At 66.8% G+C, this 47,786-nt stretch carries 37 protein-coding genes; 11 read left to right on the top strand and 26 right to left on the bottom strand.

Translation table 11 applies throughout. The features are described from left to right. From A5779_RS05500 to A5779_RS05490, 3 genes are all read right to left on the bottom strand, one after another. On the bottom strand, window positions 1-1,572 hold a 1,572-nt coding region (locus A5779_RS05500), incomplete at its 3' end, for a DUF2207 domain-containing protein (RefSeq protein ID WP_064879745.1). Between the two features lie 48 nt (window positions 1,573-1,620). Then, complete coding sequence (locus A5779_RS05495) at window positions 1,621-3,621, bottom strand: primosomal protein N' (protein WP_064879743.1); 2,001 nt, start codon at window positions 3,619-3,621, stop codon at window positions 1,621-1,623. Then, a complete protein-coding gene (locus A5779_RS05490; RefSeq protein WP_165609744.1) occupies window positions 3,618-4,376 on the bottom strand; it encodes a lysoplasmalogenase in 759 nt (252 codons plus the stop codon). Before A5779_RS05490 ends, A5779_RS05495 begins: the two co-directional genes overlap by 4 nt. Between A5779_RS05490 and A5779_RS05485 the strand changes: the two genes are divergently transcribed. Next, window positions 4,339-5,286 carry an alpha/beta hydrolase gene (locus A5779_RS05485; protein WP_064879741.1) on the top strand — a complete coding sequence of 316 codons (948 nt, stop codon included), beginning with the start codon at window positions 4,339-4,341 and terminating at the stop codon, window positions 5,284-5,286. The two genes, A5779_RS05490 and A5779_RS05485, sit on opposite strands and share 38 nt — an antisense overlap. On the opposite strand, the gene A5779_RS05480 is transcribed toward A5779_RS05485, so the two are convergent. Both A5779_RS05480 and A5779_RS05475 read right to left on the bottom strand, forming a co-directional pair. Continuing rightward, entirely contained in the window at window positions 5,277-5,840 is a 564-nt protein-coding gene (locus A5779_RS05480; protein ID WP_064879739.1) for a cytochrome b, read from the bottom strand. The genes A5779_RS05485 and A5779_RS05480 overlap by 10 nt on opposite strands. Continuing rightward, complete coding sequence (locus A5779_RS05475) at window positions 5,837-6,916, bottom strand: catalase family peroxidase (RefSeq protein WP_110776909.1); 1,080 nt, start codon at window positions 6,914-6,916, stop codon at window positions 5,837-5,839. Before A5779_RS05475 ends, A5779_RS05480 begins: the two co-directional genes overlap by 4 nt. 234 nt (window positions 6,917-7,150) lie before the next feature. Between A5779_RS05475 and A5779_RS05470 the strand changes: the two genes are divergently transcribed. Beyond that, window positions 7,151-8,257: a suppressor of fused domain protein gene (locus A5779_RS05470; protein WP_064879737.1), complete on the top strand. Its 1,107-nt coding sequence runs from the start codon at window positions 7,151-7,153 to the stop codon at window positions 8,255-8,257. 54 nt (window positions 8,258-8,311) lie between these two features. On the opposite strand, the gene A5779_RS05465 is transcribed toward A5779_RS05470, so the two are convergent. Then, on the bottom strand, window positions 8,312-9,370 hold the full coding sequence (locus tag A5779_RS05465) for an AraC family transcriptional regulator (RefSeq protein ID WP_064879735.1): 1,059 nt from the start codon (window positions 9,368-9,370) through the stop codon (window positions 8,312-8,314). An 86-nt stretch (window positions 9,371-9,456) separates the two neighbouring features. On the opposite strand from A5779_RS05465, the gene A5779_RS05460 reads away from it, so the two are divergent. Further along, on the top strand, window positions 9,457-10,836 hold the full coding sequence (locus A5779_RS05460; protein WP_064879733.1) for a cytochrome P450: 1,380 nt from the start codon (window positions 9,457-9,459) through the stop codon (window positions 10,834-10,836). Further along, window positions 10,836-12,308, top strand: a complete 1,473-nt coding sequence (locus A5779_RS05455) for a flavin-containing monooxygenase (RefSeq protein ID WP_064879731.1) — start codon at window positions 10,836-10,838, stop codon at window positions 12,306-12,308. The genes A5779_RS05460 and A5779_RS05455 overlap by 1 nt, the downstream gene beginning before the upstream one ends. Before the next feature lie 4 nt (window positions 12,309-12,312). Here A5779_RS05455 and A5779_RS05450 read toward each other — a convergent pair whose 3' ends face one another. Next, a complete protein-coding gene (locus A5779_RS05450; RefSeq protein WP_064879729.1) occupies window positions 12,313-12,786 on the bottom strand; it encodes an SRPBCC family protein in 474 nt (157 codons plus the stop codon). Between the two features lie 99 nt (window positions 12,787-12,885). On the opposite strand from A5779_RS05450, the gene A5779_RS05445 reads away from it, so the two are divergent. Further along, window positions 12,886-13,485 (top strand): TetR/AcrR family transcriptional regulator, encoded by a 600-nt coding sequence (locus A5779_RS05445; RefSeq protein WP_064879755.1) that lies wholly within the window; start codon window positions 12,886-12,888, stop codon window positions 13,483-13,485. 131 nt (window positions 13,486-13,616) lie between these two features. On the opposite strand, the gene metK is transcribed toward A5779_RS05445, so the two are convergent. The 5 genes from metK to mihF form a co-directional block, all read right to left on the bottom strand. Then, a complete protein-coding gene (gene metK / locus A5779_RS05440; RefSeq protein ID WP_064879727.1) occupies window positions 13,617-14,816 on the bottom strand; it encodes a methionine adenosyltransferase in 1,200 nt (399 codons plus the stop codon). A gap of 141 nt (window positions 14,817-14,957) precedes the next feature. Then, complete coding sequence (coaBC, locus tag A5779_RS05435) at window positions 14,958-16,205, bottom strand: bifunctional phosphopantothenoylcysteine decarboxylase/phosphopantothenate--cysteine ligase CoaBC (RefSeq protein WP_064879725.1); 1,248 nt, start codon at window positions 16,203-16,205, stop codon at window positions 14,958-14,960. Window positions 16,206-16,224: 19 nt separating this feature from the next. Beyond that, window positions 16,225-16,545, bottom strand: a complete 321-nt coding sequence (gene rpoZ / locus A5779_RS05430; protein WP_044518192.1) for a DNA-directed RNA polymerase subunit omega — start codon at window positions 16,543-16,545, stop codon at window positions 16,225-16,227. Between the two features lie 91 nt (window positions 16,546-16,636). Next, window positions 16,637-17,230 (bottom strand): guanylate kinase, encoded by a 594-nt coding sequence (gmk, locus tag A5779_RS05425; RefSeq protein ID WP_064879723.1) that lies wholly within the window; start codon window positions 17,228-17,230, stop codon window positions 16,637-16,639. 11 nt (window positions 17,231-17,241) lie between these two features. Beyond that, a complete protein-coding gene (gene mihF, locus A5779_RS05420) occupies window positions 17,242-17,556 on the bottom strand; it encodes an integration host factor, actinobacterial type (RefSeq protein ID WP_003880790.1) in 315 nt (104 codons plus the stop codon). Window positions 17,557-18,056: 500 nt separating this feature from the next. Between mihF and A5779_RS33970 the strand changes: the two genes are divergently transcribed. Further along, window positions 18,057-18,560 (top strand): hypothetical protein, encoded by a 504-nt coding sequence (locus A5779_RS33970; protein ID WP_165609743.1) that lies wholly within the window; start codon window positions 18,057-18,059, stop codon window positions 18,558-18,560. Window positions 18,561-18,739: 179 nt separating this feature from the next. Then, window positions 18,740-19,801, top strand: a complete 1,062-nt coding sequence (locus A5779_RS05410) for a DUF2330 domain-containing protein (RefSeq protein WP_064879719.1) — start codon at window positions 18,740-18,742, stop codon at window positions 19,799-19,801. On the opposite strand, the gene pyrF is transcribed toward A5779_RS05410, so the two are convergent. The 12 genes from pyrF to A5779_RS05350 form a co-directional block, all read right to left on the bottom strand. Continuing rightward, window positions 19,789-20,601, bottom strand: a complete 813-nt coding sequence (gene pyrF, locus A5779_RS05405) for an orotidine-5'-phosphate decarboxylase (RefSeq protein ID WP_064879717.1) — start codon at window positions 20,599-20,601, stop codon at window positions 19,789-19,791. The genes A5779_RS05410 and pyrF overlap by 13 nt on opposite strands. A gap of 2 nt (window positions 20,602-20,603) precedes the next feature. Then, window positions 20,604-23,957 (bottom strand): carbamoyl-phosphate synthase large subunit, encoded by a 3,354-nt coding sequence (carB, locus tag A5779_RS05400; RefSeq protein WP_064879715.1) that lies wholly within the window; start codon window positions 23,955-23,957, stop codon window positions 20,604-20,606. After that, the gene (carA, locus tag A5779_RS05395) at window positions 23,958-25,091 is read right to left on the bottom strand and encodes a glutamine-hydrolyzing carbamoyl-phosphate synthase small subunit (protein WP_064879713.1); all 1,134 of its coding nucleotides are present in this window, start codon (window positions 25,089-25,091) and stop codon (window positions 23,958-23,960) included. Beyond that, a complete protein-coding gene (locus A5779_RS05390; protein ID WP_064879753.1) occupies window positions 25,088-25,588 on the bottom strand; it encodes a PH-like domain-containing protein in 501 nt (166 codons plus the stop codon). Before A5779_RS05390 ends, carA begins: the two co-directional genes overlap by 4 nt. Beyond that, window positions 25,585-26,919 carry a dihydroorotase gene (locus A5779_RS05385; protein ID WP_064879711.1) on the bottom strand — a complete coding sequence of 445 codons (1,335 nt, stop codon included), beginning with the start codon at window positions 26,917-26,919 and terminating at the stop codon, window positions 25,585-25,587. The genes A5779_RS05390 and A5779_RS05385 overlap by 4 nt, the downstream gene beginning before the upstream one ends. Further along, a complete protein-coding gene (locus A5779_RS05380) occupies window positions 26,916-27,869 on the bottom strand; it encodes an aspartate carbamoyltransferase catalytic subunit (protein ID WP_064879709.1) in 954 nt (317 codons plus the stop codon). Before A5779_RS05380 ends, A5779_RS05385 begins: the two co-directional genes overlap by 4 nt. 28 nt (window positions 27,870-27,897) lie before the next feature. After that, window positions 27,898-28,455 (bottom strand): bifunctional pyr operon transcriptional regulator/uracil phosphoribosyltransferase PyrR, encoded by a 558-nt coding sequence (gene pyrR / locus A5779_RS05375; protein WP_064879707.1) that lies wholly within the window; start codon window positions 28,453-28,455, stop codon window positions 27,898-27,900. A 101-nt stretch (window positions 28,456-28,556) separates the two neighbouring features. After that, window positions 28,557-29,840 carry an MFS transporter gene (locus tag A5779_RS05370; RefSeq protein WP_064879751.1) on the bottom strand — a complete coding sequence of 428 codons (1,284 nt, stop codon included), beginning with the start codon at window positions 29,838-29,840 and terminating at the stop codon, window positions 28,557-28,559. 117 nt (window positions 29,841-29,957) lie between these two features. Beyond that, window positions 29,958-31,565, bottom strand: coding sequence for a flavin-containing monooxygenase (locus A5779_RS05365; protein ID WP_064879749.1), 1,608 nt, complete (start codon window positions 31,563-31,565; stop codon window positions 29,958-29,960). Window positions 31,566-31,568: 3 nt separating this feature from the next. After that, a complete protein-coding gene (locus A5779_RS05360; RefSeq protein ID WP_064879705.1) occupies window positions 31,569-32,528 on the bottom strand; it encodes an alpha/beta hydrolase in 960 nt (319 codons plus the stop codon). A gap of 4 nt (window positions 32,529-32,532) precedes the next feature. Beyond that, on the bottom strand, window positions 32,533-33,945 hold the full coding sequence (locus tag A5779_RS05355; RefSeq protein ID WP_064879702.1) for an aldehyde dehydrogenase family protein: 1,413 nt from the start codon (window positions 33,943-33,945) through the stop codon (window positions 32,533-32,535). Between the two features lie 18 nt (window positions 33,946-33,963). Further along, the gene (locus tag A5779_RS05350; RefSeq protein ID WP_064879700.1) at window positions 33,964-35,091 is read right to left on the bottom strand and encodes an NDMA-dependent alcohol dehydrogenase; all 1,128 of its coding nucleotides are present in this window, start codon (window positions 35,089-35,091) and stop codon (window positions 33,964-33,966) included. A gap of 187 nt (window positions 35,092-35,278) precedes the next feature. On the opposite strand from A5779_RS05350, the gene A5779_RS05345 reads away from it, so the two are divergent. From A5779_RS05345 to A5779_RS05325, 4 genes are all read left to right on the top strand, one after another. After that, complete coding sequence (locus A5779_RS05345; RefSeq protein WP_064879698.1) at window positions 35,279-36,367, top strand: AraC family transcriptional regulator; 1,089 nt, start codon at window positions 35,279-35,281, stop codon at window positions 36,365-36,367. 51 nt (window positions 36,368-36,418) lie between these two features. Then, entirely contained in the window at window positions 36,419-37,621 is a 1,203-nt protein-coding gene (locus A5779_RS05340; protein ID WP_064879696.1) for a serine hydrolase domain-containing protein, read from the top strand. 765 nt (window positions 37,622-38,386) lie between these two features. Further along, complete coding sequence (locus tag A5779_RS05330) at window positions 38,387-43,522, top strand: hypothetical protein (RefSeq protein ID WP_131811579.1); 5,136 nt, start codon at window positions 38,387-38,389, stop codon at window positions 43,520-43,522. Further along, entirely contained in the window at window positions 43,519-46,623 is a 3,105-nt protein-coding gene (locus tag A5779_RS05325; RefSeq protein WP_064879691.1) for a hypothetical protein, read from the top strand. Before A5779_RS05330 ends, A5779_RS05325 begins: the two co-directional genes overlap by 4 nt. Window positions 46,624-46,631: 8 nt before the next feature. On the opposite strand, the gene A5779_RS05320 is transcribed toward A5779_RS05325, so the two are convergent. Continuing rightward, window positions 46,632-46,832 carry a hypothetical protein gene (locus A5779_RS05320; protein WP_064879747.1) on the bottom strand — a complete coding sequence of 67 codons (201 nt, stop codon included), beginning with the start codon at window positions 46,830-46,832 and terminating at the stop codon, window positions 46,632-46,634. 54 nt (window positions 46,833-46,886) lie between these two features. Continuing rightward, a partial coding sequence (locus A5779_RS05315; RefSeq protein WP_131811578.1) for a response regulator transcription factor occupies window positions 46,887-47,786 on the bottom strand: 900 nt, incomplete at its 5' end.

The raw sequence follows: 47,786 nt of genomic DNA, 5'->3' as shown, positions 1-47,786 counted from the left end.
CAGCTCACCGGGCTCGGTGACTCCCGAGATCCGACCGCTGTAGGTCAGGGCGTAGCCGTAGGCCAGGTACAGGTCCTTGCGCGCGGCGAAATCGAACCTGGACTCAGCCGAATCTGTGGACAGCAGGCGATGAAAACCTTCTGCGCGCGACCACAGTTCCCGACCGGCCGGAGTCCGCCGGGTACCCACGCCCCCGGACCAGCCGCGCAGCGAGCACAGGAAGAACACTGCGAAGGGCAACCCCCACAATGTGATGCCGAACCAGAGGAAGAAACCGGCCAGCGCCGCGAAGAACGCCACCACATTGGCGACGCGGATCCACAATTCCTTACGACGCCTGACCGTGAATCCGCCGTCGAGTGCCCACTTCCGCACGGCAACGGCCATGTCGGCCTTGGCCTTGCTGAGCTTCTTCCCCGAAGCCGCGGTGTTCTTGGCGGAGAACTCGGCGCCCACCGACATCACCTTGAGTGCTGCGCCCACGTCGATGGCGACCGGATCCACTCCGGACCACTCGGCGGGCTTGGCCAGGCCCTTGATCTTCCAATGCTTGTCACTGACCTGCCGCAGCTCGACAAGCCCGCGCTCGGCGAGGTGGAACAGCGTCGCGCTGAGCCCGTTCTTCGGAATGGTCTCGGTGCGGATGTACTCGGTCTGCACCGGGCCGAGCCCTTCGGGTGGCGCGTACTGCACCGGGAATCCCGGTGGCGGTTCGACAGTGGTGCGCGTCCAGAAGTAGGCGAGCAGGCCCATCCCGACGGCCACCAGCGCGACCCACGCCAGTGCGGTCACCGACCGACCGAGGATGCGGTCCCAGGTGTATGGCCACGGCAGGCTCACCTGCGCCGGAGCGGCGATGTCGACTCCGGCGCGCAGCGTCACCGGCGTGTGGGGCTCCAGATTGGTCGCGGACAACCGCACGGTGTTGCCGTCGGTGCGCAGCTCCGTGCACGCACTGCCGACGCCGAATCCGACGCTGCAACCGGCACCGATCACCTCCGCCGGCAGGGTGACCGAGATGTCGGCCCGCTCGATCGTGTTGTTCCAGGCGGGCGCGACGACGTTCCAGTAGAACGCCGACCGCGCGTCGGGGTTGCCGGTGTTCGAGGCGAACTGACGGTGAGCGCCGTTGCGTCCCGGGTCGAGGACACCGTCGATCGTGTACCGGATCTCGAAAACGTGGCTGCCCCAGTTCAGCGTCGAGCCCGGGTCGCCGATCTTGGCCACCCGGAACCGTTTACCGGTTTCCCACAACAGTTCATACGGAACCGATGAGCCGTCCATCGTGATCGAGGTGATCTCGGGTATCTGCCGCAGCCGGGAGTTGTTCTGGTTGGCCACATCCCAGTACCGGAAGATGCCGTGCCGCCCGCCGGGAAAATCCCCGGTGATGGTCTCCACCGCGGTCATCCGACCGTCGGCGTCTACGGTGAAATCCGCACGGTAATCGGTGATCACCACCGGGTCGACGGGGCCGGGACCCGACGCGGACCCACCCGTGAACACGAGCGGCCACAGCAGACCAAAGGCGATGAGCCCCAACGCGAACAACCACGACCACACCCGGCGCATCGCAGCCTCCTGATTCGGCACTCACCGATAACGGGTGAAGTATCCGCCCTATCCGATGTGGAGCGGGTCGATTTGGATACGACATGGTTGCTGATCTTTGCGCGCGCTGAGCACCGCGGTGGCTCGGCGCAGCGCGGCCGCCAACTCCAGACCACCATCACGCGGCACCCGGACCAGCATCCGGCTCACCTCGGCATCGGAGGCCAGTCCCGGCGGGCGGCGGGCGCCGGGCGGCAGTTCCACCGGCCCGAGGACTTCCGCGGTGTCGGGCAGTTGGGCAGTGTCGAGCAGCGCCTCGACCGCCGTCGTCGTCCCGTCGATGGCCGCCATGTGCACCGCCGGCGGCAATCCCACCTCACCGCGGGCATCGAGTTCGGTGTCGGCATGTCCGACCGGATCCCACCGGATCAGCGCCTGCACGGTGGCGATCGCCGACTCGGCGACCACGGCCACCACACCGCCTTCGGTGCGCGGCCGCACCAGGGCCGCCGCAGCCATCCACCGGCGCATCGTGTCCTCGGCGGCCCGGAGATCCTGCCGGCCCAGCAGCGCCCACGCGTCGAGCAACAGGGCGGCGCCGTAGCCGCCGTCGGCCACGGGCTCCGCGCCGGGGGTGCTGACCACCAGGGCCGGGCCGGCCTTCACCGCATCGACCACGGCGTCGCCGCCGGAGGTGATCACCGACGTGCCGGGAAAGGCCCGGCCCAGCTCTTCGGCCGTCCGCCGGGCCCCGACCACGACCGCCCGGACCGCATCCGAACCGCAACGCACACAACGCAATGCTGGCTCGGCCCGGCCACACCAGCGACATTCGGCAGCCGCGCTCCCCCGGTCCGGCAGGGCCAGCGGGCCCGTGCAGTGCCGGCAGCGTGTCACCGCGCGGCATCGCGCACAGGCCAACGCGGGCACGTATCCGCGCCGCGGAACCTGGATGAGCACCGGGTGCTGCGCCTGCAACGCCGAACGGGCCGCCTGCAGCGCCATGGACGGCAGCCGCGCGCTGTGGGCGGCGGGATCGCGTTCCTGTGCGTAGCCGCTGTCCTCCAACGCGACGACTCGCGGTGCGGCGGCCCGCACCACCGGCCGAGCCGCCACCACATCGTGGGCCCAGCGGGTCCGCACCAGCGCCTGCGCCTCGGCGCTGCGCGCATAGCCACCGATGATCGCGGCACAGCGCACCTGGTGGGCGCGCAGCATGGCGACCTCGCGGGCGTGCGGATAGGGCGCGCGCGGCTCGGCGAGGTTGTCGTCGCCGTCGTCCCACACCAGGACCAAGCCGAGATTGGCCACGGGGGCGAACACCGCACTGCGGGTGCCGATCACCACCTGAGCCTGTCCCCGCAGCGCCGCAAGCCAGCGGCGGTACCGGGCCGAGGGGCCCAATCCGGCCGACAACGCCACCACCCGTGACACCGGCACCTGTTGGGTCGCTGCGGCATACAGCGCGTCCACATCGCGCTGATCGGGTACGACAGCGACCACACCCAGCCCCGCGTTCACCGCCACCGCGGCCGCCTCGGCCAGCCTCAGTGCCCAGTTCTCGCCGGGCAGTGCCTGCCATGCCGCGCGCGCCGCGCGACCCTCACCGACCGCGGTCAGGAACTGTTCTCCGCGGCCGTAGCGTGCCCAGGCGCTGGTGTCCACGGGGACCGCCGTGACGGGTTCCGGTTCCTCCGCGGTCTGCTTCTCGACCCTGGCGTGACGCGGAGGCACCGCCAGGCGCAGTACATCCGCACGGGTGCCGGCGTAGCGAGCAGCGACGGCATCGACGAGCCGCCGGACCTCGGGGGTGAGCACCGGCTCCGGCGAGACCACCCGATCGAGCCAGCCGAGCTTTCCGGTGTGGTCGGTGTCGGAGCGTCGTTCCAGGAGGTAAGCGTCGACCAGCCTGCCGTTGAACCGCACCCGGACCCGCACACCGGGCTGGGCGTCGTCAGATTGCTCCTCCGACACCAGATAGTCGAACTCCCGGTCCAGGTGCGGAACCGTGAGCAGAGGAAGCACCCGCGCAATGGGCTCGTGTTCGGCGGCGCGGCGGGTGATCGTCACTGTGCAGGTTTAGCAGGAGGTTGTGTCGAGCGCCCGAAGAACAGTCCTGCCGTGATCAGCACCAGTGACGCCGCGTAGCCGAACCAGATCGGGACGGCGAGCAGTTGATCGCCGCGCACGAACTGGCTGATGCCGATCATGGCGTCCGACGCCGCGAAGCACACGCCGCCGAGAGCGGTCCACGGAGTGGGCAGCTGGGCCAGCAACGCGGTGGACACCATGGCTCCGAGCACCGCGATGTAGGCGACGACCGGGACGGCCATCCCCTGTTCGACGAGCCGGGGCCAGAACCAGGTCAGCAGCGCCACGCAAGCGAGGATGGTGACGGCCACCGCGATCAGCCGCGGGGTGGAACGCCGCGCCAGCGGCACCAGCACGCCCAGAAAGCACAGGTGCGCAACCAGGAATGCCGCGAGCCCCAAGACAAAGGACGGCTCCCACCACGGGATGGCGAGCAGGAAGTCGCCGAGTGCGGAGAACAGCAGCGCACCGATGAGCCAGCGCCGTTCCCGAACGATCGGATGGGCGCACGCGGCCGCAGCCAGCAGGACCGCTGTGAGCGCCTTCACTGCAGGTTGGAGGGTGAATTGCCCCGTCAGGTCGGCTCCCGTCGGCAACCGCGTCGCCGTGACGATCAGGAACACCCCGTAGCCCGCCGCGACGACCGCGGCCACCACCCACAGCCACACCGTGACGCGGTGTGCGTACGGTTGCGGAATGTCCGTTGCTGACGAGAAACCAGCTGTCGATGCCATCCTGCAGAAGGTACTGGAGGCAGTGCCGTTCCAACTGTCGACCGACATCGGTGTCGAGGAGGCCCGCCGCCAGTTCAGTGAGATTCCGCGGTTGCCGGTCCATCCCGATGTGAAGACCGAGGACCGTGAGATCCCCGGGCCGGCCGGACCGATCCCGGTTCGGGTGTACCGACCGCCGACCGCCGACGGCACGACGCTGCCGGTCGTGGTGTTCATCCATGGCGGCGGCTGGGCACTGGGTGACCTGGACAGTTACGACGGCACCGCCCGCCAGCATGCCGTCGCCGCCGACGCCGTCGTGGTGTCGGTGGAGTACCGGCTGGCCCCCGAGCACCCCTACCCCGCCGCCGTGGACGACGTGTGGGCGGCGACGCAGTGGGTGGCCGCCAACGCCGCTGAACTGGGCGTCGACGCCGACCGGATGGCCGTGGCCGGCGATTCGGCGGGTGGCAATCTCAGCGCCGTCGTGGCGCAGCTGATGCGTGACGCCGGTGTTGCGGGGCTGCGCTTCCAGCTGCTCTGGTACCCGGCCACCACCTGGGACACCAGCCTGCCGTCGTTCACCGAGAACGCCGAGGCGCCGATCCTGGGGCTCGATGCCGTCACAGGGTTCTCCCGCTGGTACGCCGGGCATGTGGATCTGTCGGACCCGCCGGCCACGTTGGTGCCGGCCCGTGCGGCGGACCTTTCTGGACTCGCACCCGCCTATGTCGCGGTGGCCGGGCACGACCCGTTGCGTGACGACGGCATCCGTTACTCCGAGATGTTGTCTGCTGCCGGCGTTCCCGTGCAGTTGGACCACGCCGAGACTCTGGTGCATGGCTACCTCGGCTACGTCGGTGTGGTCCCGGCAGCCACCGAATCGTTCGACCGGGCGATGGTCGCGCTACGAGCAGCCCTTCACGACTGACCGTTTCTGCTGGGCCACAACGACATTCGACGGAGTATCCCGTCGCGTAGCGCCAGGGTGTGGAACAAGACGGCGCAGATATGTGCAGTGAAGGTCGCGAACAGCAGGTAGGCGGCCACGGTGTGGGCGGTACGCAAGGCCGCGTACAGGGTGATGTTGTGCGGGGCGATCGCCGGAAGGTGCAGCGCCCCGACCAACACGACCGGCGACTGGGCGGCCGACAGCATCGCCCACCCGATCAACGGTTGCGCCAAAAGCAATGCGTACAGCAGGTATTCGGAGTAACTGGCGATACGGCGTTCCAACGGGCCCATCGTCGCCAGGAACGGCGGCAACCGGCGGGTGAGCCGGTTGACCAACCGAACGATCGCGAACACCAGGATGGCGATGCCCAGCGGCCGGTGGATCGCGAGCAACAACGGGTAGTAGCTGAGCGCCGCGATCATGGTGACGCCGATGAAGAACTGTGCGATCACCATGACCGCCATCGACCAGTGCAGCAGCCGGGCCGCCAGGTTGAACTTCGTGATCGGCGGCTTCGTTTCGGTGGTCATCGCGCACCCCCGGGGACGACGACTGCGCTGGGCGACTTGGGTTCTCGGGCCCGTCGGTTGAACGAGCGGGCATAGACCGCCGACCGTGCGCTCGGCAGTGGATCGTCGGAGACGGCCAGTCCGTCGGGCAGCACGAGCGGGTCGAAGTTGATGTCGCGGGCGTTGCCGGGGGCCTCGGTCTGCACGGCGTCGATGGTGATGGTGCCCGCATCGACGGTGGCGCGGTTCTGCGGCCACGGCAGGGTGGCGTCATGGGTGGGGTCGGTGGGGTCGCCCAGGGTGAGGATGAGCTTCCAGCTGACCGGGCCACGGGCAACGGTGTCGATGAGTGCGTCGAAGAGGACGTTCCTGTCGTCGCCGTGGGGCTGCCCGGCAGGCGGCTCCCCTGTTATCGGCACGGCCGCCCACCGGATCGCCGTCGTCTCGCCCTGGGCATCGGTGGCTCGGAACGCGTTGAGGCCGCGGTACGTACTGTCGGCGAACCCTGCACTCGGCGGAGCCTGCTTGATGATCTTCATCGCCGCGGCGGTCTCCGGGTGGTCGGCCAGGAACGCCGCCATCGCCTGCGGATCCGCCTTGCCGGTCTCTGGAACGGGACGCGAGGCCAGCATCCGGTCATAGAAGCCCCGCGGGGTGCTGTCGGGGAACACCGGAAGATTCACCATCGCGACGCGCCACTGCTCGCCGTCGGGCAGCCGGAACATCAGACCCAGCCCCCTGACCGTGTCGGGTTTGTCGGGTTGATCGGGCAGCCCCCCGGACAGCGAGAACCGTCCCACGACGGGCACCGTGCCGGGTTTGAACACCGCCGCCCGGCTCACCTGGGCGCCTGCGCCCGTGCTGGTGAACGTTCCCGTCGCGGCCAGACCCTTGGCGTGGTTGCGGCGGAATCCCTTGTGAAGGCCGGAGACCTGCTCGAAGCGGTCGGCGAAATCTGCCGGTGTCAGCGCGTCGGGCCGTAGCCAGCCCGCTGCTTCGGCGAGCCCGCCCACCCCCACGGCCACCACACCACCGACCGCAGCCAGCCCCAGCAGCGTTCTCCTGCGGTTGAGCTCTGGAACGTCATCGGATCCCATCGTGATCGCACCCCTTTTCGCCGCCGGACCCCGTCCAGTGTGAAACGGAATGCGGCCACGGGCCGTTCAATCGGATGAGTGTGACGCCGTGTCGGGTTGTTCGCGGACATGGCAGAACATTGCATACATTGCTTGGCGCAACGGTGCTAGCGTCCGCTGTGATCTCAGCCGTCCGTTGACGGGACGGCGGAACCGGACGGTTCCGCGCACAACCGAATATCGAGCAGAGGACCAATGACCCGCAGCGAAGAATCCTCCACCGAAGCGCAGCATCCGTCCGAACCTCTCGGAGCGACCGATCCACGAGACCTCACACTGCCGCTCTACGGAGCCACATTCGCCCAGGCAGTGTCGCGCTATCTCCGCAGCTACGCGCGTTTCTCCGGCCGCGCTTCACGCAGCGAATACTGGTGGGGCGCGCTCGCATACACCTTGGCCCTCCTCCTCTGCGGAGTTTTTGTCGCGGTCGCGGGAGATAACGGCACGCTCGGGGGCCTGGCGCTGGTACTCGCCGCCATCGTCATACTCGGGGGCGCGACTCCAAATTGGGCGTTGTTGGTCCGCAGACTCCACGACGCCAACCTGTCCGGATGGATGAGCCTGCTCTCGTTGCTGCCGTACGTCGGATTGGTCTTCGGCATACTGCCGTCCAAACCGCTCGGACAACGTTTCGACCGCCGCAAGGTGACGTCGGACCCCATGTCTGCGGATTCGGCCCCCGGATGGGACGCAATCGATGCTGCCTTCGCGCGGCTGTACCCAGGGCTGGGCGATGTCGCACCTCATTTCGGCCGCACCGATGCGCGCTTACCCGGCCAAGGCATTTGGGGAATCACCGCGTACCCGAATACGGCTGCCCCACAGCCACACTGGCATCTGGTCACCTACGGGTTCTCCAACGTGTTCGCGTCCGACCCATCGTCCGACGAGGATGACACCTGGGCCGACTTTGAGTGGACCTTCCGCGTGGCCGCCGACATCGACCTCACCCAACCGCTGCCAGCACAAGTCCCCACCTGGTCGCTGCGTCTCCTCCAACGGCTGGGTGACCTGGTTTTCAGCGGGACAGATGCGCTGGACATCGGTCACCGCATCAAGGTCGGTGGCCCGATCACGCTCGGTGATCCCCAAACCGACCTGACCGCAATCATGTTCGTCGAAGACCCTCAACTCGCGCAGGTCGAAACCGGCGGGGGCCGCCTGCGCTTCGTACAGCTTGTCGGAGTTTCCGACGACACGGTTACCGCCGCACAAGCGCTGGACAACGGCGTCGCGGGCACGCTTCAGGTACTCGAGAAGATGGCCGAGACCAATCCCCTGCTCGTTACTGACATCAAGTAATCCGCGGCAACATGACCGTGCCGCGCAGGGGGCCACGGGCGCCCTGCGCCCGATTCACATGTGTGCCACGGCGTGAAACGCACTGGGTGGCATGCCGTGCCAGCGTTTGAACGCATGGCAGAACGTCGAGGTCTCGCTGTAGCCGAGGCGTCGCGAAACCTCCTCGACCGTCAGCCCGACGCTGCACAGCAGATCGACGGCGAGCGCTGACCGGGCCTCGTTGACCAGTGCCCGGAACGTGGTTCCCTCGTCGGCCAGGCGGCGTCGCAGGGTTCGCGGATGGACACCCAGTTCGGCGGCGACCTCTGGCAGTGCCGGAATCCGGCCGGGGTCTCGAAAAAGCTTGCTGCGCACTACCGCAGTGATCCCACGACGTTGCTCGTAGCGCTGCATCAGCACGTCACACTGAGCGATGCACAGATCGAGGGTGTAGGGATCGGCTTGTGGCAGGGGCTCGTCCAGCATGGCGCGAGGGAAGTGCAGTCGGGAGTGGGCACGGCCGAACGCCACGTCCGGGAGCGGCATCAGGGTCAGTAACGGTTGCAGTACGTGCTCATCGATCGACACCTCGGCGAATATGCGGTCGGCGTACTGGGCCACCACCGGAGCGGCGAAACTTGCGGTCGTGGCGACAATTCCGGCGACATCACGTTCGATGAAGAAGCGTTGGACATCGCCGGGCAGGTGGTCCACGTTGAGTTCCAGCACGCATTCGTCGACGCCCTCGAACAGCTGAAGATCGATCTGCAATGTGGTCAGGGCGAAGTAGCGCATCCCTATGCTGAACAATTCACGCAACGTGGCACACGACATGACCGCGAACCCGAACAGGCCCATGTGCGTCAGCGCCGACCTGCCACCCACATCGGCCCCCAGTCCGGGCGCGTCGGGCAGCCGAGCCTGCAGCCGACGGACGGCCAGGATCTCGTCGTGTGCGCTGATCACGCAGTCGGGATCATCGAGGTCTGCCGGCGTGATGCCGGTCCCGGCCAGGACCTGCGCCGCCGGGACTCCGCGCTCGACCGCCACCTCGCACAACACGCGGGTGGCGTGGATCGGATGGCATACATCGGCCGACCATGTTGACCGCGAGATCGATCCTGACCTGGCCATTGGCTCCCCGCCCGCTGTCCCAAAATCCCAACTCTGTGTCCGATAGTCCCATTCCCCGCTCCCCTTGTCATTCATACGCTGAATTCATGGCGGCACCGGCGGCACGACTGAGCACGTGGACCATGACCCGCGAGGCGATCACGGTCGGATTCAGCACCGACAGCGGCTTCCTGACCCGCACTCAGGGCCGCGATATCACCCGATACCGCTGCGCAGGACGACGTTTCGTATCGATCGCGCATCCTGACTACGTCGACCACGTGCTGCACCAAGCGCGCCTGCGCTACGTCAAATCGAACGAGTACGAACCGATCCGTGCCGCAGCGGGGATAAATCTGCTGACCGACGAGGGTGACTCCTGGGCCTACCACCGCGCGGCGCTGAACCCGACGTTCGCACGTCGTCATCTCAACGACATCGTCGACCTGATGATCGCCCCGATCGCGCGAGCCACCGACGAACTCGCCGAAGGCGGTGACGGCGTCCGGTTCGACATGCATGCCGCCATGGTGGAAACCACTCTGCGGGTCGTGTCCAACGCCCTGTTCAGCCAGGATTTCGGACCGATCGTCCACAGCATGCGAGACCTCACCACGCGCGGGCTCAGGCGCACCGAGAAGCTGGCCCGGCTGGGTCTTTTGGGCCTGCTCCCCCGCCCGGTCTACGACGCCATGGCGGCGAGCACGTATTCGGGGATCCCGCTGCCGCCGCCGCTGCGCGAAGGTCAGCGCATCGCCCTGGCCCTGGATGCCGCGGTGAACGCCGTGCTCGACGAGCGTCTCTCCCACCCCACCGAATCGGCCGACCTGCTCAACGTATTGTTCGGCGCGGACGATGGCACCTGGCCCCGCCAGCGGGTCCGGGACGAAGCGCTGACTTTCATGCTCGCGGGGCACGAGACTACGGCCAACGCGATGTCGTGGTTCTGGTACCTGATGGCGCGCCACCCCGACGCCCGGGACCGGATGCTGGCCGAGGTGGACTCCGTGCTGGGAGCGGGCCGTCCGACGGACGGCGACCTGACCCGGATGCCGTGGACCACTGCGTGTCTACAGGAGTCGCAGCGTTGTCACTCCGCGGTATGGATCATCGCGCGCGAGGCGGTCGAGCCCGACGAAATCGACGGCCACCATATTCGTCCGGGCACGACGGTCATCATCCCGATTCATCAGATTCACCACGACAAGCGGTGGTGGCCCGATCCGGACACCTTTGACCCCAACCGATTTCTCGGTGACGCCGCCAAGAACCGGCCGCGCTCGGCATACCTGCCGTTCGGCGGCGGGCGCCGGATCTGCATCGGCCAGAGTTTCGCCCTGATGGAGATGGTGTTGATTGCCGCGATCATGAGCCAACGGTTCGTTTTCGATCTCGATCCTGACCACTCGGTGGAGATGGAGGCTACGTTGACATTGCGACCCAAACACGGCGTCCACATGATCGGACGCAGCCGGGAGGTGGCCTGATGCCCGACTTTCACACGCTCATCATCGGCGCCGGATTCTCCGGCATCGGCACGGCCATCGCGCTGGACAAGGCCGGCCTGCACGACTACCAGATTCTGGAGGCCGGCAACGGGGCTGGCGGGACCTGGTTCTGGAACACCTATCCCGGTGTGGCCGTGGATATCCCATCGTTCTCCTACCAGTTCTCGTTCGAACAGTCGCGGGATTGGTCCCGCACCTACGCCCCCGGAAACGAGTTGCGCACCTACGCCGACACCTGCGTCGACAAATACGGCCTGCGCCCCCGGATCCGGTTCAACGCCACCGTCACACGAGCGGTCTTCGATGACGACGAGAACCTGTGGCGGGCCGAACTCGAGTCGGGCGCGATACTGGCGGCCCGATTCCTGGTCAATGCCAGCGGCGTGTTGACCATCCCGAAGCTGCCGGAGATCGACGGCGTGGACTCCTTCGCCGGGACCACCGTGCACACCGCCCGGTGGGACCACACCCAGGATCTCACCGGCAAACGGGTGGCCATCATCGGCACCGGTGCCTCTGCGGTCCAGGTGATCCCCGAGATCGCCCCGAAGGTCGAGCAGCTCACCGTCTTTCAACGGACACCGATCTGGTGCTTCCCCAAGTTCGACGTGCCGATCCCACCGATCGCGCGCAGACTGATGCGGCTGCCCGGCGGCCGGACGTTGCACCGGCTGATCAGCCAGGCGTATGTGGAATTCACCTTCCCGCTGGCCGCGCAGTACTTCACCATCAACCCCTTCGCCCAGCGCGCCGGCGCAGCCGGACGGGCCTATCTGCGCCAACAGGTCGGTGATCCCGAGGTACGCGACAAACTCACACCGCGGTACGCGGTGGGATGTAAACGACCCGGCTTCCACAACAGCTACCTGGCCACCTTCAACCGGGACAATGTCCGGTTGGTCACCGAACCGATCGACAAGATCACCGGATCCGGTGTCGCGACGGCTGACGGGGAGAGCCACGACGTTGACGTGCTCATCCTGGCCACCGGCTTCAAGGTGATGGACGTGGATGCGCTGCCCTTCGAGATCGTGGGGTCGGGCGGACAGTCACTCAGCGAGTTCTGGATGCAGCACCGAATGCAGGCCTACGAAGGCGTCAGCGTCCCCGGATTCGCCAACTTCTTCTCGGTGATGGGCCCGTACGGCTACGTCGGGTCGTCGTACTTCGCGCTGATCGAGGCCCAAACCCGGCATCTGGTGCGGTGTATCGCGCAGGCCGACCGTCGTGCGGCCCGCCGCGTCGAGGTCCGCCAGGAGGCCAACGACCGGTATTTCGCGGAGATGATGCGCAAGCGTCACCGCCAGATCTTCTGGCAGGACAGCTGCAACCTGGCCAACAGCTACTACTTCGACCGCAACGGTGACGTGCCACTGAGGCCCGCCACCACAGTCGAAGCCTACTGGCGCAGCAGGACTTTCGACCTCGACGACTACGCGTTCACCTCCTAGCTCGTCAGGCCTCGGCGCATGCCTTGATGGCGGCGAGGGTCTGCTCCATTCCGACTTCCAGTTGTTCGGTGAAGGCCTGCTGTCCGCCGAGGTGCGACTCGGTCAGATCGAGCGAAAGTTGCGATATTCCGTCGGGGGTCTCGCGCCGTTGTGTCAGCACCGTGGCACCGGCATCGTCAGCGCTGATCGAGAACGACCAGATCGCATAGTTCTCGGCGATGCGGAAGGCGATCTCTTTCTCCGGCTCGTACCGCACCACCTCGCCGTGCGTGATCCACTCAAGCTCACCCTGGTGGTTGAGGTTGGTGAACGTGGAACCCAGCCGGATGTCATCGTCGGGTTCGCGCAGCTTCACCGATATCACCTGCGGGCTCCACTGTGACATGCGTCGGACGTCGCGGATGATCTCCCAGACCACGGAAGATGTTGTCTCGATGGCGATCTGGCGTTCCAGTAGCGCCTTGAAGCTGGTGGTCATTACCCCTCCGATCAATACGACCGATCGGTCGTATATTGGCCAATGTCGACCGTACGCGACTCGGCCACCCCACGTCCAGAGTGTGGCTACTGTGAACTGATGACCGTTTTGCCTGCAGCTGACGGGCGGAGAGCGCGTGGCGATGCCACCCGTCGCCTGGTCGCGCGTACTGCTGCAGACATCGCCACCACACACGGCCTGGACGGGATTACCGTGGGTGGCCTGTCCACCTCGACCGGGGTGAGCAAAAGCGGAATCCTCACGGTCTTCGACAACCGGGAGGCGATCCAACTGGCCGCAGTAGCTGAAGCGCGCCAGGTCTACATCGACGTCGTAATCCGTCCGGCGCTGAGCTGTCCGCCCGGAGCCGCGCGGCTCGCTGCCCTTCTCGATTCCTGGTTGGCGTACCTGCGCGCCGAGGTGTTCCCCGGCGGTTGCTTCGTATCGGCGACATCGGTCGAGTTCGGGCGTCGCACCGGCCCCGTGGCCGACGCGGTGCGAAATCTCAAGCAGGAGTGGCTGGATCTGCTGGAAAACGAATTCTCCGTAGCGGGTTCACCCGATCCTGCCGAAGACGCCTTCCGCGTCGATGCCTACCTGTGTGCGGGCAACACCCGTCGCGAGCTGTTCGGCACCGATGCCGGACTGGTGCGCGCACGCACACTCGCCGGCCGCGTCGTAGAGCGCTACCGCACCTGATCAACCCCGCCCAGATCAACGCCATGGTCGCTCCGCCCGAAGAATCACGACCATGGCGTTGGTCTCGCGGCGATGGCGCGGGGAAACACAACAGCCCCCGATCAGCGATCGGGGGCTGTTGGCAGGAATTGCTAGACCGAGGCCTTCAGGTCCTCGACCTTGTTGAGCTGCTCCCAGGGCAGTTCGATGTCGGTGCGCCCGAAGTGGCCGTAGGCCGCCGTCTGGGCGTAGATCGGCCGCAGCAGGTCCAGGTCACGAATGATCGCGCCGGGGCGCAGATCGAACACGCTGCTGATGGCCTTCTCGATGCGGGCCGGGTCGACGGTCTCGGTGCCGAACGTCTCGACGAACAGGCCGACCGGGGCCGCCTTGCCGATCGCGTAGGCCACCTGGACCTCGACGCGCTCCGCCAGGCCGGCGGCGACGACGTTCTTGGCCACCCAGCGCATCGCGTACGCGGCCGAACGGTCCACCTTTGACGGATCCTTGCCGGAGAAGGCGCCGCCACCGTGACGGGCCCAGCCGCCGTAGGTGTCGACGATGATCTTGCGGCCGGTCAGGCCGGCGTCACCCATCGGCCCGCCCAGCACGAACTTGCCGGTCGGGTTGACCAGCAGGCGGAAATCGGAGGTGTCCAGCGTCTCGTGGTTGAGATCGGCCAGCACGGTGTTGACGACCTTCTCCCGGATGTCCGGGGTCAGGGTGCCGTCGAGGTCGATGCCGTCGGCGTGCTGCGTCGAGAGCACCACGGTGTCCAGCCGCACCGGGGTCTTGCCGTCGTACTGGATGGTGACCTGCGTCTTGCCGTCCGGGCGCAGGTAATCGAGCACGCCGTTCTTGCGGACCTCGGTCAGCCTCCGCGACAGCCGGTGGGCCAGTGCGATAGGCAGCGGCATCAGCTCGGGGGTGTCGCCGATGGCGTACCCGAACATCAGGCCCTGGTCACCGGCGCCCTGGGAATCCAGCGGATCGCCGGCTCCTTCGACACGCGCCTCGTGGGCGGTGTCCACGCCCTGGGCGATGTCAGGCGACTGCGCGCCGATGGCGATGTTCACACCGCACGAGGCGCCGTCGAAGCCCTTGGTGGACGAGTCGTAACCGATCTCCAGGATGCGGTCACGCACGATCTTCGGGATGTCGGCGTAGGCGGAGGTGGTGACCTCGCCGGCGACGTGCACCTGGCCGGTGGTCACCAGCGTTTCCACCGCGACCCGCGACTTGGGGTCCTGCTCCAGCAGCGCGTCGAGCACCGAGTCGCTGATCGCATCACAGATCTTGTCGGGGTGCCCTTCGGTTACCGACTCACTGGTAAACAGGCGACCTTCGCTCACGGTCCGCTTCCTTCCTTGCCGATCTGAAAAAGTTTTCAGTCTCAAAACTACTTAGTTAGGCGAATAATATCTATGCCCTGTTGCACCCAAGCGCGTGGGACGCCGATGCGCAACCCTTATCCGCACATTGAGTACGTGACGTCACCCGTCGTGCTTGCCCAGGAACGCCCCGATCGCGTCCACGATACGGGTGGCCATCAGCGTCTTCGAACCGTGCTCGAGTGCAGCCTCGGCGCCGTCCGCGCTCAGCAACCAACCGTCGTTGTTGTCCACCTCGAACGCACGGTTCTCCCCCACTGCGTTCACCACCAGCAGATCGCATCCCTTGCGCTGGAGCTTGGCCCTGGCGTGGAACAGCACGTCGCCATTGGCATCGCCGGTCTCGGCGGCGAAGCCGACGATGGCCCGCATGTTCGGCAGCTGTCCCTCGGTCCGGGCGCGCACTGCACCGGCGAGCACGTCGTCGTTGCGGACGAGGTCGATGGAATTGGGCTCGGAGGCGCTGCCCTTCTTGATCTTGCTGGTGGCTACCTTTGCGGGCCGGAAATCGGCGACGGCGGCGGCCATCACCAGAACATTGGCCTCGGGGGCGTACTTGGACACCGCGTCCCGCAACTGGGCGGCAGAACCGATGTGTACGACGTCGACGCCGGCCGGGTCGACCAGACCGGCGGTGTTACCCGCGACAAGCGTCACGTCGGCGCCGCGCTGGGCCAAAACCCGGGCCACGGCGTATCCCTGCTTGCCCGAGCTGCGGTTGCCGATGAACCGCACCGGATCGATGGGCTCACGGGTCCCGCCGGCCGTCACCAGCGCCTTGACGCCGGCCAGGTCATATGGCAGGGCGTCGCCCCGTTCCAGCAGCAACTGGGCGAACGTGGCGATCTCTTCGGCCTCGGGGAGCCGTCCTGCACCGCTGTCGGCGCCTGTGAGCCGGCCGGAGGCCGGTTCGAGCACCACCGCGCCCCGACGGCGCAATGTGGCCACGTTGTCGACGGTGGCCGGGTGAAACCACATCTCGGTGTGCATCGCGGGCGCGAACAGCACCGGACATCGCGCCGTCAGCAGAGTGGCGGTCAACAGGTCGTCGGCGCGGCCTGCCACGGCACGCGCCAGCAGGTCGGCGGTCGCGGGTGCGACGACCACCAGATCGGCTTCCTGCCCGATGCGGACGTGCGGAACCTCGTGCACATCGGTGAACACACCGGTGTGCACGGGATTGCCCGACAGGGCCTCAAAGGTGGCGGCGCCGACGAAGCGCAGAGCCGACTCGGTGGGCAGCACGCGTACCGAATGGCCCGCCTCGGCGAGTTGGCGGACCAGGGTGCACGCCTTGTAGGCGGCAATGCCGCCGGCCACACCGACGACGATTCGCTTACCCGCGCTCACGTCTCCGGCCCTGGCCTGGCTACTCGCCGCCCTCGGTGTGCTCGAGCAGGTCCTCGTGGATCTCCCGCATCGCGATCGACAGCGGCTTCTCCTGCAGACCGGGCTCGACCAGAGGGCCGACGTACTCAAGAATGCCGTCGCCGAGCTGGTTGTAGTAATCGTTGATCTGACGCGCCCGCTTGGCGGCGTAGATCACCAACGCGTACTTGCTCGACGCGCGGTCCAGCAACTCGTCGATGGGCGGGTTGGTGATGCCCAGCGGCGTGTCGTAGGCGCTGGCGGCGGACGAATCGATGTCGTCCGCAGCGGCCAGCTGCGCATCGGCGTGCGGGGTGCTCACGAAAAAGTCTCCTGGCGGTTGCGTGAATGCGGTTACTGAACAGCGTGCTGGTGGCTCGCGGATCCGATCGCGTCGGTCCCGGCACGATGAGTCATCGGCTGTCCACCAGCAAGGATACCAATTCAGCGCATGCGGTATCCAACTGGCGGTTCACCACAACCTGGTCAAAGTCGGATTTCGCGGCCATTTCGGCCCGCGCCGTCTCCAATCGCCTGGCCATCACCTCGGGCGTCTCGGTGCCGCGACCGGACAAACGGTTGACCAGTTCGTCCCAGCTCGGCGGTGCGAGGAACACCGATACCGCCTCGGGCATGGCCTTCTTGACGGCGCGCGCCCCGGCCAGATCGACCTCGATCAGCACCGGGCGCCCGGCCCGGGTGGCCTCTCGCACCGGCTGCGCCGGCGTCCCCGAGCGCTGCAAACCACCGTGGATTTCAGCCCATTCCAGCAGCTCACCGTCATCGATCAGCTGCTGAAACCGCTCTTTGGACACGAATGTGTAGTCGACTCCGTCGACCTCGCCGGGGCGCGGTGCCCTGGTCGTGACCGAGACGGAGAAATACAAGTCGGGAAGCCGCTCCCGCAGGCAGCGGACCACGGTGGACTTCCCGACGGCGGAGGGACCGGACAACACGACGACCGGAGCCGTCGATGCCTGTTGCCCGGCCCCTCTACCAGCGCTCAATGCGGGCGTCTCTACTGGTCGAACTTCTCCAGGAGGGCCTTGCGCTGACGATCACCGAGGCCGCGCAGACGGCGGGTCGGGGCGATCTCCAGCTCGGTCATGATTTCCTGCGCCTTGACCTTGCCGACCTTGGGCAGGGCCTCCAGCAGCGCGGAGACCTTCATCTTGCCCAAGACCTCATCGGTCTCGGCGTCGGTGAGCACCTGCTTGAGGTTGGTGCCGCCACGCTTGAGTCGATCCTTGAGCTCGGCTCGCGCTCGACGTGCGGCAGCAGCCTTCTCCAACGCTGCCGCGCGCTGTTCGTCGGTCAACTGGGGAAGGGCCACGGTTTCCTCCGTCTCCTGGCGATTTCTCTTCGGCCATCACTTGTTTTGTACGGCTGGAGTGCAAACCAGCCAGCGACGACGACCGTACCCACGCTGGCTGACGAACGCTAACCCCACCCCCTGGTTACGGCGCTAAAAGCCCAGCGTGTAGTGCGCTCCGCCGGGCGCCGGTTTTTCGCCGAAATCACGACTCAGCATCGATCCAGGCGGCCCCGGAGGCCGGATATTCCTGCAAGTCAATGGTTTTCGAGGACCCGCCAGCTAAGTCCGAAGTTGCCCCGCCCCCTCGGCGGTGCCCCCAAAACCTGGGATTACCGGCGGGTAAAAAAAGTTTTCGCTGGTCACGGCGTGTCGGGCGTGTCGGAACGGGTGACGCGCACGTCAAACGTCGGCGTATGCACGACGCCTAACCCCCGCCTAGTTGCCGCATAGCGATTACACAGCTCGGCTAAATAGCCTCCGATGATCGGGTATCTGACGCCCGTGAAGGGAAGCTGGACATGAACATCAAGCGTCTCACCTGCGCTTCTGCCCTGGCGGTGGCCCTCGGAGCCGCCACCCTGAGCGCCGGGACCGGGCTCGCGGCCGCCCAACCCGGGCCACCGTGCAACTTCGGCAACTGCCAGGGCCCGGGAGGACCGGGGGGACCCGGTGGGCCCGGTCATCCTGGCGGTCCGGGCGGCCCCGGTGGCCCCGATCGACCAGGCGACCCCGGCGGACCGGGTGACCATGGCGGGCCTGGATGGCAGGGCGACCACGGCGGACCCGGCGACCGCGGGCCAGGCGGCCCCGGAGGACCTGGATGGCCCGGCGACCACGGCGGACCAGATGACCGCGGTGGGCACTGGGGCCCGCCGCCCCCCGATCTGTCCTGGCGTGGGATGGACCAGGGCCGTTTCGACCACCAGCCGTTCAACTACAACGGCAGGTGGGTGACACCGCTGTTCAACCCGGACTTCAACGGATGGGGCTTCTGGTTCTTCGGAATCTGGATCCCGCTGTGACCCGGTGCGCCGCATCGCATCTGGCAACGCACTGACCAAACTGGTTGTATCCGAGCAATTCTCGTCGAGAGGATACGGCCGCCCAATCGGGCAAACCGAGGAGTGCTGACGAAAAGGCGGGCCGCCACCGGGACGGCCCGCTTTTTCCGTCTCTTCGATGCCTTGCAACCCCATACGATATGACCGTGATCCGATCGGCGAGCGCGGTACTCATCCTGCTGTTGATCGGATTGACAGCGAACGTCGCAGCCCCGGCCTGGGCTTGTGGGTGCGGCGCGTACATCCCGGACCGTGCGGGCGCCAGCGTCGCCGACGAGCGTGCACTCGTCGCGTGGGACGGTGTCACCGAGGACATCCTGATGTCGTTCAACGTGCGAGGCGGCTCGTCGAAGGCTGCCTGGATCATGCCGGTGCCGTCAGAGGCCGAGGTCACGCTCGGCGAACCGGCCGTGTTCAGTGCACTGGCCGCGCTGTCGGCACCGCGTATCGAGTATCGCGACTCCTGGTGGCCGTCGTTCGGTTGGTTGTCGGGGATGGTCTCCCAGCGCGGAGACGGCCTTGTCAGCGCCGCCGCTCCCGACGAGGTCACGGTGCGCAGCCAGCAGCGACTCGGGCCGTTCAATGTCACCCGGCTGGCCTCTGACGATCCCCACGCATTGGCGTCGTGGTTGTCGGAGAAGGGTTTTCCGCAGCCGCCGAGCCTCGCTGAGGACCTCACGCCCTACATCGCCGGTGGTTGGGAGATCGTGGCCATTCAGCTGTTTCCCGACGCGGCCGGCCAGACCCTGACCGGGAATCTGCAGCCATTGCGGTTGTCGTTCGCCTCCGACACCGTGATCTACCCGATGCGCCTGTCCCGTGCGGCCAAACTCCCGCTGGCCGTCGACCTGTATGTGCTGGCCAACCACCGCATGGATCCGACCGCATTCCCGGTCTCCGGACGAAAGCCCGAGCTGCAGTTCGCCGGACGCATATCGAGCGGGATCCGCGAGCTCGATACGTTCCTCGAAGCGGGGAATTACCTGACCCGGTGGACCGACACGATCGACTCCCCCGCATCGATCGACGGGGATTACGGCTTCGCGCCTGCTGCTTCGGACACCGACTACCAGGAAGTTATCTACCGCGAACGAGATCGCGGGGATCTCACCGGCCTCGCTCTGTTGGCGGCCGCCGCCATCGGTGCGGTGTTCGTCATCGTTCGGACGCTCAGGATCCGCGGCCGCCGTCAGGCGAGGTAGGCGACCTCGTCACGCAGGCGCTCGGCGGCCGCGCGCACATCGGCCACCGCGGGACCGGCCCGGAGCACCTCGCGGGACACCGCGGGCAGGACCAGTCGGGCCCCGCCGAGCCCACCCAGCGCGTCGGCACGCCCGCCCTGAGCACCAACACCGGGCACCAGCACCGGCCCGCCCAGCGCACTCAGATCAGGCAGGTCCGTCACGGTCGCCCCGACCACCACACCGACCGATCCGGTGGAGTGAGCGGCGATCCGATTCACCTCAGCGACGGAATCGACGATGGACTGAGCCACGGTGCGCGACCCGGCCATCGCGCGCTGCACACTCGGCCCTTCCGGGTTGGAGGTCGCAGCCAGGACGAAAACCCCACGACCATTGGCCGCGGCGGTGTCCAGCAGCGGCTGCAGCGAACCGAATCCCAGATACGGCGACGCGGTGACCGCGTCGGCCGCCAGTGGCGAATCACCGGCCCAGGCCGCCGCATAGGCGGCCATGGTCGAGCCGATGTCCCCGCGCTTGGCATCGGCCAGCACCAGTACCCCGGCCTCGCGCAGCGCACCCATGGTGCGTTCGAGCACCGCGAAACCCGCTGAGCCGTAGGCCTCGAAGAACGCCACCTGCGGCTTCACCATCGCGAACCCCGCGAACGCCGCCACGCAGATGTCGCTGAACGCGGCCAGTCCGTCGGCATCGGTGGACAGGCCCCACGCCCGCAGCAGTTCGGGATGGGGGTCGATGCCGGGGCACAGCGGTCCCCGCTCCGACACCGCGGTGGCCAGCCGTTGCCCGAAAGCGTCCATGGTCAGCGCGATTCCAACTCGCTGTGCAGTTCCTGCAGTGACATCACGCCGATGTCGCCGCGGATGGCCGCCTCGATGCCCTGCACCGCGGCGGAGGCACCCTGCACCGTCGTCACGCACGGGATGTTCATCGACACTGCGGCCGAACGGATCTCGTAACCGTCGACGCGCGGCCCGGAATTTCCGTACGGCGTGTTGATCACCATGTCGACCTCGCCGGCCTTGATGGCGTCGACCGACGACGGCAGCGGCGCATCTCCGTGCGGTTCCTCGGAGTGCTTGCGCACTTCGTCGCAGGGAATACCGTTGCGGCGCAGCATCTCTGCGGTACCCTCCGTGGCCAGTACCCGGAATCCGAGGTCGGCCAGGCGCTTGACCGGGAACACCAGCGACCGCTTGTCACGGTTGGCCACCGACACGAAGACGGTGCCCGAGGTCGGCAGCGACCCGTAGGCCGCGGTCTGGCTCTTGGCGAACGCGGTACCGAAATCGTGGTCGATGCCCATCACTTCGCCGGTCGACTTCATCTCCGGTCCCAGCAGCGAGTCGACCTGCGCACCGTCGGCCCGGCGGAACCGGTGGAACGGCAGCACGGCTTCCTTGACCGCCACCGGCGCATTGCGGGCAATGGCGGCCCCGTCGCCGGTCTTGTTCAGCAGGCCCTCCGTGCGCAACTCGGCGATGGTGGCACCCAGCATCACCCGAGCACAGGCCTTCGCCAGCGGCACCGCGGTGGCCTTGGAAACGAACGGCACGGTACGGCTGGCGCGGGGGTTGGCCTCCAGGACGTAGAGCACGTCGTCCTTGAGCGCGTACTGCACGTTGAGCAGTCCCACCACGCCGATGCCGTGGGCGATGGCCTCCGTCGCGCGGCGCACCGCTTCGATGTCACTGCGCCCCAAGGTGACCGGGGGCAGCGCGCATGCCGAGTCACCGGAGTGGATGCCGGCCTCCTCGATGTGCTCCATGATGCCGCCGATGTACACCTCGTTGCCGTCGCACAGCGCGTCGACGTCGATCTCGATCGCGTCTTCGAGGAACCGGTCGACCAGCACCGGGTGTTCCGGGGACAGCTGGGTGGCACGGGCGATATAGCCCTCAAGCGTCGCCTCGTCGTAGACGATCTCCATCCCGCGCCCGCCCAACACGTAGGAGGGGCGCACCAGCACGGGGTAGCCGATGTCGGAGGCGATCCGCCGGGCCTGCTCGAAGCTGGTGGCGGTACCGAACCGCGGGGCCGGCAGACCGGCGTTGACCAGAACTTCGCCGAAAAGACCACGGTCCTCGGCCAGGTCGATGGCCTCGGGCCCGGTGCCCACGATCGGAACTCCGGCGTCTTCGAGACGCTTGGCCAGACCGAGCGGCGTCTGGCCGCCGAGTTGCACGATCACCCCGACGACGCCGGGACCGGTCCCGTCCTCGCCCTTGCCCGAGGCGTCCTCGGCGTAATAGACCTCCAGCACGTCCTCGAAGGTGAGCGGCTCGAAATACAACCGGTCGGCGGTGTCGTAGTCGGTGGACACCGTCTCGGGGTTGCAGTTGACCATCACGGTTTCGAAGCCGACCGCACTCAGTGTGGTCGCGGCATGCACACAGCTGTAGTCGAACTCGATGCCCTGACCGATGCGGTTCGGGCCCGATCCCAGGATCAGCACCTTGGGCTTCTCGGTCTGCGGGGCCACCTCGGTCTCGGCCGCGGGGTCGAGCTCGTAGCTGCTGTAGTGGTACGGCGTCTTGGCGTCGAACTCGGCCGCGCAGGTGTCGACGGTCTTGTACACCGGATGGATGCCGAGCCTGCGGCGCAGCGCGCGCACCCCGGACTCACCTGCCAGTTCCGGCCGCAGAGCGGCGATCTGGCGGTCCGACAGGCCGCTGTGCTTGGCCCGTCGCAGCAGTTCGGAGTCGAGCACCGGCGCTTCCAGCAGTTCGACGCGCAGCGCGACCAGTCCGGCGATCTGCTCGATGAACCACGGGTCGACGCCGGAGGCCTCGGCCACCTGCTCGACGCTGGCGCCCAGACGCAGTGCGTGTTCGATGTCGTAGAGCCTGCCGTCCACGGCGGTGCGCAGGCCGGTCAGCAGCTGCTCGACCGTCAGGTCGGGGTCCGGCCCGGTCCAGAAGCCGGCCCGGCTGGTCTCCAGCGACCGCATCACCTTCCCGAGGGCCTCGATGAAGTTGCGGCCCAACGACATCGCCTCGCCGACCGACTTCATCGTGGTGGTCAGCGTGGCGTCAGCCCCGGGGAACTTCTCGAACGCGAACCGCGGCGCCTTGACCACGACGTAGTCCAGCGTGGGCTCGAAGCAGGCCGGGGTTTCCTTGGTGATGTCGTTGACGATCTCGTCGAGCGTGTAGCCGATGGCCAGCTTCGCCGCGATCTTGGCGATCGGGAACCCGGTGGCCTTCGAAGCCAGAGCCGAGGACCGCGAGACGCGCGGGTTCATCTCGATGACGATGAGCCGTCCGTCTTCCGGGTTGATCGCGAACTGGATGTTGCAGCCGCCGGTGTCGACGCCCACCTCACGCAGGATGTCGATGCCCACGTCGCGCATCTTCTGGTACTCGCGGTCGGTCAGCGTCATCGCCGGGGCAACGGTCACCGAGTCCCCGGTGTGCACGCCCATCGGGTCGAAGTTCTCGATCGAGCACACCACCACGACGTTGTCGCGGTGGTCACGCATCAGCTCGAGCTCGAATTCCTTCCAGCCGTAGATGGATTCCTCGATCAGCACGTTGGCCGTCGGCGAGGCGGATAGACCGTCACCGGCCATCCGCTCGACGTCCTCGGCCGAGTACGCCATGCCGGATCCGAGGCCGCCCATGGTGAAGCTGGGCCGGACCACGACGGGCAGCCCCAGATCGGCGACGGTCTCGCGGACCTCGTCCATGGTGAAACAGACACGGCTGCGCGCGGACTCACCGCCCACCTTGGCGACGATGTCCTTGAATTTCTGCCGGTCCTCACCACGCTGGATGGCCTCGAAATCGGCGCCGATCATCTCGACGCCGTACTTTTCGAGGACGCCGTTGTCGTGCAGGGCCACTGCGGTATTCAGCGCAGTCTGCCCGCCGAGAGTCGCCAGGACGGCGTCGATCTTGTTGCCGCGCTCGGCCTGCTGGACGATGACCTTCTCGACGAACTCCCAGGTGATCGGCTCGACATAGGTGTTGTCGGCGTACTCGGGGTCGGTCATGATCGTCGCCGGGTTCGAGTTGACCAGGCTGACCTGGATCCCCTCGGATCGCAGCACGCGACAGGCCTGAGTACCCGAATAGTCGAACTCACAGGCCTGGCCGATGACGATCGGGCCGGACCCGATCACCAGCACGTGGTTGAGGTCAGAGCGACGTGGCATTTACTTCTCTCCTGCCATCAGGTCTACGAACTGGTCGAACAGGTACTCGGCGTCGTGCGGGCCGGCCGCGGCCTCCGGGTGGTACTGCACCGAGAACGCCCGGCCGTCGGCCAGCCGGATGCCTTCGACCACACCGTCGTTGGCGCAGGTGTGGCTGACCTCGGCGGTGCCGAAGGGGGTGTCGAACTTCTCCCCCGCCTCACCCTCAAGAGCGAACCCGTGGTTCTGGGCGGTGATCGCCACGCGCCCGGTGATGTGGTCGATGACCGGGATGTTGATGCCGCGGTGGCCGAACACCATCTTGTAGGTGGACCGGCCCAGAGCGCGGCCCAGGATCTGGTTGCCGAAGCAGATGCCGAACAACGGGATTCCCGCACTCAGAACCTCGCGGGTCACCGCGACGATGTGATCGGCGGTGGCCGGGTCGCCGGGGCCGTTGGACAGGAACACCCCGTCCGGCTTGAGATCGGCGATCTGATCGAAGCTCACCGATGACGGCAGCACGTGGCTGCGGATCCCGCGTCGCGCGAAGTTGCGCGGGGTGTTGGTCTTGATGCCCAGGTCGACTGCCGCAACCGTAAACCGGTGGCCGCCTTCCGGTTCCACAACATAGGAACTCTGCGTGCTCACCTGGCCGGCCAGATCCGCGCCCAGCATCGAGGGCTGGTCCAGTACGCGGGCCACCAATTCGTCGGTCGTCGCCAACGCATCCCCCGAGAACACCCCCGCCTTCATCGAACCGCGGGTCCGCAGGTGGCGCACCACTGCCCGGGTGTCGATCCCGGCGATACCGACGATGCCCTGACGGACCAGCTCGTCGTCGAGGGTTCCGCTGGCACGCCAGTTTGACGCCCGCGGGGAGGGATCACGCACCGCGTAACCGGCCACCCAGATCTTGTCGTCGCGGCTTTCACCATCTTCGGTGTTCCACCCGGTGTTGCCGATCTGCGGTGCGGTGGCGACCACGATCTGACCGTGGTAGCTGGGATCGGTGAGCGTTTCCTGATAGCCCGACATGCCGGTGGAGAACACCGCCTCGCCGAGGGTCTGCCCGACCGCACCGAATGTGGTACCGGTGAAGACGCGCCCGTCCTCCAGTACCAGGACCGCCTTGCCGTTCCGATTGTTCGTCATACCTCTTCCTCCAGCCAGCGGTCGTACTCTGCGCGATTGTCGGCGCGGAACCCGGTGTCGATCTCGGTGCCCGAGGGCAACCTCCACCTGATGGCCAGGATTCCGTCGTAAGTCAGTGCCTTGCCTGCGATCCCACGCTCGGTTCTGATCGCGGTGACAGACTCGGCGGGAATCCAGACCGGACCGGCCCCGCTGCGCTGCAACATGATTCCCTCGGGGTAACGGGTCAACACGGCCTTGGCCCGGAAGCCCAGGCTGCCGGCGGCCACCTTGTCGTTCCAGTGCGGCACCACCGTGCTGCCCACGTACATGCCCTTCATGGGCGGGATGATCGATGCGCTGACCGTGTCGGGCAGCGGCGGCAGGGTTCCGATCAGTTCGGCCTGGCGCTGCGCGCGATGCAGCCAGCCGCGCATCATCTGGCGGATCAGGAAAGCGATCAGCACAGCCAGCAGCGCGGCCAGGATCAGCGATGCGATCAGCGTGGGGGTGTTCACGGCGCCGATCCCCGGGTCGCTGCGCTCCTGCCCGCCGGAAGACACTTCCCGTGCAGCGCAGTGATCTTGCCCCGCAACAGTGTGGCGGTCACGGTCGCGGGCAGCGTCATCGATTCGAAGGGCGTGTTGTCCGACCGGCTGGCCAGCTCGTCACCTTCGACCGTCCAGGTCGCATCGGGATCGACCACGGTGAGGTTGGCGGGCTCGCCCACCTCCAGCGGCCGGCCCTGATCCGGCAGGCCGACGATGGCTGCCGGCGCCTCGCTCATCACCTTGGCCACCCCGCGCCAGGTCAGCAGGCCGGGACGCACCATGGTCTCGGCCACCACCGACAGCGCGGTCTGCAGGCCGAGCATGCCCGGACGGGCGACCGAGAATTCGCAGCACTTCTCGTGCTCGGCATGCGGCGCGTGATCGGTGGCCACACAGTCGATGACCCCGTCTGCCAATGCCTGCCGCAGCGCAACGGCATCACTCGATTCCCGCAGCGGCGGGTTGACCCGGTTGCGTCCGTCGTAGCCGGCCAGCCTGCCGTCGTCGAGCAGCAGGTGGTGCGGCGTGACCTCGGCGGTGATCGAAATACCTTGCGCCTTGGCCCACTTCAGCAGTTCGACGGTGCCGGCGGTGGAGGCGTGGCAGATGTGTACCCGGGCACCGGCATCGCGGGCCAGGATCGCGTCGCGGGCCACGATCGATTCCTCGGCTGAGCGCGGCCACCCCGCCAACCCGAGTTTGGCCGCGTTGGGCCCTTCGTGGGCGACCGCGCCGACGGTCAGCCGCGGCTCTTCGGCGTGCTGGGCGATGAGCACCCCCAGGCCGGTGGCGTATTCGAGGGCCCGCCGCATGACCAGTGGATCATCGACGCACAGACCGTCGTCGGAGAACATCCGCACCTGACCGACGCTGTCGGCCATCAGGCCCATCTCGGTGAGCTGCTTACCCTTGAGACCGACGGTGACCGCACCGACCGGGTGCACGTCGACCAGGCCCACCTGCTGACCGCGGTTCCACACGTGGTCGGTGACCACCGCAGAATCGGCGACCGGATCGGTGTTGGCCATCGCGAACACCGCGGTGTAGCCACCGAGAGCCGCGGCGGCCGAACCGGTTTCGATGTCCTCGGCGTATTCACGGCCCGGCTCGCGCAGATGGGTGTGCAGGTCGACGAAGCCCGGCAGGAGCACCTGGCCGGCGGCCTCGATCACCTCGGTGCCCTTGGGCGCCTTGAGTGCAGAGCCGATCTCGGCGATCTGGCCGTCGGCGATCAGTACGTCGAGTTGGTCGCCTTCGCCGTAGAGGCGTGCACCGCGAATGAGTACCTGCTGCGTCATACGCTGATCGCCTCCCGATCCGCGCCCACCAGCAGATGGAACAGCACCGCCATCCGCACGTGGACACCATTTGAAACCTGTTGCAGAACAGCCGATTGCGAGGAATCGGCAACCGGGAACGCGATCTCCATGCCGCGCACCATCGGTCCCGGGTGCAGCACCACGGCGTTACCGGGCAGCATGGCCTGACGCTTCTCGGACAATCCGTAGCGCACCGAGTACTCACGGGCCGAAGGGAAGAACGCGCCGTTCATCCGCTCGGCCTGCACGCGCAGCATCAACACCGCGTCGGCTGCGGGCAACTCGGCGTCCAGGTCGTGCGACACCGTGACCGGCCACCCGGACACCCCGACCGGCAGCAGCGTGGGCGGCGCCACCAGCACCACCTCGGCGCCAAGGGTGCTCAGCAGCGACACATTCGAACGGGCGACGCGGCTGTGCAGCACATCGCCGACGATCACCACACGCTTACCCTCGATGGAGCCGAGACGCTGGCGGATGGTCAACGCGTCGAGCAGGGCCTGCGTCGGGTGCTCATGGGTTCCGTCACCGGCATTGATCACGCTGGGACCGCCGGTCTCCTCGGCCGTCCACTCGGCGAGCTGTTGCGCGGCGCCCGAGTGAGGATGGCGGATGATCAGGGCGTCGGCGCCGGCGGCACGCAGGGTCAGCGCGGTATCGCGAAGCGACTCTCCTTTGGCCACCGAAGATCCCGACGAGCTGACGTTGATCACATCGGCGCTCATCCACTTGCCCGCGACCTCGAACGACACCCGGGTCCGGGTGGAGTTCTCGTAGAACATGGTGATGACGGTGCGGCCGCGCAGCGTGGGCAGCTTCTTGATCTCGCGGCCCAGCAGTGCTTCGCGGAACCGGTCGGCGTCGTCGAGGATCGCCGTAGCGTCATCCCGGCTCAGATCCGCTGCCGACAGAAGATGACGTGTCGTCATAGCGGTCGATTCCTCACGCAAGCGTTCGTCATTTCGAAATCACTACCCCATCACGGTCGTCATCCTCGGACAGCAGCACATGGACGCTCTCGGTGCGCGAGGTCGGCACGTTCTTGCCGACGTAATCGGCGCGGACCGGCAGTTCCCGGTGACCGCGGTCGACGAGCACCGCCAGTTGCACCACCCGCGGGCGACCGATGTCACGCAGCGCATCCAGCGCCGAGCGCACCGAGCGGCCGGAGTACAGCACGTCGTCGACGAGGATCACGACGGCGTCGTCGATGCCGCCGGGCGGGATCGAGGTGGCCGCCAGTGGTCGCGGCGGCTTGAAGTTGAGGTCGTCGCGGTAGAGCGTGATGTCAAGCGCACCGACGGGCAACGCCACATCGGCGAACTCGTTGATCTTGGCGGCCAACCGCCTGGCGAGGGTCACACCGCGCGTGGGGATGCCGAGGAGAACGACCCGTTCGCGTTCGGCGGGATCGTCAAGGGCGGTCTTCTCGATGATCTGATGAGCGATCCGGGAAACGGTGCGGCCGACGTCCGCCGCAGACAACAATTCCCGGTCGGTACCTGAAGAGCCCATGAGGTGACTCTGACCTCCTTCTCCGCCTCTCGGGACGGATCGTTAAAGGACGTCGAACTGCCAGGCAGCTTAGCAGGCCGCAAACCTCCGACCGGCCACGGTCACCTCGCAGTGTCACTCATCACGGCGTCCAGTTCGGTTCCCTTCGTCTCGGGCAGCAACAGCGTCGAGACGATGCTGACGACGACGAATACCGCCATCATCGCCCCAACAGCCCAGCTACCGAGCGTGGCCACCAGAGCACCGGCGACCAGCGGCGGTATCGCTCCGCCCACGATGCCGGCCAGATTGAACGACAGGCCGGCGCCGGTGTAGCGGTATCGGGTGGCGAAGATCTCAGGCAGGAAGGATCCGATCGGCCCGTAGGACAGGCCGAAGATGCAGAAGATGCCGGCGATCGCCACCGCGAAACCCACCGGTGAACCGGAGTCGATCAGCGGCATCACGACGAACGCCCATGGCAGGGCCAGCCCGAAGCCGGCAAGGATGACGCGCCTCCGGCCGTACCGGTCGCACAGCACCGCCGAGATCGCCGAGAAGACCATCAGCGCGACGCCGGCGAGCACACCGACACCGAGGATGAGGCTGCGCGGATGCCCGATAGGTGTGCTGGCGTAGCTCATCAGGTAGGTGCCACCGAGGAAGCTCATGGTGAAAATGCCGACCATGCAACCCGCGGCGAGCGCCACCTGCCGGGTCTGGGTCCGGAACAGTTCGCTCAGCGGCGCCTTGGGCACACCGCCGGTCACCTGTTCCCGGGCGAAGACGGGTGTCTCGTCGATGCTGAGCCGCACGTAGAGCGCCACGATCAGCAGTACTGCGCTGAACAAGAACGGCAACCGCCAGCCCCAGTCGAGAAAGACCGCGCTCTTCTCGCCGATGGTCAGGCTCACGATGAAGACCACCAGATTGCTCACCGCAAGACCGGCGCCGGCGCCGAGCTGGGTGAACATCCCGTACATACCGCGCTTCCCGACGGGTGCGTACTCGGCGCTCAGCAGTGCCGACCCCGCCCATTCGCCACCCACGGCGAACCCCTGGAGCAGTCGCAGGGCCAGGAGGATGATCGGGGCGGCGACGCCGATGGTCGCGGAGCTGGGCACCAGCCCGACGCACACCGTCGACAACCCCATGATCAACAGCGTGGCGATCAGAGTCTTCTTGCGGCCCAACCGATCTCCGAAATGGCCGAACACTGCCGCACCGATGGGGCGGGACAGAAATGCGACCGCGAACGTGCCGAGTGACGAGATGGTCGCCATCGTGGGGCTCATGTTCGGGAAGAACACGTGGGGAAAGATCAGCGCCGCGGCGGTGCCGTAGATGTAGAAGTCGTAGAACTCGATCGCCGTGCCGACGAAGCTGGCGAACGCCACCCGCTTCATGGGGTGGGCCTCCTGAGTCGCGACGGAGCTCGGTTCGCCGTCGATCTGGTCCTGCTGGGTCATCTGCCTCTTCTCACGCCACAAACTTCGCCCGAGAAGTATCACCCAGCAGTTGGGTCAGACCATCTCGAATCCGTGATAACCCGCCACGGCCACGCCGTCACCGATCTGCTTGTAGACGCCGACACCGGCGACGAACGGCAGGAACACCCGTCGCTTACCGGGCACGTTGGCACCCATGTACCAGGACGCGGCTTGCGGCAGCAGGGTCAGGTCGGCGGTGTCGTTGGTGATGTTCACCCAGTTGTCCTCGGCCCCGATGTCGGCTTCCATCCGGTTCAGGCCGTGCTCGCGCAGGTGCACCAGTGCGGCACTGATCCACTCGACGTGGTACTCGATCGAGGTGAGCATGTTGGACAGCACCGAGGGACTCTGCGGCCCGGTGACGGTGAAGAGGTTCGGGAATCCCGCCGACATCAAGCCGAGATACGTCCGCGGGCCCGCGGCCCATTTCTCCCGAAGCGTGTGGGTGGCGCCGGTCTCGTCGACGGCCCGGATGTCGATGGCGTTCAGCGCGCCGGTCATGGCATCGAATCCGGTGGCCAGCACGATCACGTCGAACTCGTGCTCGGTGTCACCGGCGAGGATGCCGCGTGCCGTGATCCGGTGCAGCGGTTCGTCGTTGAGGTCGATGAGCTCCACGTTGTCCTGGTTGTAGACCTCGTAGTAACCGGTGTCGACGCACATCCGCTTGGCCGCGATCGGATAGCCGCGCGGCGTCAGCTTCTCGGCGAGCCGAGGGTCGGTGACCTTCTGACGAATTCGCTCGCGCACATACTCGGCGGCGGTCTCGTTGGCGACCGGATCCAACAGCAGGTCGTAGAACGACTGCTGGAAACACAAGCCGCCGTCATCCCAGCGCCGGTCGAGCTCGGCACGGGAGGTGCCGCCGTCGAGATCGCCGAAGAACGGGGGCAGCGCCGCACCGTCGCCGCACTGCGCGCCGCCCCGCGACAGGCGGCTGACGTCGCGAAACTGTGGGTAACGCTGTTTGAGATCGGCGAGCTCGTCGGCGATCAGGCGGTTCTGCGCCGGGACGGCGTACGGGGGCGTGCGCTGAAACACGGTCAGTGCGCCCACCACCGGTGCGATCGCGGTGATCGTCTGCACGCCAGAGGAACCGGTGCCGACGACGGCAACCCGCTTGCCCTCAAGGTCCGCGCCGTCGGCGGGCCAGTCCCAGGTCCAGAGGACGTCACCGGCGAAATCTTCCAGTCCCTCGAACGACGGCATCAACGGTTTGGACAGGCATCCGGTCGCCGCGATCACGAAGTTCGCGCTGATTTGGGCGCCCGCTTCGGTCGTGACGGTCCACTCGTTTCTGGTGCTGTCGAAATCCATCGCGACAACCCTGGTATCGAAGGTGATGTCGCGACGGAGGTCGAAGCGGTCGGCAACATGCTTGGCGTAGGCGAGCAGTTCCGGCTGAGCAGCGTAACGCTCGGTCCAGTTCCACGACTGCTGCAACTGCGGGTCGAACGAGTACGAGTATTCGATCGATTCGATGTCGCAGCGAGCCCCGGGATACCGGTTCCAGTACCAGGTGCCACCCACCTCCGGTCCGGCCTCAAGGACGCGTGCGTCGAATCCGAGCTCACGCAACTTGTAGAGCTGGTAGAGGCCGGCGAAGCCGGCACCGATGATGATCACGTCGTGATCGGCCACCACTCACACCGCCTTTCGGTCGGACCGGTACGTGTCGAGGAACGAACTGATGTTGTTGGCGACCAACGACATTCCGGTCTGGTAACCGGGCAGGATGTTCGCCATCTGGAAATACCCGTGCATCTCGCCGGCTGCCTCCTCCAACGTCACACGCACCCCGGCGTCGGCGAGCGCGGAGGCGTAAGCCACGCCCTCGTCGTGCAGCGGGTCGTACTCGGCGACATAGACGAGAGCGGGCGGGAGACCGGCGAGGCTGGTCGCCCGCAACGGTGAGGCGTCCGGGTTCGTGCGCCGCGCCGGGTCCGGAAGGTAGTGCTCCCAGAACCAGATCATGGTGTCCCGGCCGAGCATCAGCTGATTCTCGAGCGCGACGTACGACGGCCGGTCGAAGTCGCAGTCAGTAACCGGGTAGATCAGTGTCTGGTAGTCGATCCTGGGCCCCTGCCGGTCGCGGGCCCACCGCGTCATCACCGCGGCGATGTTGCCTCCGGCGCTGTCTCCGGCGACGATCAACGGTGCACCGACGGGTGCGTACTCAGCTGCATGGGCTGCGGCCCAGCACAATCCGATCCAACTGTCTTCCAGCGCGGCGGGGAACGGATGCTCGGGCGCCTTGCGGTAGTTCACCAGGACCACGGTGGAGTTGGTCAGGTTCGCCAGGTGCCGGCCGACGTGGTCGTACTGCAGATCGATGTCGCCGATCACCCAACCACCGCCGTGGAAATACACGATGACCGAACGGGATTCGCCCTCCGGGGCGAGGACACGGACCCGGAACTTCCCGCCGTCCTCACCCGCGAGCTTCACGTTGTGCACCGCGGCCACGTCGGGTCCGCGTCCGCTCATGCCCGCGAAGATCGGCCCGGCCATCCGCGCCATCGCCGGCGTACCTTCGTGGATCGGCGGATCACGGGTCTCGGCCAGTTGCGCCAGCAGTGCCTGGGTCACCGGTTCCAGCGACATCAGATCACCGCTGGATCGACTTGATCTCGAGGAACTCCTCGAGCCCGTACCGGCCCGCCTCACGCCCGTTGCCCGACTGCTTGTATCCGCCGAAGGGCGCGTTGGCGTTGAATGCGCCTGCGTTGATCTGCACCTGGCCGGCCCGGATCCGGCGCGCGATGCTCTCGGCACGTTCCGGCGACGCGGACCAGACCGCCCCGGCCAGGCCGTAATCCGTTGCATTGGCGATGCGTACCGCGTCGTCCACCGAGTCGTATGCCTCGATCGCGAGAACAGGGCCGAAGACCTCCTCCCGGTGGATCGTCATGTCCTCGGTGACGTCGGAGAACACCGTCGGCCGGACGAAGGCACCGGGCCCGTCGGTTGCGGTGTCGCCGCCGGTGACCAGACGTGCCCCTTCGCTCATCGCCGTCTGGATATGGCCGATCACCCGCTCCTGCTGTGCTCGGGACGACAGCGGCCCCAGTGCGGTTCCTTCGTCGCTCGGGTCGCCGACCGGCAGCGCTTCGGCAGTCGCCTTCGCGAGTGCCTCCACCTCGGCCAGTCTGTCGCGCGGGACGATCATGCGGGTCAGCGCCGAACAGGTCTGCCCGGAGTTGAGCATCATCGTCTTGACCGATGCGGGCACCACCGATTCCAGGTCGGCGTCGTCAAGAATGATGTTGGGGCTCTTGCCACCGAGCTCCAGCGAGACGCGCTTGACGGTGCGGGCGGCGACTTCCTGCACGCGCCGGCCGGCCCGGGTGGACCCGGTGAAGCTGACGATATCGACGTCGTCATGCCCGGCGATCGCCTCGCCGACATCCGCCCCGGTGCCGAACACCAGGTTGAACACGCCTGGCGGCAGACCGATCTCGTCGATGATCTCGGTCAGCGCGAGCGCGCACAGCGGCGTCACCTCGCTGGGTTTGACGACGACGGTGTTTCCCGCGGCCAATCCGTATGCGACCTTCAGGGCGATCTGATGCAGCGGGTAGTTCCAGGGCGTGATGGCGCCCAGCACGCCGAACGGTTCCCGCACGATCGTCGATCCGCGGTATTCGTTCTCGAACTCGTACTCGCGCACGATGTTGGCGGCCTCGGCGAAACTGTTGAGTGGCAGCCCCAGCTGGATTGCCCGGGAAATCGTGATGGGACAACCCATCTCGGATGAGATGGTGCGGGCCAGGTCTTCGGACCGCTCGGCCAACTTGCCGGCGATCGCGGTGAGGTAATCCGCGCGCTGCCCGACCGGCGTCGCCGACCACGCCGGGAACGCGGCACGTGCGGCTGCGACGGCGACGTCGACGTCTGCGGCAGTGCCGGCCACCACCTCGGCGATCACCTCGTCGTTCGCCGGGTTGATGACGGGTATGCGGGTGCTGCCGCTCGAAACCGCCCACTTGCCGTCAATGTAGTTGCTGTCTTGGATCTGCATTGATTCCCCCTGTTCGGTTCAGTAGTCGGTGTCGGAGTAGACGACGAGGCCGCGAAGGTTCTTGCCGTCGAACATGTCCCGGTAGCCCTGATTGATGTCTTCCAGGCGGTAGCGGGTGGTGACGAGTTCGTCGAGCTTGAGATTGCCGGAGCGGTAGAGATCGAGGAGTCTCGGGATCTGGGTGCGGGGTCCGACGCCGCCGAACACCGCCCCTTGGACCCGCTTCTGCAGCAGGGTCAGCTCGAACAGATTGAGGTCGACGGTCGACTGGGTGAAATCGCCCATGCCGGTGACGATTACCTGTCCGCCCTTGCCGGTCAAGCTCAGCGCCTGCTGGATGTGTTCGCCCTTGATCTCGCCGACCGTGATGATCGTGACCTCAGCCATTTTTCCCCACGTGAGGTCGGGCAGTTCGGCGGCGGCGTCCTCGACGGAGGCGAACGTGTGGGTGGCGCCGAACTCGAGCGCCTTCTTCCGCTTGAAGTCGACCGGGTCGATCGCGACGACGAACCGGGCACCTGCGAACTTCGCACCCTGCACGGCGTTGATGCCGACGCCGCCGATGCCCATCACCACGACCGTGTCGCCGGGGTGGGTGTCGCCGATCTCGGTCGCCGAGCCCCAGCCGGTGGAGACTCCGCAGCCCAGCAGGGCAGCCACCTCCAGCGGCACATCCTTCTCGATCTTGACGACCGAGGCCTGGCTGACCGTGACGTACGGCGCGAAGGTGCCGAGCAGGCACATCTGGATGACCGGTTGGCCGTCGCGGGTCACCCGGTACGTCTTGTCGGAGACAGCCTGGCCGGTCAGCAGCCCGGCGCCCTCGTCGCAGAGGTTCTGCAGACCGGTGGCGCACGACGGACACGTGCCGCACGCCGGAATGAAGGCGAGGACGACGTGGTCGCCTTCCTCCAGTCCGGTGACCCCGGGCCCGACCTTGGTGATCACGCCGGCACCCTCGTGCCCGCCGAGTACGGGCATGAACGGCACCGGGCTGCTGCCGGCGACGACGTGTGCGTCCGAGTGGCACAGGCCCGACGCGGCCAGTTTGACCTGCACCTCACCGGCAACCGGGTCCCCCAGGTCAACCTCGCAGATCGTCCATGGTGCGCCGATTTCCTCGACGACAGCGGCCTTGACTTTCACAGAGCGTCTCCTCGCGTGTCATCCGACACAGTTGCGGGCGAACTGAGATCTGAATCACTCCCCCGAACCGTAGAGCGGTGGCGCGCCGTCCGACAGGACCGTCCCGGCCACAACTCGACATTTCCGGCCACTTCGGCGGCTCATGCCCTCGTTGACCCCGCTCCCCAGGTCGGCAAAACTGGGCGTCATGACGTCGGTCCTCGCCGAATCCGCTGATCAGGAGGCACTGCCCAGCTCCCCGGTCCTCCAATCGACCAACCGGGTCATAGCGGCCATGACCGACCCCTGGGACCACCCGCGCACTGCGGTTTCGGTAGCGATCATGTGTGAGTGGGCGGCCCGGCGCGGCAGCCCTGCCGAGGCGGTGCTGGCGGGCTCTCACCTCGATGCCTCCTGCCTGACCGACATCGACACCGTCGTCGAGGCCAGTCAGGAACTCGCGGTGATCCGCAATCTGGCCGCCCTGTGCGCGGACAGTCCCGGTTCGGGGGTGGAACTGGGCAGCCGTTACCACCTGACCGCCTACGGCTATCTGGGTTATCTCCTGGCTGCGTCGGCCAGCGTGCGGGACACGGTCCATCGGGGCCTGTACTACGCGATGCTGACATTCGCCTTCTCGACCATGACGGCCCGCATCGACGATGACCACTACGTCCTGGCCTTCGATGCCGGTGACATCCCCGAGGCCATCCGAAGGTTCGTCATCGAACGTGATCTGACCGCGGTCATGCAGATCCAGCGCGACACGTTCCCCGACGTCGACGCGGTCCCGCTACACGAAATCAGGTTCGCCTTCCCGGCTCCTTCTGTCGCGGGCCGTGTCGACGTGTACCGGGACTACTTCCGGGTGCCGGTGTCATTCGGATGCGCCCGCAACGAAATCGTCTACGACGTGGGCTATCTCGACCTGGCGCCGCCGATGGCGAATGCCCATACGACCGAGCTGATGGTCGCTCACTGTGACCGCATCCGTGCCGAGCGGTTGCACCACACCGGGGTCGCCGCCCAGGTGCGCGCACATCTGCTCGACCAGTCGTCTCTGGACCTCACCCTGGAAGACGTGGCGCTGCACCTGCACTACGCATCGCGCACATTGCGCAGGCACCTCGAGCGCGAGGGCACCACCTACCGGGCCGTCCTGGACGAGGTACGCCGGAGCGTCGCCGACAATCTCCTGCGGGACCGCATGATTCCGCATTATGAGATCGCTCGCCGGCTCGGGTACCAGGACTGGTCGAGCGTGGTCCGCGCCCGCAGGCGCTGGCGCCGAGGGTGACGCCCGGAGGTAGCGGAGATCGGGGCTCCGCCGCTGGATAGGCTGACGCGGATGAATCTCGACGGCAATCAGACGTCCATCCGTGAGGCGATCGACGCCGGGCTGTTGGCCGGCGCGGTCACGCTGGTGTGGCAGGCGGGCAAGGTGCTCCAGGTGAACGCCCTGGGACACCGCGACGTCGACGCCCGGCTCCCGATGCAACGGGACACCATCTTCCGGATCGCCTCGATGACAAAACCTGTCACGGTGGCGGCGGCGATGACACTGGCAGAGGAGGGCAAGTTCGCGCTGAACGAGCCGGTGACGAAATGGCTGCCGGAACTGGCGGACATGCGTGCGTTGCGCGAGACGCGCGGACCGCTGGACCGCACCGAGCCCGCGCGGCGGCCCATCACCTTCGATGACCTGATGACCCACCGCAGCGGTCTGGCTTACGTTTTCTCGGTGCTGGGGCCGCTGGCGACGGCCTACGGCAAGCTGTCACTGCGCCAGGACCAGGACCGTTGGCTGGCCGAGGTGGCCAAGCTTCCGTTGGCCCATCAGCCCGGTGAACGCCTCACCTACAGTCATTCCACCGATGTATTGGGGATCGCCTTGTCCCGCATCGAGGGCAAGCCGTTGGCCCAGGTTCTGTCCGAACGGATCTTTGAGCCGCTGGGCATGGTCGACACCGGCTTCTCGGTCGACGTCGCCGGCCGGCGACGGGCCGCGACGATGTACCAGCTGACCGCCGAGAACACCTTGACCCACGATGTGATGGGCCCGGCGCCGATCGCCGATCCCCCGTTCTGCACGGGTGGGGCTGGCCTGTTCTCCACCGCCGACGACTATTTGAAGTTCGCCAGGATGCTGCTGGCCGGCGGCACGGTCGACGGGGTGCGCGTGCTGTCCGAGGAGTCGGTCCAGGTGATGCGCACCGATCGGCTCACCCCCGAACAGAAGCAACACCAGTTCCTTGGCGCACCGTTCTGGGTGGGTCGCGGCTTCGGTCTGAACTTGTCGGTGGTCACCGACCCGACAAAGTCACGCCAGTTGTTCGGCCCCGGTGGGTCGGGCACCTTCAGTTGGCCCGGCGCCTACGGCACGTGGTGGCAGGCCGACCCGTCGGCGGACCTGATCCTGATCTATCTGATCCAGAACCATCCGAATCTGTCGGTGGACGCCGCGGCCGTCAGCGGCAACACCTCGACTGCGAAACTTCAGGTGGCCCAACCCCGTTTCGTTCGGCGGACATACCAGGCGCTCGATCTCTGACGTGTGATGACTCGGGCCGTTCGGCTCCCGCACTGGGTCGACCTCGCATCCGCGGGGTGAAACTCATCCCGCACGCTACCGAGACCCTGTCATCCACCGAATCCGCCGGACGGAAAGACACCGCGACTTCAGAGGTGCGATATCACCACGTCAACTCCCGCCCGTGTCGCATTCTCGTTTTCTCCGGCCGAGGCGACGAACACCCAGAATGAGTTGTCCCCCGGGCCGGGACGGCATGACGCCGACACGAAGGCGCCTGCCCGCGAGCCGGACACATCGTTTCCCCTCCTCAGGTTGGCGAATCCTAGGTTGTTCATGGTCGCTAGTGCGATGGTCAGACCATCGTTCGGCGACTCCGGCGCGATATTCAGGAGCTTGCTCCCGACAAACAAGAAGGGCATCTCGGTCCTCCCCCTTTTCTGGCGGTGAATTTCTGGTCAGAGCAACGTAATTCGCGTCGCCTTGAGCACGAACGACTGGGTGAATAACCCGCCGTTTTCCAACCCGACTTCGATGAGCCAAGCGCGCGAATTGCGCTGAGGTCAGTATGGGCAGCCCCTGCAACTCGAACACGAGTACCGGGCTACTCCATTTCGACGCTTGGGCCACCAGCAGACAGCGGCTTGTCGATCTGAGCTCGCCGGAACACACGGTGTAGCAGATCGCCCGAGAAACGGAAAGTGCAGTAGTGAACTACTCGCACATCTTCGACTCCGCGTTGATATGACTTTGTTGTCACGAGTTGGAGTGAGGGTGGATGATGCGATGAGCAACCTCTTCGATGACCTGGCACCGGCCAGGCATGGGGTCGCGGTATCCCCGACCATCGAGGCGTTTCTGTCTGGTCTGCAGGTGTCCAATGACGTCGTCGATGGGAACGACGCGCACTCCGGGACCGCTCAAGGCACGGTCAACACCAAGCTGCTCGGATTCTTCACTGTCGACTTGGCGCGCTTCGGTCCGAATATCGGGTATCGGTGGAAAGCGCTGCCCGGAGGCGGTTTTCAACTCGACCTACTCCTCGACGACCTGCCCGGGATAAAGAACGCCTTGACGTTGGTGGATCCCAACACGGTACTGGTCGCCGCGCGTCGCGAGACTGAACCTGACCCGGAGGGCGGACAGCCGCGAGAATGGTTGACAAAGACCGGCGACCCGGTCGACCTGCACGCCGACCTCTGCCTTCGCGTCCACGGCACCCCCACCGCGGCGGCCACGATCACCTGGCTGAAGTTCGAACTGGGTCAGGACCCCCAAGATGACGTGTTCGTGCTGAAGCCGACCCCGACTCAGATCCTGTTCGGAGACAGCGGCTTCGGTATCGACATCACCGATGGGATCGTCGTCGACGACTCCACCACCGCCTCGGCGCCGGGTTCCCCTTCACCTGAGTGGACTGGCCTGGCCATTCGCAATGCCAAGCTCTACATTCCGCGGGACATCCCGCTGATCGGCGGGCACGCCATCGATTTCGACCTGCGGCTGGGCACTCCCGGTGGGCTGGCGGCCTCGGTCGAGGCAACCATCCCCGCTGCCGGTACGCGCCCCCAAATCGACGTACGGATGCAGTGGCAAGACCCCGCCGCCTCCTCGCTGGTCGACCTACTGCCCACCGCGATCGAGGCCACCGCCAAATTTGGTGTCGCAGGCCGAGACGAAGCGGCGCCCGGCCCCGGCGGCGGCGCGTTCACCCTCGCCGGCGGTGATCCGCTGACGGTGCGTGTGCGCTGCTCGCGCGCACTGCAGCCGGCCGCGGCGGTCGCCTTCGAAGTGTCTGTGGACGCGGCCGGGCCAGACGGCCTGGTCAAGGCCACCGGTACTGATGCCGGTGGCAAAGCGGTGGTGACCGCGGCGGCCTTGGCCACCGCGCTGATCGCCGACTCCGAGCTCGGGGCGAAGAAGCCGCCCAGCGGAGACGAGTCGGGGATCTGGTTGCATGAACTACTCACCGCCGCGGGTGCGGCCAGTGCTTTCTTCGACTCCGCGGGCAAGGTGGTCATCGACCGTGCTTCGGTGGCGCTGTCCACCGCCGGCGCGGGCCAGGCCATGCGGTTGAGTGTCGACTATCTCGTCGACGTCAAGGTGAGCACGTTCAGCATTGGTAATGCGATGCGTATCGCCATGGCTGACAACCGCCCGATGCGGATCCGCTATCGCAACGTCGCTGTCGAAACGACCGGCCAAGATCTGGCGTCGATCCATCTCAGCTTCGCCAACGCCACGCTGGATGTGGAGGACCCGGGCGCCTGGATCGTACAGACACCAGGTTCATTGCTGGATATCCTCGGCACCCGATCCGGCCACGGATCACTCTGGTACGAAATCGATCTGAAGTTCAATGCCGATCTGGGCCCGATCACCGTCAGCGACGCCACGGTGCGCATCACCGCTGACGGCAACGGACACGTCGACCTGCAACTGCGCGGCTTGGGTGTCGACATCGACACCGCCGCACTGACCGGGCACGGCGCGGCCAACATCACCGACGACGGCTTCAGCGCTGACATCTCTGCCCAGATCGGCGCACCGCTGGGAGTGGGAGCCCGAGTCATCTTCGTCTACAAAGGCGGAACGAGCTTCCTGCTCGACGTGACCGGCTCACTGCCCGGTGCGATTCCGTTGGGGCCGACCGGACTTGGTCTTTACAGTCTCGGCGGCATGTTCGGCCTGAACATGCGCCCCGTACTGCCCGCCGGGGGTGACGACATCGTCGAGCGGCAGCTGCAGTGGACTCCCAACGATACGGTGCCCGATGCCGGCGCGATGATGCTCGGTCTGCAGGCCGGTGTGGGCACCCTCTACGACCTCGCGTTCACCTTCAGCGCCACCGGCAAGCTCATCGTCACCGTGCCCGATCCGTCGTTCCGCCTCGCAGTCAATGCGCGGGTCCTACACACCCCGGACTTCCTGAACACCCAGAACAGTCCCCTCAAGGGACTGATCGTCATCGACGAGGACGGGATCACCGTCGGCGCCAGGGGCAATTTCGTCATCGACTCCGATCCCCCGCAGCTGGTAGAGGTGAAAATTCCGCTCGACGCCAGGCTCCCGTTCGCCGACCCGTCGTCCTGGTACTTCCGGCTGGGCTCTGACGGAATGCCCGGCCGTCCCCCAGGCCCGATGACTGCCAAGGTGCTACCCAAATTGTTCGACATCGGGGCATCGGCCTACCTGATGGTGCAGGGCGACACGATCGACAAGCTGGGCGGCACGTCGATCACACTCCCTGGCCCGGCGATCGGCTTCGGGTTCGCCGTCAGCCTGAACTGGGGTGTGCCACCTGTCTGGCTGCAGCTCTCGGCACGCGCCGCGGTCGGAATGGCCACCAACCCGTGGTTTCTGGCCGGATCGGGAACGATCGGGGGCGCCTTGCATTTGGGCCCGTTCTCCATCGGCGCGCATGCCGACCTGGCGCTGCAGCTCGGGCCCGGCGACTTCCTGGCCGCCGACTTCCGGGTGTGCGGCAGTATCGACCTGTGGTTCACCGAGATTGAGGGTTGCGTGGACCTTCACATCGGGCCCGACAAGCCCAGCGCCGCCGTGCCCCCGCCCGCCCCGTGGCGGCCGCTCAGGATGTCGCTGTCGGATCGGCACTATGTCGAGGTGGGGCAGGGCGCTGCCGGCGCCGATGACGCGCCGACGGTGTGGCCGGACGTGGTGCCCATTTTGCAGTTCGATCTCGGACCCAACCTTGCGAACTTGAACACCGCGTTCGCAGGTGTGGACAGTCTGCACGCCAGCGGTCAGACCGGCAACGACAAACTGCGTTACACGCACTATCTGAACAGTGTCGAGCTGTGGCGTGTCGACGGTGTCCCGGCGTTGCTCACCACCGGTTTGGAGGCGGCGTGGCAGCAGCCCAAACAGGCCGAGGTCGGTGCCGGTGGCACGGGAAATCCCTGCGGAGCACGGGAGTTGGCCCTGCTGACTCACCGGTCGGACATGTGGGCACATCGACGCAGCGACGGCGCCGCCAACACTGCACCGGGTGTCGATCCAGTCACCGCGACCGCATCTGCCTGCCGGGTGCCGCACTCTGCGATGCCCGGTTGGGCGCTCGGCGACCTCGCGCAGCCCTCGCCGACCGGGTGGACGTTGCCGGCCGCACCTGAACCCGGTACCCACATCTCACGGTTCACCGCCGCAGTCACGTTGAACCCCTGGGGACGCGGTCTGCCGCTCAGCGAAGCTGGGATGGCGAGCTTGATCCCTGCACAGTTCACCTTCCGGCCGGGGTCGGTCGTCCCCGTCGATCCCATCACCATCGAGGGGCGGTCGTTCGAGGCCGCGCTGGGGCTGCCGATGATCAGGTCGTATCAACCACTCGGCGACAGCCTGAAGGCACTCGGCCTTGAAGAACCCATCTCTCTTACTGTCGTTGCCGACACGAGTTTGCGTGAGGCGGAGCTGTGGGTGATCCTCGATGGCACCTTCCCCGAACTCGTCGACCAAATCGCAATTGTCGACATCGATTCCGGTGCTGACTGGCTGTTCACCAATGCAGCAGATCTGCCTGACGGTCGGCTGCGGGTCGGCTACACCGCTCCGACCACCACCCGTGGCGCTCGCCTCCGATACCCGCTGCTGCAGGGCATCACCGTTCTGGGGCTGCACGGCACCAGTTGGGACGCGTTCAAGGACGCCAAGGCCGCAGCCAAGAGTGCCACCGATGCGGCCAACACCGTCGACCAGCACAACAATGCCCCACCGCAGTTCCGCACCCCACTCAAGCTGGATCCCGATGCTCTGTACCTGGTCCGTGTGGTCACCCAGACCGCGGGCCAGACAGAACAAGGCGCCGCGCAGCAGCCCCCGGTCCCGCCCACGCTCTTCCCCGAGGAGGTGCAGGAGTACTTTTTCCGTACCGCGAAACTCCCGCCCCCGGGCGCGGTGGTGGTGCATCATCCGCCCGTAGCGGAACTTGCCTGGCGGGAATTCGCCTGGGAGCAGGCCGTGTTCAAGACCGACTATCTGGCACGGTATTTGAAGAGCTACAGCCCGGGTGATCGCACCCAGTGGTGGTATCTCGACGACGATCTCGTGGCGAACTTCGACGTCGATCATGTCGACCAGCTGGCCGGCCTGTACGGGTATCGGTTGGATCTGGCGTGCCAGCGCACCGATGGTCCGCCCCGCAGCGACACCCACCCGGCGCCGTGGCTGGTGGTTCTGAATCCAGCGGTATGGCAGGACCTCACCGATACAGACATTCTCGACTCGCTCGGCCAGCGCTACCTCGCCATCGATACCGCACACAGCTGCCCGGTGCCGAAGTCAGGAGCGAGCTTGAAAGCATCCACCGATGACCTGCAGCCGCTGGCGACCTATCAGCTCAACATCGGCTTCGTCGGCAACCACGTCGACGGCCAAGCCGACCCGCCACCGGCAGACCCGTTGCCGGGCATCATCTTCAGCACATCGCGTTACCGCAATCCCGATGACCAACTCGCCGACCTCGGATTCCGGTCCCCACCCGGCGCGCCGCACGGATATCTCAGCCTCACCCCCGCCGTCCTGCCCGAGCCCCAGATCTCGGATGCCGCACTCGCCGCGGCACTGACAGCGCTCGGCATGGAAGGGTGGCCGCTGCCGACATCCGGCCGCACATCGCTGCTGTGGACCTCCAACACGAGAAACCTCGCCGGCGTTCTGGTCGAATCCCCGGAGCCGCTGGCCCGGCAGGGCCGGCTCGACGTCACCAGCTTCCAGGTCAATGGCGTGAACTTCGGCGGACGGTACGGCGATTCGTCGCAATGCCGGTACCTGTTCACGCCGCCGGCACCGCTGGTCATCGCGCCGTCCCAACCGGTCACGCTGACCTTGGCCTACACCGACGCAGGCACCGTCAAGACCGCCACCTGCACGACAACCAGCCCAGCTGCCGGCGAGGTGCTCCTGTGAAACCGCAAGCCTTCACCCCAGAATCTCTGTTCCGCGTCTCGGGCCTCGCGGTGCGCGATCCCGCCGACGATCCCTACGTCGCGACCGGCGCGCATCTACGCGCGTGGGTCAACCCTGCTATCGGATTCCCCTTGCGCGGCTTCACCTTCATCCCGCTGCGCAAGGACGCCCTCGACCCCGAGAACCGCATCCTGGTGCGGCCGCTGCGCGTCTTCTGGTGGATCTACGACGACAACGGCACGGTCCAACCGCTGGGCACCGATCCCGAGATGGCGATCAAGCCCGACCGCCCCCTCTACGGCGACATCCTCGGCCCCGACGAAGAGGGCAACAAGGATCCATGGATCAGCTGGATTCGGCTCGACATCGAAGAATTCAGCCCAGTGCAAATCTCGGTGATCGGTCGCGCTGGAGGCAATCAGGAACGAATACTGCTGTCGCGCAGCCGAGCTCCGTTCACCCTGGCCGCATCCCGCATCCGCCGCATTCGCCTCGTCGGTGACGGGATAGCACGCAACGTGGTCGGCCTCGATGCAAGCCTGATCAACCGCGAGTACGTCGACCCTGCGGCCGACAAAGTCCGATTTCTCCTGCCACTCGACAACGTGTCGCCGTGGGCCGACCCAGTGGTCGATTCCGGCGCAGGCATCGACCGGGCCGTCGCCGGTGCCCCACGGCACACCGGGCCGGCCGACCTACCCACCGACCGCGCCGCCGACGCCGACGATGAAGCAGCGCGGGTGGACACGCTCATCGCAGACATGGGCATCACTTCAGTGCGATCGCTCCTGCAGCAGGCCTACTCCGATCCTGGCTCCTATCCCGGTAGGCACCGCACGCCGCTTTCCATCCCCAACCGCGCGCAACAGGCCACCACCGAACTCGGCACCATCCAGACCCTGATCACCGCCGCCACCGATCCGGGCATCGCACGCTGGCTCGGACTGTCCTGCCCGGTGCAGGCGGACGTCGGCGACGACTCCGTGCCGGTCGCGTGGATCGCTGTCGGGGTGTGGGCAGCCGACCCTGCCGCGACGGTCGCTGCAGGCAGTCCGAACACCACCGTCGCCCACCTCATCGCGGCGATGAAGTCTGCAGGCCCAGACGCCCAGGCGATGAACTCATGGCTGCCGGCCGGCGCCCCGGTCGACCAACCGCTGCTCGCCTCGCGGGGCCTGCAGCAACTCGTGCTGGTCACGCCGGCGGTCATCGGCGCCCTCCCCGATCCCCCTGCGCCACTGGCCTTGGCTGCCGACGGCCCCGGCCAGTGGACCGCGGCCAACACCTACCGTCAGGACATCGCCATCCTCGGGCCGCCGCCGGCCGGACCAGTCGCCTTCACCCGTTCAGACAGTGGCGCGATCCACTCGCAGCACGCGTTCATCGACGTCGACGGAACCCCGCGGGCGCTCACCCTGCTGCCCGGCCGCCGCGACCTACCCACCGGATGCCAAGGCACATTGGTCGATTCGAGCGTGCCCGCCGACGTCGGCCCGGTGAGCTGGCAGGTCGCTGAAGGTGACGAGTTCGGCCGATGGGGCCAACCCGGGACGCTTCACGCGACACCGCCACCGCGGCCACCGCTGCCCGCACCGCGTCCCGAAGCGCACTACTTCGCCGACTATGACCTGCGAGACGCGCCCCCGGGTGCACTCTCACCGGGAACCATCACCGTCGAGGTCGATGTGCCGCCACCGGACGCGCTAGGTCCCGGCACTGCGCCGATCACCCAGATAAGCGTCGATGGTCACATTGTGAACGCCCCGTTCCCGGGCGACCGGGTGAAGGTGAGTTTCCCTGCCGCGCAAACACAGACCGGCGAGATCGCCGACCAGGTCGTCACCGCGACATTCAACCCCAACACCGCCGACAGCCGTTCAGCCACGGCGCGTGTGCGCGTTGTCGATCCGCGCCGGCCACGGCCACTGAGCACCGCCCCGCGCATCCTGTGGTCGTCACGACGGGATCCGGTGGGCCGCGCGCAAATCGACTTGTCGTGGCCGACCGAGCCAGGCCACGCCGCCTACAACGTCTACCTCGCTGACGAACAGGTCGTCACCGCACAACTCGACGTCTTCCCCGAATCCGCCAACCGAGCCACCCGGGCCGCCGCACTCTACGACCACCAGCACGAACCGATGAAGCGCGAATCGTTCACTCTGCTCACCCCCGTGCCCCTATCCGCAGGCGGAACAGTCCGATTCGCCCACAGCATCCCCGGTTCCGTGCAAACACTGCAGTTCGTCCGGGTGGTGCCGCTCACCCATGCGCAGGTGGAGGCGTCGTTCGATGGCTGCGGACTCACAGCGGTGGCCGTACCCGGCAGCGATCAGCCGCCATCGCCGGTAGTGCACATCGACACCAAGGACGGTGGACTGAGCGTGCAGGTCCAGGCGTACGGCATCAACGGCACGGTGATCGCACGCCTCGGGAGCCAGTCACCACCGCAGTACCGGGTGAGCTGCGCGGCGGCCGCGTCCACCTCCTACCTCTACGGCACGGAGGTCGACGAAGGCGCCCTTGTCCCCGTCGACGGTTCACCCGACACCTACCGGGCAGATATTGCCGCCGAAAAGCTCGCTGCCCTACCCGCATTCGTCACAATCGCGGTCACCGCGCAGGTGCGCTACCCGGCAGAGGTCTCAACCCGGCCCGGCGCGGCGCCACTGCCATCGCCGATCGCGAACACCGGCGGGTTCATCGACGCTCATCCGTGCGAATGGAGCGCCCCCAGCGCGCCGGTATCTGCCATGGTCACCGCACCTACGCCGGCCCTGCATGCGACAGTGCAGCGCGACGCCGCCGGGGGCGGTCTCGAGGTGACCTTCACCGGGTTGCCGACTCAGCATGCCCAACAGATCTCGCCTTGGCGCCTCGCCCTGTGGCGAAACACAGCCGACGGCGAACGTCACTGGCTCACCCCGGGCGACGCCGACCTCACTGTGCTCACACCAACGCCCAGCGGAGTCGACGGTTGGGCGTTCATGTCAACCGAACTGCACATCCGCGACTCCCACGCTGATGCCGTCGGCTACGCAGCTCTTCTGATCAATCCGCTGGGGCAGGCAGGTCCATTGACGGAATTTGTATCCGCTGACTAGGGCCCGCGCTACGCTCCCACCCGGGCCACCGCCGCGGCCAGCTTGGCCTCGGCGATCCGGTAGATGCCGTCGAGCGCGGAGTCCTCGACGCTGAGGTACTCGCACACCAGTTCACGTGCCACTCCGGCGTCGCGGAGCCGCAATGCCAGCGAGTACGGCAACGGAAGTTGCCGCAACGCCCGTTCCTGCAAGTCCCCCTCGTCGGCCATCGATCCAGGATGCGACGGTTCCACTGAACCGGTGTGAGTACCGCGGTACCCGAATCAGTCGCGATGCCGCCGCGGTAGCAGCGCGATCAGCTCGGCTCTGGTGGATACACCGGTTTTTGCCATCGCGCGGTAGATGTGCCCCTCTACGGTGCGGATCGAGAGGCGTAGCCGGTCGGCGATCGCACGACTGGACAACCCGGCACCGATCAGCATCGCGATCTCACGTTCCCGGCCGGTCAAGGGCAGACGTTCCGCGACGGCGAGCAACGCCGGCGTGGCCGCACCACCGCATGCGTCGGCCAGTGCCGTCGCCCGCGCCGCCGCTGCCAGGGCGGACCCCCGCATGTCCTTGCGTCGATATGCCACCGCCGCGCGACCGGCCGCATCGGCCGCCGCGACCAGGTCGCCGAATGCCTCGAATTCTGTTGACGCCTTTGCCAACCCGTCGCCGTCGTCATGGGCGAGGGCCCGGCACAGCGCGGCGGCGGCACCGACCCGTGGCCCCTCGACCAGACCCGTCAACTCGTCGAGCCGTCGGGAGCGGGAATGGTCGCCGAACTGCGCCGCGGTCTGCAGGCACAACACCTCGGCCGCCAGTTGCCCGTTGTCCCCTGCGGTGTCTGCCGCATCGAGCACGATCTCCACGGCCTCCGACACCGCCCCCTGAGTCGCAGCGACCCAGGCCCGGACCAGGGCATGCTCGTAGGCGAGGTAATGCCAACTGGGATGCCGACACTCGTCGAGTTCGACCACCGTGGAGTCGCCGGACAGACCACCAATGGCCAGAGCAGTGGCCCTGGGCAGATGAAAGCGATAGCCGAATCCGTTGGTCTCCCCCGCGGCCCGCATCGTCTCGACCACCGGATCCAGCAGTTCAGCCGCGGCGCCGAGCTGCCCGGGGCAGCGCAGCTGTTCGGCGTCGCGCTGACGGGTCGCGCCGCGGCGGGGGCCTGG

The organism is Mycolicibacterium peregrinum, from assembly GCF_001665625.1.
GTDB classification, from domain to species: domain Bacteria; phylum Actinomycetota; class Actinomycetes; order Mycobacteriales; family Mycobacteriaceae; genus Mycobacterium; species Mycobacterium peregrinum_B.
Note: the sequence above shows the minus strand (reverse complement) of the source record. Positions and strands in the feature narration are given on the sequence as shown.

What these genes read in the sequence shown, in the direction of transcription:
- A5779_RS05485 (WP_064879741.1), top strand. Translation starts at nt 4,339, where the DNA reads ATGTCCGTTGCTGACGAGAAACCAGCTGTCGATGCCATCCTGCAGAAG.
- A5779_RS05490 (WP_165609744.1), bottom strand. Translation starts at nt 4,376, where the DNA reads ATGGCATCGACAGCTGGTTTCTCGTCAGCAACGGACATTCCGCAACCG.
- A5779_RS05480 (WP_064879739.1), bottom strand. Translation starts at nt 5,840, where the DNA reads ATGACCACCGAAACGAAGCCGCCGATCACGAAGTTCAACCTGGCGGCC.
- A5779_RS05475 (WP_110776909.1), bottom strand. Translation starts at nt 6,916, where the DNA reads ATGGGATCCGATGACGTTCCAGAGCTCAACCGCAGGAGAACGCTGCTG.
- A5779_RS05470 (WP_064879737.1), top strand. Translation starts at nt 7,151, where the DNA reads ATGACCCGCAGCGAAGAATCCTCCACCGAAGCGCAGCATCCGTCCGAA.
- A5779_RS05465 (WP_064879735.1), bottom strand. Translation starts at nt 9,370, where the DNA reads ATGGCCAGGTCAGGATCGATCTCGCGGTCAACATGGTCGGCCGATGTA.
- A5779_RS05460 (WP_064879733.1), top strand. Translation starts at nt 9,457, where the DNA reads ATGGCGGCACCGGCGGCACGACTGAGCACGTGGACCATGACCCGCGAG.
- A5779_RS05455 (WP_064879731.1), top strand. Translation starts at nt 10,836, where the DNA reads ATGCCCGACTTTCACACGCTCATCATCGGCGCCGGATTCTCCGGCATC.
- A5779_RS05450 (WP_064879729.1), bottom strand. Translation starts at nt 12,786, where the DNA reads ATGACCACCAGCTTCAAGGCGCTACTGGAACGCCAGATCGCCATCGAG.
- A5779_RS05445 (WP_064879755.1), top strand. Translation starts at nt 12,886, where the DNA reads ATGACCGTTTTGCCTGCAGCTGACGGGCGGAGAGCGCGTGGCGATGCC.
- A5779_RS33970 (WP_165609743.1), top strand. Translation starts at nt 18,057, where the DNA reads ATGAACATCAAGCGTCTCACCTGCGCTTCTGCCCTGGCGGTGGCCCTC.
- A5779_RS05410 (WP_064879719.1), top strand. Translation starts at nt 18,740, where the DNA reads ATGACCGTGATCCGATCGGCGAGCGCGGTACTCATCCTGCTGTTGATC.
- pyrF (WP_064879717.1), bottom strand. Translation starts at nt 20,601, where the DNA reads ATGGACGCTTTCGGGCAACGGCTGGCCACCGCGGTGTCGGAGCGGGGA.
- carB (WP_064879715.1), bottom strand. Translation starts at nt 23,957, where the DNA reads ATGCCACGTCGCTCTGACCTCAACCACGTGCTGGTGATCGGGTCCGGC.
- carA (WP_064879713.1), bottom strand. Translation starts at nt 25,091, where the DNA reads ATGACGAACAATCGGAACGGCAAGGCGGTCCTGGTACTGGAGGACGGG.
- A5779_RS05385 (WP_064879711.1), bottom strand. Translation starts at nt 26,919, where the DNA reads ATGACGCAGCAGGTACTCATTCGCGGTGCACGCCTCTACGGCGAAGGC.
- A5779_RS05380 (WP_064879709.1), bottom strand. Translation starts at nt 27,869, where the DNA reads ATGACGACACGTCATCTTCTGTCGGCAGCGGATCTGAGCCGGGATGAC.
- pyrR (WP_064879707.1), bottom strand. Translation starts at nt 28,455, where the DNA reads ATGGGCTCTTCAGGTACCGACCGGGAATTGTTGTCTGCGGCGGACGTC.
- A5779_RS05370 (WP_064879751.1), bottom strand. Translation starts at nt 29,840, where the DNA reads ATGAAGCGGGTGGCGTTCGCCAGCTTCGTCGGCACGGCGATCGAGTTC.
- A5779_RS05360 (WP_064879705.1), bottom strand. Translation starts at nt 32,528, where the DNA reads ATGTCGCTGGAACCGGTGACCCAGGCACTGCTGGCGCAACTGGCCGAG.
- A5779_RS05355 (WP_064879702.1), bottom strand. Translation starts at nt 33,945, where the DNA reads ATGCAGATCCAAGACAGCAACTACATTGACGGCAAGTGGGCGGTTTCG.
- A5779_RS05345 (WP_064879698.1), top strand. Translation starts at nt 35,279, where the DNA reads ATGACGTCGGTCCTCGCCGAATCCGCTGATCAGGAGGCACTGCCCAGC.
- A5779_RS05340 (WP_064879696.1), top strand. Translation starts at nt 36,419, where the DNA reads ATGAATCTCGACGGCAATCAGACGTCCATCCGTGAGGCGATCGACGCC.
- A5779_RS05330 (WP_131811579.1), top strand. Translation starts at nt 38,387, where the DNA reads ATGAGCAACCTCTTCGATGACCTGGCACCGGCCAGGCATGGGGTCGCG.
- A5779_RS05320 (WP_064879747.1), bottom strand. Translation starts at nt 46,832, where the DNA reads ATGGCCGACGAGGGGGACTTGCAGGAACGGGCGTTGCGGCAACTTCCG.